At 62.8% G+C, this 52,480-nt stretch carries 55 protein-coding genes and 1 tRNA gene; 28 read left to right on the top strand and 28 right to left on the bottom strand.

The window, feature by feature from the left end; genetic code table 11:
• Both AWH62_RS17110 and AWH62_RS04605 read left to right on the top strand, forming a co-directional pair.
• On the top strand, window positions 1–196 hold a 196-nt coding region (locus tag AWH62_RS17110; RefSeq protein ID WP_233128255.1), incomplete at its 5' end, for a hypothetical protein.
• A 123-nt stretch (window positions 197–319) separates the two neighbouring features.
• The gene (locus AWH62_RS04605) at window positions 320–538 is read left to right on the top strand and encodes a hypothetical protein (RefSeq protein ID WP_075189313.1); all 219 of its coding nucleotides are present in this window, start codon (window positions 320–322) and stop codon (window positions 536–538) included.
• On the opposite strand, the gene AWH62_RS04600 is transcribed toward AWH62_RS04605, so the two are convergent.
• The gene (locus tag AWH62_RS04600; RefSeq protein ID WP_075189312.1) at window positions 523–951 is read right to left on the bottom strand and encodes a CBS domain-containing protein; all 429 of its coding nucleotides are present in this window, start codon (window positions 949–951) and stop codon (window positions 523–525) included. The genes AWH62_RS04605 and AWH62_RS04600 overlap by 16 nt on opposite strands.
• Before the next feature lie 193 nt (window positions 952–1,144).
• Between AWH62_RS04600 and AWH62_RS04595 the strand changes: the two genes are divergently transcribed.
• Complete coding sequence (locus tag AWH62_RS04595) at window positions 1,145–2,440, top strand: DUF2157 domain-containing protein (protein ID WP_075189311.1); 1,296 nt, start codon at window positions 1,145–1,147, stop codon at window positions 2,438–2,440.
• Window positions 2,437–3,045 carry a GDYXXLXY domain-containing protein gene (locus AWH62_RS04590; RefSeq protein ID WP_083635006.1) on the top strand — a complete coding sequence of 203 codons (609 nt, stop codon included), beginning with the start codon at window positions 2,437–2,439 and terminating at the stop codon, window positions 3,043–3,045. Before AWH62_RS04595 ends, AWH62_RS04590 begins: the two co-directional genes overlap by 4 nt.
• Here AWH62_RS04590 and AWH62_RS04585 read toward each other — a convergent pair whose 3' ends face one another.
• Window positions 3,046–3,723 carry a rhomboid family intramembrane serine protease gene (locus AWH62_RS04585; protein ID WP_075189309.1) on the bottom strand — a complete coding sequence of 226 codons (678 nt, stop codon included), beginning with the start codon at window positions 3,721–3,723 and terminating at the stop codon, window positions 3,046–3,048.
• A gap of 156 nt (window positions 3,724–3,879) precedes the next feature.
• On the opposite strand from AWH62_RS04585, the gene hfaA reads away from it, so the two are divergent.
• The 3 genes from hfaA to hfaD are packed head-to-tail and all read left to right on the top strand — an operon-like array spanning window position 3,880 to window position 6,455.
• The gene (hfaA, locus tag AWH62_RS04580) at window positions 3,880–4,311 is read left to right on the top strand and encodes a holdfast anchoring protein HfaA (protein WP_075189308.1); all 432 of its coding nucleotides are present in this window, start codon (window positions 3,880–3,882) and stop codon (window positions 4,309–4,311) included.
• Window positions 4,298–5,302 (top strand): holdfast anchoring protein HfaB, encoded by a 1,005-nt coding sequence (hfaB, locus tag AWH62_RS04575; protein ID WP_075189307.1) that lies wholly within the window; start codon window positions 4,298–4,300, stop codon window positions 5,300–5,302. The genes hfaA and hfaB overlap by 14 nt, the downstream gene beginning before the upstream one ends.
• The gene (gene hfaD, locus AWH62_RS04570; protein ID WP_158025561.1) at window positions 5,217–6,455 is read left to right on the top strand and encodes a holdfast anchor protein HfaD; all 1,239 of its coding nucleotides are present in this window, start codon (window positions 5,217–5,219) and stop codon (window positions 6,453–6,455) included. The genes hfaB and hfaD overlap by 86 nt, the downstream gene beginning before the upstream one ends.
• A gap of 116 nt (window positions 6,456–6,571) precedes the next feature.
• Here hfaD and AWH62_RS04565 read toward each other — a convergent pair whose 3' ends face one another.
• Together AWH62_RS04565 and AWH62_RS04560 are read right to left on the bottom strand one after the other, a co-directional pair.
• On the bottom strand, window positions 6,572–6,937 hold the full coding sequence (locus tag AWH62_RS04565) for a hypothetical protein (protein ID WP_075189305.1): 366 nt from the start codon (window positions 6,935–6,937) through the stop codon (window positions 6,572–6,574).
• 78 nt (window positions 6,938–7,015) lie between these two features.
• Window positions 7,016–7,348 (bottom strand): helix-turn-helix transcriptional regulator, encoded by a 333-nt coding sequence (locus AWH62_RS04560; protein WP_075189322.1) that lies wholly within the window; start codon window positions 7,346–7,348, stop codon window positions 7,016–7,018.
• A gap of 103 nt (window positions 7,349–7,451) precedes the next feature.
• On the opposite strand from AWH62_RS04560, the gene AWH62_RS04555 reads away from it, so the two are divergent.
• Window positions 7,452–8,870: an alginate export family protein gene (locus tag AWH62_RS04555; RefSeq protein WP_075189304.1), complete on the top strand. Its 1,419-nt coding sequence runs from the start codon at window positions 7,452–7,454 to the stop codon at window positions 8,868–8,870.
• A gap of 683 nt (window positions 8,871–9,553) precedes the next feature.
• Here AWH62_RS04555 and AWH62_RS04550 read toward each other — a convergent pair.
• Entirely contained in the window at window positions 9,554–10,456 is a 903-nt protein-coding gene (locus AWH62_RS04550; protein ID WP_075189303.1) for a hypothetical protein, read from the bottom strand.
• Between the two features lie 206 nt (window positions 10,457–10,662).
• On the opposite strand from AWH62_RS04550, the gene AWH62_RS04545 reads away from it, so the two are divergent.
• The 3 genes from AWH62_RS04545 (at window position 10,663) to AWH62_RS04535 (ending at window position 12,546) form a co-directional block, all read left to right on the top strand.
• Window positions 10,663–11,223 carry a PAS domain-containing protein gene (locus AWH62_RS04545; RefSeq protein ID WP_075189302.1) on the top strand — a complete coding sequence of 187 codons (561 nt, stop codon included), beginning with the start codon at window positions 10,663–10,665 and terminating at the stop codon, window positions 11,221–11,223.
• Between the two features lie 59 nt (window positions 11,224–11,282).
• On the top strand, window positions 11,283–11,906 hold the full coding sequence (locus tag AWH62_RS04540) for a PilZ domain-containing protein (RefSeq protein WP_083635004.1): 624 nt from the start codon (window positions 11,283–11,285) through the stop codon (window positions 11,904–11,906).
• A gap of 115 nt (window positions 11,907–12,021) precedes the next feature.
• A complete protein-coding gene (locus tag AWH62_RS04535; RefSeq protein WP_075189301.1) occupies window positions 12,022–12,546 on the top strand; it encodes a DUF4339 domain-containing protein in 525 nt (174 codons plus the stop codon).
• Between the two features lie 24 nt (window positions 12,547–12,570).
• Here AWH62_RS04535 and AWH62_RS04530 read toward each other — a convergent pair whose 3' ends face one another.
• Complete coding sequence (locus AWH62_RS04530; RefSeq protein ID WP_075189300.1) at window positions 12,571–13,101, bottom strand: gamma carbonic anhydrase family protein; 531 nt, start codon at window positions 13,099–13,101, stop codon at window positions 12,571–12,573.
• 301 nt (window positions 13,102–13,402) lie between these two features.
• On the opposite strand from AWH62_RS04530, the gene AWH62_RS04525 reads away from it, so the two are divergent.
• Together AWH62_RS04525 and AWH62_RS04520 are read left to right on the top strand one after the other, a co-directional pair.
• A complete protein-coding gene (locus tag AWH62_RS04525; RefSeq protein WP_075189299.1) occupies window positions 13,403–14,164 on the top strand; it encodes a PhoH family protein in 762 nt (253 codons plus the stop codon).
• A gap of 122 nt (window positions 14,165–14,286) precedes the next feature.
• Window positions 14,287–14,958 (top strand): exonuclease domain-containing protein, encoded by a 672-nt coding sequence (locus tag AWH62_RS04520; protein ID WP_075189298.1) that lies wholly within the window; start codon window positions 14,287–14,289, stop codon window positions 14,956–14,958.
• Window positions 14,959–14,972: 14 nt separating this feature from the next.
• Here AWH62_RS04520 and AWH62_RS04515 read toward each other — a convergent pair whose 3' ends face one another.
• The 9 genes from AWH62_RS04515 to AWH62_RS04475 all read right to left on the bottom strand — a co-directional run bounded on the left by AWH62_RS04515 (window position 14,973) and on the right by AWH62_RS04475 (window position 24,651).
• Window positions 14,973–15,485 carry a hypothetical protein gene (locus AWH62_RS04515; protein ID WP_075189297.1) on the bottom strand — a complete coding sequence of 171 codons (513 nt, stop codon included), beginning with the start codon at window positions 15,483–15,485 and terminating at the stop codon, window positions 14,973–14,975.
• Window positions 15,482–17,056, bottom strand: a complete 1,575-nt coding sequence (locus tag AWH62_RS04510; RefSeq protein ID WP_075189296.1) for an ABC transporter permease/substrate-binding protein — start codon at window positions 17,054–17,056, stop codon at window positions 15,482–15,484. Before AWH62_RS04510 ends, AWH62_RS04515 begins: the two co-directional genes overlap by 4 nt.
• Window positions 17,053–17,832 carry an ATP-binding cassette domain-containing protein gene (locus AWH62_RS04505; RefSeq protein WP_075189295.1) on the bottom strand — a complete coding sequence of 260 codons (780 nt, stop codon included), beginning with the start codon at window positions 17,830–17,832 and terminating at the stop codon, window positions 17,053–17,055. Before AWH62_RS04505 ends, AWH62_RS04510 begins: the two co-directional genes overlap by 4 nt.
• Window positions 17,829–18,053 carry a DUF3126 family protein gene (locus AWH62_RS04500; protein WP_083635002.1) on the bottom strand — a complete coding sequence of 75 codons (225 nt, stop codon included), beginning with the start codon at window positions 18,051–18,053 and terminating at the stop codon, window positions 17,829–17,831. Before AWH62_RS04500 ends, AWH62_RS04505 begins: the two co-directional genes overlap by 4 nt.
• A 114-nt stretch (window positions 18,054–18,167) precedes the next feature.
• On the bottom strand, window positions 18,168–18,992 hold the full coding sequence (cysE, locus tag AWH62_RS04495) for a serine O-acetyltransferase (protein ID WP_075189294.1): 825 nt from the start codon (window positions 18,990–18,992) through the stop codon (window positions 18,168–18,170).
• Window positions 18,992–19,597, bottom strand: a complete 606-nt coding sequence (locus AWH62_RS04490) for an NUDIX hydrolase (protein ID WP_075189293.1) — start codon at window positions 19,595–19,597, stop codon at window positions 18,992–18,994. The genes cysE and AWH62_RS04490 overlap by 1 nt, the downstream gene beginning before the upstream one ends.
• A gap of 36 nt (window positions 19,598–19,633) precedes the next feature.
• The gene (locus AWH62_RS04485) at window positions 19,634–22,777 is read right to left on the bottom strand and encodes an efflux RND transporter permease subunit (protein WP_075189292.1); all 3,144 of its coding nucleotides are present in this window, start codon (window positions 22,775–22,777) and stop codon (window positions 19,634–19,636) included.
• Window positions 22,774–23,913, bottom strand: a complete 1,140-nt coding sequence (locus tag AWH62_RS04480) for an efflux RND transporter periplasmic adaptor subunit (protein ID WP_075189291.1) — start codon at window positions 23,911–23,913, stop codon at window positions 22,774–22,776. The genes AWH62_RS04485 and AWH62_RS04480 overlap by 4 nt, the downstream gene beginning before the upstream one ends.
• A 90-nt stretch (window positions 23,914–24,003) precedes the next feature.
• Window positions 24,004–24,651 carry a TetR/AcrR family transcriptional regulator gene (locus AWH62_RS04475; RefSeq protein WP_158025560.1) on the bottom strand — a complete coding sequence of 216 codons (648 nt, stop codon included), beginning with the start codon at window positions 24,649–24,651 and terminating at the stop codon, window positions 24,004–24,006.
• Between the two features lie 114 nt (window positions 24,652–24,765).
• Here AWH62_RS04475 and AWH62_RS04470 point away from each other — a divergent pair, with 114 nt between their 5' ends.
• The gene (locus AWH62_RS04470; protein ID WP_083635008.1) at window positions 24,766–25,392 is read left to right on the top strand and encodes a nitroreductase; all 627 of its coding nucleotides are present in this window, start codon (window positions 24,766–24,768) and stop codon (window positions 25,390–25,392) included.
• Here the strand turns inward: AWH62_RS04470 and queF are convergent.
• Window positions 25,389–25,850 carry a preQ(1) synthase gene (queF, locus tag AWH62_RS04465; protein WP_075189290.1) on the bottom strand — a complete coding sequence of 154 codons (462 nt, stop codon included), beginning with the start codon at window positions 25,848–25,850 and terminating at the stop codon, window positions 25,389–25,391. The two genes, AWH62_RS04470 and queF, sit on opposite strands and share 4 nt — an antisense overlap.
• A 40-nt stretch (window positions 25,851–25,890) precedes the next feature.
• Complete coding sequence (locus AWH62_RS04460; protein ID WP_075189289.1) at window positions 25,891–26,370, bottom strand: Lrp/AsnC family transcriptional regulator; 480 nt, start codon at window positions 26,368–26,370, stop codon at window positions 25,891–25,893.
• Between the two features lie 205 nt (window positions 26,371–26,575).
• Here AWH62_RS04460 and ald point away from each other — a divergent pair, with 205 nt between their 5' ends.
• From ald to AWH62_RS04445, 3 genes are all read left to right on the top strand, one after another.
• A complete protein-coding gene (ald, locus tag AWH62_RS04455; RefSeq protein ID WP_075189317.1) occupies window positions 26,576–27,691 on the top strand; it encodes an alanine dehydrogenase in 1,116 nt (371 codons plus the stop codon).
• Window positions 27,692–28,000: 309 nt separating this feature from the next.
• Window positions 28,001–28,471, top strand: a complete 471-nt coding sequence (locus AWH62_RS04450; protein WP_143742919.1) for a hypothetical protein — start codon at window positions 28,001–28,003, stop codon at window positions 28,469–28,471.
• 175 nt (window positions 28,472–28,646) lie between these two features.
• Entirely contained in the window at window positions 28,647–29,303 is a 657-nt protein-coding gene (locus AWH62_RS04445; RefSeq protein ID WP_158025559.1) for an HAD hydrolase-like protein, read from the top strand.
• A gap of 70 nt (window positions 29,304–29,373) precedes the next feature.
• On the opposite strand, the gene AWH62_RS04440 is transcribed toward AWH62_RS04445, so the two are convergent.
• The 4 genes from AWH62_RS04440 to AWH62_RS04430 all read right to left on the bottom strand — a co-directional run bounded on the left by AWH62_RS04440 (window position 29,374) and on the right by AWH62_RS04430 (window position 32,845).
• A complete protein-coding gene (locus AWH62_RS04440) occupies window positions 29,374–30,336 on the bottom strand; it encodes a nitronate monooxygenase family protein (protein WP_075189286.1) in 963 nt (320 codons plus the stop codon).
• Window positions 30,337–30,459: 123 nt separating this feature from the next.
• Window positions 30,460–30,615, bottom strand: a complete 156-nt coding sequence (locus AWH62_RS16960; RefSeq protein WP_158025558.1) for a hypothetical protein — start codon at window positions 30,613–30,615, stop codon at window positions 30,460–30,462.
• Between the two features lie 92 nt (window positions 30,616–30,707).
• The gene (locus AWH62_RS04435; RefSeq protein ID WP_075189285.1) at window positions 30,708–31,328 is read right to left on the bottom strand and encodes a DNA-3-methyladenine glycosylase; all 621 of its coding nucleotides are present in this window, start codon (window positions 31,326–31,328) and stop codon (window positions 30,708–30,710) included.
• A 38-nt stretch (window positions 31,329–31,366) separates the two neighbouring features.
• Window positions 31,367–32,845, bottom strand: a complete 1,479-nt coding sequence (locus tag AWH62_RS04430; RefSeq protein ID WP_075189284.1) for a hypothetical protein — start codon at window positions 32,843–32,845, stop codon at window positions 31,367–31,369.
• Window positions 32,846–32,960: 115 nt separating this feature from the next.
• Between AWH62_RS04430 and AWH62_RS04425 the strand changes: the two genes are divergently transcribed.
• Entirely contained in the window at window positions 32,961–33,683 is a 723-nt protein-coding gene (locus tag AWH62_RS04425) for a hypothetical protein (RefSeq protein ID WP_158025557.1), read from the top strand.
• 200 nt (window positions 33,684–33,883) lie between these two features.
• On the opposite strand, the gene AWH62_RS04420 is transcribed toward AWH62_RS04425, so the two are convergent.
• Window positions 33,884–33,970: transfer RNA gene (locus AWH62_RS04420), tRNA-Leu, on the bottom strand.
• 56 nt (window positions 33,971–34,026) lie between these two features.
• Window positions 34,027–35,646, bottom strand: a complete 1,620-nt coding sequence (locus tag AWH62_RS04415; RefSeq protein ID WP_083635000.1) for a sulfotransferase — start codon at window positions 35,644–35,646, stop codon at window positions 34,027–34,029.
• Between the two features lie 207 nt (window positions 35,647–35,853).
• Here AWH62_RS04415 and AWH62_RS04410 point away from each other — a divergent pair, with 207 nt between their 5' ends.
• Window positions 35,854–38,349 (top strand): TonB-dependent receptor, encoded by a 2,496-nt coding sequence (locus AWH62_RS04410; protein WP_075189282.1) that lies wholly within the window; start codon window positions 35,854–35,856, stop codon window positions 38,347–38,349.
• 83 nt (window positions 38,350–38,432) lie between these two features.
• Here AWH62_RS04410 and AWH62_RS04405 read toward each other — a convergent pair whose 3' ends face one another.
• The 3 genes from AWH62_RS04405 to AWH62_RS04395 form a co-directional block, all read right to left on the bottom strand.
• Window positions 38,433–40,106, bottom strand: coding sequence for a VWA domain-containing protein (locus AWH62_RS04405; protein ID WP_075189281.1), 1,674 nt, complete (start codon window positions 40,104–40,106; stop codon window positions 38,433–38,435).
• 976 nt (window positions 40,107–41,082) lie between these two features.
• Complete coding sequence (locus tag AWH62_RS04400; protein WP_143742918.1) at window positions 41,083–41,304, bottom strand: hypothetical protein; 222 nt, start codon at window positions 41,302–41,304, stop codon at window positions 41,083–41,085.
• An 11-nt stretch (window positions 41,305–41,315) separates the two neighbouring features.
• On the bottom strand, window positions 41,316–42,098 hold the full coding sequence (locus AWH62_RS04395) for a molybdopterin-binding protein (RefSeq protein ID WP_075189279.1): 783 nt from the start codon (window positions 42,096–42,098) through the stop codon (window positions 41,316–41,318).
• A 64-nt stretch (window positions 42,099–42,162) separates the two neighbouring features.
• Here AWH62_RS04395 and sfsA point away from each other — a divergent pair, with 64 nt between their 5' ends.
• The 5 genes from sfsA (at window position 42,163) to radC (ending at window position 46,723) form a co-directional block, all read left to right on the top strand.
• Entirely contained in the window at window positions 42,163–42,870 is a 708-nt protein-coding gene (gene sfsA, locus AWH62_RS04390) for a DNA/RNA nuclease SfsA (RefSeq protein ID WP_075189278.1), read from the top strand.
• Window positions 42,867–43,343, top strand: coding sequence for a thioesterase family protein (locus AWH62_RS04385; protein ID WP_075189277.1), 477 nt, complete (start codon window positions 42,867–42,869; stop codon window positions 43,341–43,343). The genes sfsA and AWH62_RS04385 overlap by 4 nt, the downstream gene beginning before the upstream one ends.
• A gap of 78 nt (window positions 43,344–43,421) precedes the next feature.
• Window positions 43,422–45,110, top strand: a complete 1,689-nt coding sequence (locus AWH62_RS04380) for a M28 family metallopeptidase (protein ID WP_075189276.1) — start codon at window positions 43,422–43,424, stop codon at window positions 45,108–45,110.
• Window positions 45,111–45,199: 89 nt separating this feature from the next.
• Window positions 45,200–46,039 carry a type I methionyl aminopeptidase gene (gene map, locus AWH62_RS04375; RefSeq protein ID WP_083634999.1) on the top strand — a complete coding sequence of 280 codons (840 nt, stop codon included), beginning with the start codon at window positions 45,200–45,202 and terminating at the stop codon, window positions 46,037–46,039.
• Window positions 46,040–46,111: 72 nt separating this feature from the next.
• Window positions 46,112–46,723, top strand: a complete 612-nt coding sequence (gene radC, locus AWH62_RS04370; protein ID WP_233128254.1) for a DNA repair protein RadC — start codon at window positions 46,112–46,114, stop codon at window positions 46,721–46,723.
• 316 nt (window positions 46,724–47,039) lie between these two features.
• Here the strand turns inward: radC and AWH62_RS04365 are convergent, their stop codons facing one another.
• Both AWH62_RS04365 and AWH62_RS04360 read right to left on the bottom strand, forming a co-directional pair.
• Window positions 47,040–47,432, bottom strand: a complete 393-nt coding sequence (locus tag AWH62_RS04365; protein ID WP_075189314.1) for a VOC family protein — start codon at window positions 47,430–47,432, stop codon at window positions 47,040–47,042.
• Between the two features lie 51 nt (window positions 47,433–47,483).
• Entirely contained in the window at window positions 47,484–47,915 is a 432-nt protein-coding gene (locus AWH62_RS04360; RefSeq protein WP_075189274.1) for a hypothetical protein, read from the bottom strand.
• Between the two features lie 109 nt (window positions 47,916–48,024).
• On the opposite strand from AWH62_RS04360, the gene AWH62_RS04355 reads away from it, so the two are divergent.
• The 4 genes from AWH62_RS04355 to purB all read left to right on the top strand — a co-directional run bounded on the left by AWH62_RS04355 (window position 48,025) and on the right by purB (window position 52,292).
• On the top strand, window positions 48,025–49,248 hold the full coding sequence (locus tag AWH62_RS04355) for a threonine synthase (RefSeq protein WP_075189273.1): 1,224 nt from the start codon (window positions 48,025–48,027) through the stop codon (window positions 49,246–49,248).
• Window positions 49,249–49,327: 79 nt separating this feature from the next.
• Window positions 49,328–49,945, top strand: coding sequence for a hypothetical protein (locus AWH62_RS16745; protein WP_143742917.1), 618 nt, complete (start codon window positions 49,328–49,330; stop codon window positions 49,943–49,945).
• A 214-nt stretch (window positions 49,946–50,159) separates the two neighbouring features.
• The gene (locus AWH62_RS04350) at window positions 50,160–50,903 is read left to right on the top strand and encodes a hypothetical protein (RefSeq protein WP_143742916.1); all 744 of its coding nucleotides are present in this window, start codon (window positions 50,160–50,162) and stop codon (window positions 50,901–50,903) included.
• An 87-nt stretch (window positions 50,904–50,990) separates the two neighbouring features.
• Window positions 50,991–52,292: an adenylosuccinate lyase gene (purB, locus tag AWH62_RS04345; RefSeq protein WP_075189271.1), complete on the top strand. Its 1,302-nt coding sequence runs from the start codon at window positions 50,991–50,993 to the stop codon at window positions 52,290–52,292.
• The last annotated feature ends 188 nt before the right edge of the window (window positions 52,293–52,480 follow it).

Genomic DNA, 52,480 nt, shown 5'->3' with positions numbered 1-52,480 from the left:
AAACAACACAAACGCGCCGCCGAACCCGATAACCGAAGGACAATCAAATCGCCGCCCCGGCCAAGGAGGGCGGTGTTTAAGCCGCCCCAAGTTTGAAGTCAATCACGTTCTTCAGGGCCTTGCAGAAGCTTTTCAGTGGTCCGAAAACCGGCGAAAAATTCTCTGCCCGGAGCGTGTGTTTGACGCGCCGACCTGACTTAGAAAAACGACAAGACCTCGTATAATAAGCAAACGACGCTGAACCGCAAGAGGAAAACCGCTGCGGCAGCGCCGGTGTGAGCGGGGTTCTACAGGACGCCGCGCAGGACGCAACCCCCTGATGCGGATATTCCTGCAGTGCGCCGCGGAGCGTCCCGCCATCCCCCTGTCTGGCAAGGCATTCCGCCGTGTGCAGAATTTATTTTTCGCCATCGCCAAGGTCATGCCCGGGCCCGATCAAGGCCGGCTGGCTGGCCTGATGACCGCGCGAGCGGCCCTGCCCGGGCAGGCGCCTTGCCTGATTCCACAGACCGGCGGCGCGTGTCAGGAACGGATATAGGCCTGCAGGGCTGCGGTCTCGGCCTCCATGTCGGCAATCTTGGCCTTCACGACATCGCCGATCGAGATAATGCCCAGCAGCGCATCGCCATCAAAGATGGGAACATGCCGGACCCGGCGCTCGGTCATCAACACCATCAACTCGTTGAGTCCGGCATTGCGCCCGGCGGTGACAAAGGCCTGGGTCAATGCGTGGGCAACCGGCCGGTGCAGGCAGGCCGCGCCGTTGAGCGCCATCTCGCGGACAATGTCACGCTCGGACAGGACCGCGACCGGCCGGCCCTGCCCGTCTTCCACCAGCAAGGCCCCGATCGCGTGCGCGTCCAGCAATCGCGCCGCTTCCTCAAGGGTCGCCATTTCACCGATCGTGATCACGTCACGGCCCTTGCCTCTCAGTATCGCCTCAACAATCATTTTCCGCCCTCCCATCAGGATGAAGTTGCACGATACCACAAAACCGGCTGGCAAGCGCGCCCGCAAACGATCGCGCCGGACCAACGATGCGCTGATGTGAATCAAGCTTTCGTGGACAGCCGGTCCGGCCTCCGACACCTTCGTAAGGAAGAACCGGCTTGAGGAAGAGCCGGGACAGTCGGGAGCGCAAGTGATGGGTTACAGGCAACGCCTGACACGGGATCTCGACCGCTGGATCGCGGCCGGCCTGATCGAGACGGACAATCGCGACGCCATTCTCGACACGGTCGGGCCCCGGATCGCAGGAGCAACGGCGCTCGGCGCGTTGACCGTGCTCGGCGCGGTCCTGCTCGGCCTGTCAGCCTTGAGTTTTGTCGGCGCCAATTGGGAGGCCATCCCGCGCCTGGCGCGTTTCGGCGTTTTGTTGGCGGCGCTGTGGGCCAGCCTGCTGGGCAGCGGCCTGGCCTTCCAACGCCAGGCGCCCCGGCTTGGACATGCCCTTGCCGTACTCGGCCTGGCCCTGTTCGGCGCGGCGATCCTGTTGACCGCGCAGACCTTCAACATGACCGCCTTCCGCAATACCGCCGTGCTGATCTGGGCGGTGGCGGGCGGCGGGCTGGCCTGGCAGCTCGGGTCGCGTCCCGTCCTCATACTGGCGACCGGGCTTGGCGCCCTGTGGGCCGGGCTGGAAGCGGCCAATCCCTTCGTCGACGGGGCCATCTGGTTTTATTTGCCGGTGGCCACCGCCAGCGCCGTGCTCGCCACCCGGCTGCGCTCGACGGTGTCGATGCACCTGGTTGCGCTGGCGCTGGTGTTGTGGATCGCCCACGCCTTGTATCTTTGGCAGGCGGCCCATCCAACCGGACACCTGGCCCTGCAATCGGCCGCCACGCTGGTCTTCGGGACTGTCGCCCTTGCCGCCGCCAGCCTGCGCGACCGCAAGCTGGCCGGCGCTGGTGTCATCGCCGGCTGGATGACGGTGGTGACCCTGCTGGCCGCCTTCCTGGTCCAGATCCCGCTGGGCGGGCATGCGGCTGACCGCGAGCTTGTGACCGGCGCCTACGCGATGATCGCCGCCCCGGCCATGATCGCTATTGCCCTGCTGATCCTGTGGCGACGCCTGACCGGGGCCTTGCGCAATTGGGACGCGGCCAGCCTGGTTGCGGTCGGCCTCGCCATCGCCGCCCTGCCCCTGATTGCCGAGGCTGCGGACGGCTCCATCCTGCTGCGCATGGGCGTCGGCGCGCTGCTCTATGCCGCCTTCACCGCCCTGATCCTGATCGGCGAACGCCATAACAGCCTGATGGCGCGGGTTTGCGGTGTGTCAGGCTTTGTGCTGCAGACGCTCTACATCTATGCGCAGACCTTCGAGGGGCTTCTCGATACCGCGCTCTTCTTCTTTGTCGGTGGGCTGATCCTGTTTGCAGCCAGTTTCGCGCTGTGGCGGCTGCGACGGGGCAAGACCGACGCGACAGGCGGTGACGCATGAGCCGGCCCCGTCCAAATCCACCCCGCATCGGCCCCCTCACCCATGTCGTCCTGATGGCGATCGCCATGACGGTTTTTCTGGTCATCATGCTGGTGCGCCACGAACAGGCCCGCGCCAACAGTCCGGAACTGGTGATGGCGGTCGAGGGTTATGACCCGCGGGACATGCTGTTGGGCCACTACGCGCAGCTGCGCACACCGCTTCACGCGCTCGACCCCGACAGGCTCGATGGTGACAACGCGTTTGAAGCGGGCGTACCGATTTTCGTGACGCTGGAGATCGGCGAGGATGGGCTGGCCAGTCCGGTATCACTCCACCGGGACCATCCCGGCACCGGCCTGGTGGCGACGGGGTATGTTCGCCATGCCGGCGACCGCGTGCGCGCGCAGTTCAACATCGAGCGCTATTATGCCGGACGCCGCGAAGCGCTGGCGCTTGAAGACCGGTTGCGCGGTGTCAGAACTGATGGCGAGCCGGAAAACGGGCCGGAAAATGAGCCAGGGAACAGCCAAGTGCGCGTCATCCTCGCCGTGCCTGCATCCGGACATTTGCTGATCAAGGGTTTCGAGATCGACGGTGAACGGCGGATCGACCGGGTCTGGTGATCAGTCTTCGGTCTCGGCGAAGACGGCGATCACCAGGGGCGTCAGGATCATGCCGCCCAGCGTGCCGCCAATATGGCCAAGCCAGCTGATCGGGATCGGCATCAGATCGCCAACCAGCCCGATCACGATATTGATCGCGATCCACGGCAAGGCGAGCTGCGCCATGCCGCGCCAGCCGCCCCGGACCCAGCCGGCCGCCGCGATCAGGCCTGACACGGCCGTTGACGCACCGCCCATCTGCACAGGTGGGCCCTGGTGAAAAAAGGCTGCCGCTGCAGCGCCGGTCACAGCGCAGGCGAAAAACAGAAAGACGAAACCGGCAGACCCGAGCAGCCCCGAGCCAAGCCGTTCACCGACCGCCCGTCCGGCCCCGACCAGAACCGCGAGGTTTATCGCAATGTGGGCCAGGCCGAAATGGATATAGACGTGCAGCAGGAGCGGTGCGACGGGACCCAGGGGTTGCGCCGGCAAGCGGGCACCGCGCTCGGCCGCGATGAAGACACCGGCCTCGAACATCCCGCGCTGAAATTCTGGCAAAACCTGACCGGCGAGCGAGACGCCGACAATGCTGAGTGCGATCACAAGCACCGCCGGTGGCATGGCATTGAAGACCGGCGCCTTCGGCGGAGGCGCCGCATTCCACGCCCCCCCGGACTCGTCCCGCTGCGGCACACTCATCGTCCCGACTCCCGTATCCAAGTGGCCCATTCAGGCCATCATGCGTTCAAGGCGACACGATTCCCCCTGCAGGGGAACGCATTTAGGGCAACACCCCCTTTGGCATGCCCGTTGCAACCCGTGACACAGAATTCGCGTCTAAAAGGACATGACACAATGAACACGCGCAGCTTCACCACCCTCGCCGGTGCCGCTTTTGCCCTCGCAGCCCTCTCTGCTGCGGCCCAGGCTCAGCAGGTCCAGACGACGGCCGGTTGGGAGCAGCCCTATGGCGGTACATCGGCCCAGGCGAGCCAGCCCTGGTCGGGTGCCAGTGCCAGCGCCGGCGCCGCCGCGCGCTCGAGCGCCGGCAATCGCGTGATCATTGACGGAATCATCCAGACCGGTGTCGGGGTTTCCACCCGGACCGGCCTGTTTGGCAGTGGCGGCGTCGGCGCAAACGCCTCCGCTATCGGCAACCAGCTCAATGTCAATGTGAGCGGCCAATGGAACACGGTCATCGTGAATTCCACCCAAATCAATAATGGCGACATCAACGCCAGCGCAACGGCCCAAGGCGATGAGAGTACGGACAATGACCAAGACTAAGCTTTTGATGGCGACACTCGTCAGCGCGCTGGCGCTGACCGGTTGCGCCACCACGGCCCGCACTGGCGGCGCCGACGGCAATTATGCGACGCCGATTGGCGGCGCCCCTGTCACGGCCAACCCGACGCCCTATTCCGAGGCGTTGGTCTGCCTGGCCAATTACGCCCGCGAGCATAATCTGCAATCGCCGCGCATCGCCGTGGGCCGCTTGGCCGACTATACCGGCCGCGCCTCACTGGAAGGCGGCGCTGCCGTCACCCAGGGCGCGTCCCTGATGGCGATCTCGGCCTTTGCCAAGGCCGGTGTGCGCCTGGTGGAGCGTTTTGATACATCGGTGTCTGAGCTGGAACTGCGCTATGCCAACAATTCGCTGATCGGCGATAATGGCAGCCAGCGCCAGATCCTCGCGGCCTCGCTACCGGGCTCCGACTATCACCTGGTCGGCGGCATTACCGAGCTCAACTACAATATCCGCTCCTCCGGCATCGACGTGCTGGGCGGTGATCGCATCGACAGTGATCCGACCGGCGTCTTCAATCGTCGCATGTGGGTGATGAATATCGGCCTCGACCTGCGCCTCAACGAGACGCGCACGATGGAGACCGTCGATGTCATCTCCTACCAGAAGCAGATCATCGGCCGCGAAATCTCCGCCGGCGTCTTCGCCTTCTGGGATGATGCGGTGATCGACATTTCCGGTGGCGGACGTTCGCTCGAGCCGGTCCAGCTGGCCGTGCGCTCGGTGATCGAGCGCGCCGTCCTGGAAATCTCGGCACAAATGTACGGCGTCGATCCGGCCGCCGCCTGCCATTATGCCGATCCGATCGGCGGCAGCACGGGCGGCCACACCAATGTCACCGGCGGCGTCAACGCCGCCAACACTTACGGTCAACGGGAGACCTCCAATGTCCAAGCGCGCAGCAATGTTGATCGCGGGCATGAGCGCCGCGACGATCACGTGCGCACCTATCTTCGCGGACGATACGACTGAGATCCTCAACGGCCAGGTCAATCTGGACGCCGCGATCTCGGTCGTGACGGAAGGTGAGACCGACCAAGCCGATGCCGCCTCCATGTCTGCCATTGGCGCCGCCAATGCGCTGACCGTGGACGTTGTCGAGCGGCATGACATCCAGTCCGACCAGACCTTCTCCGGCGCGGTCGATGCCCGCGCGGAAACGCGTGCCACGATTATTGACGGCGCTGCCATCACCACCGCTTCGGCGATAGGCAATTCGGCCAGCGTGATCAATGACAATGGCATGGACGCGGCGATCAACCAGACGGCGCTGGACGGCTCGAGCGTCAATGCGACCGCGCGCCTGGAAGTCGGCAGCTATGCGATCTCCTCGGTCACCTCGGCGACAGCCTCGGCCAATGCCTTCCAAGGCACGACCTATGGCAGCGACACGTCGCTTGCCCTGCGCCAGGATAGCGGTGCCGATGTGACCGCCGACGGCTATGTCCTCGCCCCCGATGGCGGGCTGGGCTATGCGGCCACCGTGCTCGGTGCGGCGAATGGCAATTCGGCCCAGCTGGAAGGCTATCACAATGGCCCGTCGCAAGTCGTCGATGTCGACCAGGACAATCGCGGCTCTGTCACGGCCCGCGCCCGCACCGATGCCGGTGGAACGGCGCGCACGCAAACCGTGGTCTCCTCGGCGAACGGCAATTCGGTGTGGATACAGAATGAAAACGGCTATGCCCATATCCAGGGCGAGCAGGACAATGAGGGCGCGGTCACGGCCGAGTCGGAAATCCTGGTCGGCAATTTCGACGCCGACGTGCTGAGCGTGTCGGCCGAGGGTGTCGGCAATTCGGCGATCATTTCCAATATCGGCGCTGACGCTTTCATGGGCCTCGACCAGACCAATAATGGCGCCGTTATCGCGCGCGCCAATCTGGACGGTGATGCCGGCGGTTCGGCCCTGGTCTCGGCGACCGCCTTCGGCAATGCCGCGACGACCTATGTCTGTTCGGAATGCCCGGTCACGGCCTGGGGCAATACCAATCAGACCAATAATGCCGCGGTCAGTTCGGTCGTAACAGGCCGCATGAATGCCGGCGGCGTCCTCTCCGGCGCGGCCACCGCGATCGGCAATTCCGCCACCTATCAGACAGTGAACCCGTACACGGGCAACTGACGAGATCCCATAGCCTTGGGAAAACCTGGCCCCGGTCGCGTGTTGTGCGACCGGGGCTTTTTTCTGGCTTGAACGGCGGCCCGCCGATGATCCAGTCCGGTGATCCGATCCCGCGCTCAGTTGGCGATGAGTTCGAACGCCCCTTCGGCGGAGCCGTCGATGGTCGTGCTGCAACTCTCCTCATCGATGCCAGCATCGAACGGACAGGCAAACCCGTCTGTTTCGATGAAACGGATAATCAGCTCGCCACCATCCGGCACGTCATAGGTACACGCAGCACTCTGCGCGTCGTCCATACGGATGGAGTCATACGCCGAGGCTCGCGCCCGGGCGCGGCGGTTGGCGTTGCCATCAGTCGTCGTGATTGCGCATTCCATGGTGCCACGTCCGATGATCCGGATATTGATATCGGCCCCGGCAGGCTCGACGCTCGCACCAGCCTGCAGGGCCGCCAGAGCTGCGATAATTCCCGAAATTACCATTCATTCCTCCCATTGGTGATGGCGGGAATGAGTATGCCGATATCAGGAATTAGATTCAATGATTCATGTATAATTGAATCAACAGGGAGTCCGCAAATGCTTGCCCAGCGCATCACAGACCTCGGGATGCCCCTGGCAACAATCAGCGACCAGATAGCCGATCGTGTCCGACACGGCGGTCAGATTGATCCGGTAGATGCGTTGCCGTCCCGAGGGTTCGACATCCATCAGCCCGGCCTGGAGGAAGATGTTGAGGTGGGCGGACAGGTTGTTGCGCGATATTTCGACGGCATCAGCGATCTTGCTGGCCGGCATGCCCGCGGGTCCCGCCGACATCACCGTCCGGAACACGCGCAAACGGACATCATGCGCGAGGGTGGACAGCCGCGTCGCCGCGTCGTGGTCATTCATCATATTGTCACTTCAATTATTCTTGAATCATTGAACCGGGCACGCTAAGCGGCGAGCGCCTGTGGTGCAATCATCCAATCTTGCGTGAAAATCGGGAAGAGTCATGAAGCGTTTCTGCGTATCCAAGCGGCAAACCGGTCTGTTCACCGGCCCTGCCCGGCTGCTGGCGATCATTGCGGTCTTCACGGCGGGTGCTACCGGCGCACGGGCCCAGAACGACGCCTCAGCCGATTTCCAATTCGACGTCTCTGGCGAAACCCGCGCCCGTTATGAGAGCCTCGACGGGCAATTTCGCGCCGGTCGCGCCGGTTCCGACCAAGCCCTCTTCCTGCGCACCCTCCTGCATGCCCGCCTGACGACCCCGGTCGCGCGCTTCGGCATCGAGCTACAGGACAGCCGTGCCTATTTCGACGATAGCGGCACTCCGCTCAGCACCGGGACCGTCAATCCGCTCGACATCTTGCAGGCCTATGTCCGTGTCGATGCCCCATCCGTTTTTGCTGACGGGTCCGACGCCAACCTCACCCTGGGTCGGCAGACCGTCAGCATCGGTTCGAAACGCCAGATCGAACGCATCAGCTATGCCAATGTCATCAAGAGCCATACCGGCGCCTATTATACGGCGACCAGCGCGCGCGGCGACCGTTTCCACGCGCTGATGCTCGCCCCGGTGGCGCGGCACCCGGGCGACCGCGTCGCGATCGGCGACAATCAGATGTCCGGCGATGAAGAAGAGTGGAACCGCACCATCTGGGCCGTTCACTACCAGCGCCCCGACCTGATTCCGGATTTCTGGCCCGGCCTGTCCGGCGACCTGTTCGTCTACGGTTTGGAGGAGCGTGACACCGACGCCAGGCCGACACCGAACCGCCATTACGTCACGCCGGGCTTTCGCCTGCATCGCGCTCCGGCGACCGGCCGGCTCGATCTCGATCTTGAAGCCGCCTGGCGGTTCGGGCGTCGTCGCGCCAGCAGCGCTGCCACCGACACCACCAATCTGGATGTCAGTGCCGGCATGCTTTTCGCGGCGCTTGGCTACACATTCGAGCATGCTTGGAAGCCGCGCATGGCGCTGGAATATTATTGGGCCAGCGGCGATGAGGACCCGAATGACGGGCGCTTCGATCAGTATGAACGCCTGTTCGGTTCCCGCCGCACCGATCTCAACAATACCAGCCTGCATGGCCCCCTCACCCCGGCCAATCTGAGCGCGCCGGGTATCCGCCTCGAAGTCGCACCGGCCCCGGACTGGGACGGACGTCTCGCCTGGTCGGCCGCCTCGCTCGACAGCAATACCGACCGCTGGGTCATTGCCAATCTGCGCGACGAAACAGGCCAATCCGGCAGCTTTGTCGGCCACACGCTGGACGGTCGCGTCCGCTATCACGGCCTCGCCGAAGGTCTGGAACTGGAAGTCGGCGCCTCCCTCCTCCTGCCCGGCGAGTTCGCCGACAACGCACCGGGAAGCCCCGCCCCCGACCGGACATTATTCGGCTACGCCCAAGCGACCTTCGCGTTCTGAGACAGGCCAAGGCCGAACGAGGCGGCATTCCCTCGCTCCGCTCGCGCCCCCTTCGACCTCTGCTTCGCTGCGCGAAGCTGAGCCCACTTCCCCCGCAAGCGGGGGCAGAAAGACGCAGTTTATCCGCGCCCTGCACCACTTTCCTTCTCCTTGGGGAGAAGGTGCGCGTAGCGCGGATGAGGGGGAATCCTCCTGCGATCACCGGGACTTACCCTCACCCTACCCCTCTCCCAAGGGAGAGGGAAAGCGCCCCCCGCAAAAAATACAGCATACTTATCCTCCCCCTCCACAGCAGGCGATAATGCCCTTGGTTTTCGGGACGGGAGGCGCGAGCTCAGTCACTTGTGCCCGGAAACGTGCGGAGCCTGTCCGCGCATTGGATGTGACAGTCCGAAGCTCCGGCAGGGCGTGCGACCAGGTCGCGGGGCACTAAACGACCGACCCCATCTACCTGACGCATTGGAATCGGGGTGGAGACACCCGGGAAAACTCCGCGAACGGGATGTCGGCGATGTCACGTTATAAAATCAACCGGTTATCGGCATTGGCCGACATCCCGTTCCCTCCCATCCAAAACACCAGGCGATCCCGCTGTGGCGATCCTGGCGCTTGTGGGATGAAAAAATGCCCCGACCTGAAACAGGCCGGGGCAGTCAGTGGATGATGATTTCAACGCGTCGGGCTCAGCGATAACCGCCGACGCCACCGTCCAGCATGAGGGTCATCGAGACGGTTTGGCGACGTTCGCGCTCGACTTCGCGGCGGACGCGCTCGGTATAGTGCTCCTCACGGCGCATGAAGATCATTTTCACGCCGGGGCCATGCATGCGAAGAAGCGAACGCTCATTGCAATTGCGGCGCGGGATCTGGGTCTCGCAACGCAGATTGCCGCCGGCCGAATGGCGCAGGGCCTCGCCCTTGCGGCACATGATGGTCGGCGCATCGTCCCAGTCATAGACACCGTCAATGACCCAGCCGATCGTGGTCTGCATCGCCGTGCCGGCCATGCAGCGAAAGATTTCACCGTCGAAAGTTGTGCCGACACGATCCTCGGCATCGACGCGGGAGGCCGGATGCGGCGTGCCGTTATCGTCGACGCAGACGGCGCGCACGACGCGCCATTCCTCGACCCAGCGGGTCCGCTCTTCCTCGTAATACTCGTACTCGGACTCTTCCTCGACGCCGACCACATTGAGGCCGGTGATCGCGGTCGCCGCTGGCGCGGTCGTCATCGGCGTGTAGGAGCCACCACCGATGAAGGTCACCGCACCGGCGCCGGCCCCGGCGCTCGCGCCGGCATTGGCGTTGGCCGAGGCGTTGACATTGACATTGGTGTTCACATTGACCCGGGTCGAGACATTCACGCCGACATTGATATTGCCGCCATGGATATTGATGTTCGGGACATTGACCGTGTGGCCACCGCCATGCGTGCAGCACGATGGCGGTGGGGGCGGCGGCGTACAGCATGAGCCGCCACCACCTCCTTCGCCGCCGCCACCTCCACCGGCCGAAGCCGGGGCGGCAAACAGGGCGAACGCAGCGGTCGCTGGGATCAGAAAAGCGTGCCGGGCTGAAACGCGCATGGTCGTGCTCCTTACGTATTGCCCCTGTCCTTGCAAGGGCAGGGCCATGTTGACGTCCCGCCCGGCAACACCGGTTTCGCCCGGTTGATGAGTGCCGCGCACGACCATTCCCGCGTGAGGCGTATGGCCCCGTTCTTGAAGCGGGACAGGCGTGAACAACGGCCAGTGTGCCGCGGTCAGCCGAAATGAAACGAGTGGAGACGTCCATGCGCCATGCGCAATCGAAAGCCCTGCATGCCTATTGGCAGACCCGACGCCAGGGCGGCGCCGCGCCGCATCGTGCCGATATCGAACCGCAGGACATCGCGCGGCTGCTCGGTCATGTCTTCATTCTGTGGCGTGCCGATCCGCAACACCATATTTTCCGCCTTGCCGGCACCCATTTGTGCGACCTCTATCAGCGTGAATTCCGCGACCAGAACTTTCTGTCACTGTGGCGCGGTCATGACCGCACCCATGTCCAGGCGGTGCTGGAAGCATCGATCACCGGCTGCGCGCCGGCCTCACTGATCGCCCGTGCCTCCAGTCTCGACATGCACCAGCTGCCGGTGGAGATATCCTTCCTGCCGCTACGTGGCCCGTCTGGCACGATCGACCGCACACTCGGCCTGTTCCAGCCACTCGATACGACCGACGCCTTCAAGGGGCGCCCGGTGGTCCGGACCAGCCTGCGGGAAATCCACCCGCCGGCCATTCCGGGGCATATTTTTCCCGGACTGGCTGTCGACAACGGGGCACGGATGCAAAAGGTCGCAAACGATCAGTGATCGCAAAACCTTTTTAACGCCTTTGCGCCTAGGGTGACGGCTCGCAGGAGGTCATTGCGATGCATGACGAACCCGGCCGGCTCGACCGACGCAAAATCAAGATCGCCGCTCGCGGTGCCCAGGAGCGTCGTCGTCACGCCCGGGTCCCGCTGCAGCTGCATGGCCGTTTCTGGTCAGAAGCCAATGGCGAACACGCCTGCCGCCTGATCGACATCTCGCCCGGCGGCGCGCGCATCGTTGCCCGCCTGCGCATGCCCCCAGAAACACGGATCGTCCTGATGATCGCCTCGATCGGTCGCATCGAAGGCGAGATCGTTCGCCAGGACGGCGAAGAAATCTCAATCCGGTTCAACGCCCCGCTGCGCAAGCGCGACAAGCTCGCCGACGCCATCACCTGGCGTTTCAACAAGGACCGCCTGGGCCTGGACGAAGACCGTACCGCACCGCGCAAGCCCGGACGTGGTCGCGCCAAGATCTTGTTGGCGGACGGGGTGATCATCCAGGCCAATGTGGTCGACGTCTCGGTCACCGGCGCAGCGTTCGAGTGCCTTGAGCGTCCGCGCGTTGGCGAAACCCTGCGTGTCGGTGAGATGTCAGGACGTGTGGCCCGCATTCTGGACAATGGGTTCGCGGTCGTGTTCGATCCGCCTGAGGCCGCAGCATCGGGCCACGAAGCAGCTTAAACGAGTCGCAGATCGATATTTTCTTCGCCTTTCCGGGGATTTCCTCAAATGCGGCCCGATTCTTGCCGTATCCGGGTGATAGGCGGTACGTAACAAAGTGCAAAAGAGATCCGAAATGCCTCGCGATGACGGAATCGCAATGTCCTGGTTTGTGAAAGTCGAGGGTCGTGTTTACGGCCCCTATACCCCCCAGCAAATGCGCGCCTTCGTCGGTGAAGGGCGGATTGCGGCGCATTCCCAGGTCTGCCCCGAACGTGACGGCCTGTGGCAACAGGCGTCAGATATCGATGATTTCCGCGAATGGCTCGGCGAATCAAAGACGTCTCCGGAACCGGAGAAACGCGTGACACCGGGCGCCCGGCCCGCCAATTTCGTCGTCATTGCCGAAATCCAGTCCGAGAATGGGGCTGAGTTCCGCAACGCGCTGAAAGCCTATGGCGATATCGAATCGATCACCGGCAATGTCTGGCTGCTGCGCGGCCCGACGACGTCAGCGGTGCTGCGCAATGAGCTGAGTCACATTTTGGGACGCGAAGACAAGCTTCTGGTGATCGACGCTTCGCATGATCGCGCCGCCTGGTTCAATCTGGGACGCGATGCCGACCAGAATATCCGCGAACTGTGGAGCCGCGCCCACTAGGGCGCCACTCCACCTCGCGAGAGATCAATCAATCCGGCGCAGTTGCGTTTTGTGCTTTTTCCAGTTGGCGACGTAGTGGTCGGCCGAGGCGGCAAGCAGTTCGGCCATTTCCGGCCCCAGCGTCTTCTTGACGCGGCCGGGCGAACCGACCACCAGTGAATTGTCCGGAATTTCCTTGCCTTCCGTGATCAGCGCATGGGCGCCGATAACGCAGTTGCGGCCGATTTTGGCGCCGTTGAGGATCGTCGAGCCAATCCCGATCAGACAGCCATCACCAATGGTGCAACCATGCAGCATGGCCTGGTGACCGATCGTGACTCCCTTGCCGATGGTCAGCGGTATGCCCTCATCGGTATGCAAGACTGCGCCGTCCTGGACATTGGAATTCTCACCGAGCGTGATCGGATCATTGTCGCCGCGGATAACGGCGCCATACCAGACACTCGCGCCCGGCTTGAGGACCACCCGTCCCATCACCTGTGCGCTTTCGGCGACCCAGTAACTGTCCGCATCCGGCAAGGTCGGGCTCGAATCGCCCAATGCATAGATCGCCATTTCCGTCTCCCAATTTCTTTTGCGTGAAATATTCGCGACACGCTCGTTCAGAACTTCTTCACCGGGTTACACTGATACTGTAACCGCGATTCGAGACCAGCCCATTCGGTCCTGCATCGTTGTCGGCAACTCCAAGGGAGGCACCGGGTAGACGGTATGACCAGTCTGCGACCCAGCCCGCCAGGATCGTCCGGATCATCCGGATCCCTGCCCTTCGAGTCCTTCGAATCATTTCCGTTGCAAAGTGTCTTCGCCCCTCGCCTTCCGGCCGAGGGGTTTTTCATGTGTGGAGGTTCCAGCCATGGGTAAGCGTATCGTCAAGCGTCGCCAACGCGCCGAGTTCAATACATCGCATTACGAAACCGAGGAGACGAAGGTCCGCGCCCTCTTCCCCGGCACCAATTGGTCTCCGGACGCCAAGGACCCGATGCGGGACCAGCGCTTCATCAAGAATGTCAAACCCCGCTCCGACGGGCAGGCGACGCTGATGAAATCAATCGATGATCACAATCTCGTCCTCGCCCTCGGACCCGCCGGCACCGGCAAGACCTTTCTCGCCGTCGCCAAGGGTGTCGAAGCCCTAGAAGCCGGGTCGGTCAGCCGTATCGTCTTGTCGCGTCCCGCGGTCGAAGCCGGCGAATCCATCGGCTTCCTGCCCGGCGCCATGGAAGAAAAACTCGCGCCTTATCTGCGACCGCTCTACGACGCCCTCGCGGACCGTCTCAGCCCGAAAAAACTCAAGGCGATGATGGCGGAAGGCCTGATCGAGATCGCCCCGATCGGCTATATGCGCGGCCGGACGCTGAACAATGCTTTCGTGGTCGTCGACGAAGCCCAGAACTGCACCTACGGCCAGCTCAAAATGCTGCTGACCCGCTTGGGCTGGAACTCGACCATGGTGGTCACCGGAGACCCGGCCCAGACTGACCTTCTGCCGGAAATGTCGGGCCTCGCCCAGATCGCCGACAAGATGGAAGAACTCGAAGACATCGCCGTCTGCCGACTGGCTGCCGAGGATATTGTCCGCCATCCACTGGTGGCGACGATGTTGACCGTGCTCTAGCCCGGCACGGCCCGGAAACGAAAGCGGCGCGGCCCATGGGTCGCGCCGTTTCTCGTGCGCCCGACATGTCGGCGTCGCACAGCACGTCTACACAGGGCCCAGATCAATCGAGGTGTTTTCTCATGTTTCGCATCACGCTCGCCGCGCTCCTTGTGCTCTTCACGATTGTCCCAGCCACCACAGCCCAAGGCCTCTACCCGCCGCACGCCCATCCTGACGAATGGGGTTTGGCCATTGTTGATGTCGAGACGACCGGGCTGGAACCCGGCACGCATGAGATGATCGATATCGGCGCGATCTACACCGATCTTGATGGCCGGGAACTCGGCCGCTTCTTTGTCCGCATTCATCCTGACCACCCCGAACGGGCCTCGGCCCTTGTCCGTGGCATGAACGGTTTCGACGAAACCCGCTGGACCGAGTTGGGCGCCCTGAGCGAAGCCGACGCGGTTGCGGCCTTCCTCGATTTCCATGACAGCACGCGCGGAGATCGGACCATGCTCTTTACCGCCTACAACGCCTATTTCGACCGCAATTTTCTCGACGCACTCCTGCGCCAGCATGGCTCGAGCTTTCGCGAGCATTTCACCTACTTCCTGCTCGACATACCGTCACTGGCTTGGGGAGCGGGCATCCCGGACATGATGAATGGCGACGTTGCTGCTGAACTGGGCTTGGAAGCGGAAACCAGTAATCCGCTGGACCATACCGGCCTGTCCGGCGCGGAATGGAATCTCGCCGTGCTGCACGCCATTCAGGGTCGCTCGCATGAGACCGGCTCAACCGGGCAATAGCCTCACGCAACGCTTCAGTGCAGCGTCACGGCGCGGGCATGACCGGGTTGCTTGCGGTAGCGCACCAATATCCGCAAGGTCAGCGGGTGCCGTGCTTCCGGGTCAAGCCCGAGCTTGATCATTTCCGCCCGGGCCCGTTCGCGAAGCCGCCTGGCACGCAGATACTGGATCGCGACAAAACCACCAATCAACAGGTAGGCGAGGTATTCTGCGACGCCGTACCAATCCGGCAGGAAAAGCCATACACACAAGGCTGCGATCGCGGCCAGGATGATGTCGAGCGGCCAGTTCTCCGACGGGTCGAAGAAGGCCAGGACCGGGAAGATCGAGCGATCAATATCGCCTTCCGGATCGATAATCTCCAGAAGCCGCTCGACCTCCGCCGACTGCGTTGCCCAGACCCGATTGAGATGGGTCATTTCGGTATAGGGTTCGGCGCCAGCCGGCAGCTCGCGATTGAGGTATAGGCAGGCGCGCATCAACCACTCGCCGTCCTGCAGGCGTCCGGCGCCGGCAAATCCCGTCATTGTGTTGTTTCTCCCGCCGCGATCCGATCCGCCAGCCAACTGGCCGCCTGGGCCGGGGTCTGACGATCAAGATCAACAAGCCGATTGGCCTCACGCATCGCGTCATCGTCAATCGATCCGATCAGCGAGGCCAGTATCCCGACCAGCGCCGGATTCGCGGCCGCCTCCGGCGACAACAGGATCACGGCGTCATAGGGCGGCAATACCGAGCGGGGATCATCAAGGACGATCAGGTCAAACGCGGCGATCCGCCCGTCGGTCGTATAGGCCGAAATCATGTCGACCTGCCCGTCCCGCACCGCGCCATACATGAAGGCGGCATCCATCGCCCGGGTCTGCATGCCGCCGAGACCGTAGGTGTCACGCGTCATCACCCATTCCGGGCGCGAAAAGACTTCTGCGTCACCTCCGACCGTCAGCCCATTTGATACCGGTCCAAGATCGGCGAGACTGCCCACACCCAGCGCCTCAGCCCGGTCACGCGCCATTGCGAAACCATAGGCATTCTCGAACCCCAGACTGCCAAGCGCCAGGACGCCGTGTTCGGCCCACAGCCAGCCTGTCATCTCTGCCAGCATGGCGTGTCGGTTGACCGGTTCGGGACGGTTCATCACGGTCGCCCAGATCGTGCCGCTATAGTCGATATAAACATCAATCTCGCCGGTCCGCAGGGCATCAAAGGCAATGGTCGATCCCAGATTGTCACGCCGGTCTACACGCGCACCGGCGGTCGACAGCCGCGCATCAAGCAAGGCAGCAAGAATGTATTGCTCGGTGAACGCTTTCGCCCCGACGATGATGGTTTCATCATCAAGCCGGTCAGTGCCGACCCGGACCGGTTCGCCGGTGCCGCCCGCCACAATCCGGTCGAAACTGACAAAGCGCGGCGCCACCGACGCTGTCAGCAATACCGCCAGCGCGATCCCAACCGCGCCAGCCAAGCCGCGGCGCCGCTCCCGGGCGGCGACTTCGAGCAGGCGGATCATCTGGTCGAGTACAATGGCCAGGCCGGCGGCGAACAGGCAGCCGAAGAGCACTGACAGCCAGTTTCGGGTCTGCAGCCCGGCGAAAATATAATTGCCCAGGCTTGACGCTCCGACCGGGGTCGCCAGGGTCGCCGCACCGACCACCCAGACCACGGCGGTTCGCAGGCCGGCGACGATCACCGGCAGCGCCAGCGGAAGCTCGACGCGCCAAAGCTGTTCGCGCGGCGTCATGCCGATCCCGCGTGCGGCATCACGCACCACCGGGTCGATGCCCTGCAGGCCGACAATCGTGTTTCGAAGAATGGGCAGGATGGAATAGAGCATCAGCGCCAAAAAGGCTGGCGCATAGCCAATCGTCCCGCCCAGGAGCGGTACCATCAGGGCCAGGAGCGCCAGGCCGGGGATGGTCTGGATGACACTGGCAAGATTGAGCACGGTACCGGCGAGGCGCGGCCGCGAGGCCGCACCTATGCCGACCGGCAGGCTGATGATCAGCCCGACCAGGATGGCGGCCAGCGACAGCAAGACATGACCGGCGAGCAGGTCTGGCAATTCCGCCCAGCGTTCGGCCAGATTGGCGTTCATTGCGCCAGCTCCGCGATCGCCCGGACCTGGCGTCGGGGCGTTTCCAGCAGACCGGAGACATAGGCATCCGCCGGCCGCGCCATCAGTTCGCGCGGCGTGCCCTGCTGGACGATCCGGCCAGCCCGCATCACGGCCACTTCGTGCGCCATGACCAAAGCTTCAGCCATGTCGTGGGTGACCATCACCGCCGCAAAGCCGAGATCGGCCTGAAGTTGACGGAAATCCTGCTGCAGACCGTCGCGCGTGATCGGGTCGAGCGCGCTGAAGGGTTCGTCCATCAGGACCAATTCCGGCTCGCCCGCCAGGGCGCGGGCGAAACCGACCCGTTGGCGCTGCCCACCGGAAAGTTCGTCCGGCATCCGCTCACCGAATTCGCCAGGATCAAGGCGGACCAGATCAAGCATTTCGCGAACCCGCAATTCGACCCGCGCTGCGTCCTGACCGGCCAGCTGCGGGATGAGACCGACATTGCGACGAACGCTCATATGCGGGAAAAGCCCGTCGCCCTGCATCACCCAGCCGATCCGCCGCCGCAGCGCAACCGGATCCAGACCGGCAATGTCCTCCCCCCCAAACAGAATCGAACCGCCTGAAGAATTCTCCAGGCGGTTGATCATTTTCAGCAGGCTGGTCTTGCCACATCCGGACGCGCCAGCGAGGACCAGAAGCCGCCCACGGGCGACCGAAAACGACACGCCGCTGACCGCCTCGACACCGCCGGCATACGTCTTTCGGACGTCGCGGACATCAAGAAGGGTTGGCGTGTCTTCGCTCAAAGATCTTCCAGGTCGATATCCAGGATGGTGATCTCGAACGAGTAGGACATTTCGCCCTCATCGATGATCTTGGACACCACGCCCAGGCACTCATCGCCAATATGGATCTCGGCGCACTCGTCCGGGCGGTTGCGGCACTGCACGACCAGCTCCGGGTTGAGTTTGGACTGCAGGAACATCTGGAGCTTGGCAGCCTCCAGCTGGGTCATGTTCTTGTTCACGGGATATCTCTCCGGTCGGGGGATTCGAAGTCGGCGCCAACTAAGCCCATGACAGGGGGCCGCGTCCAGTGCGCTGCTGTCCGTATTCCTGCACTCAGGCGTGATCCGGGCAGATCAACCGGAGCCTTGGGGCAGGCTTTGATCCATGCTCTTGGCCGGTTCGTCACAGCAATTGCCGACAATTTTGGCCGGCACACCGGCGACCGTACAGCCCGCCGGGACCGGATGCAGGACCACCGAACCGGCAGCGATCCGGGCGCCGTCGCCAACGGTGATATTGCCAAGCACCCGTGCGCCAGCACCAATCAGGACGCCCTTGCCGATCTTGGGATGGCGGTCTTCATGGGCCGCCCCGGTGCCACCCAGCGTCACTTCATGCAGAATGGAACAATTATCGCCGACAACGGCGGTCTCACCGATCACCACCGAGGTCGCGTGATCAAGCATCACGCCGCGCCCGATGCGCGCCGCCGGGTGGATGTCGAGACCGAAGCGCTCCCCGACACGGCTTTGCAGGTGGAAGGCCAGGGTCTGACGCCCCTCATTCCACAGCCAGTGCGCCACGCGATGCGCCTGCAGGGCATGATAGCCCTTGAAGTAGAGAAAAGGCTGCAACAGGCTGAGGCAGGCCGGATCCCGCTCATCAATAGCGATCATGTCGGCAGCGGCTTGCTGTACAATATCGGGATCGCCGGCCAGCGCTTCCTCGGCCACATCACGCGCCAGCATGGCATCGAGCTGGGCGTCAGCGAGCTTGGCAGCGATGCGGTAGGCCAGCGCGTCGGCAAACCGGTTGTGCCGCAAAATGGCAGCATTGAGGAAGCTGGCGAGGATTGGTTCCTCGGCAGCCGCCGAGGCGGCCTCGACGCGAAGACGCGCCCAGATACTGTCAACGCCCGTGCGTGCCTCGACGGTGGTTTCCACTTGGCTGAGTGACATCACGCTCTCCTCGCGCCTTGATCCAGCATGGCGGCGGCCAGATCTGCATCCAACTCACCTTCCTGCGCCATGTAGTATGCCCGCAGCAGCATCGCTACCGTCAAGGCATCGGTTATCCTGCCCGAACTCACCTCATCGAGCGCATCACGAAAATGCACGAAGCGGATGGCGAGGTCTTCTGTCCCCTCCGGCTCGGCCTCGCCGGCGGTCAGCCCGGTCGCCAGATAGCCGATTGCCGCTTCATCGGTCACCGAGTTCGACAGGTCCATGCGCAGGATTTCGTGCCAGGTTTCCGCAGTATAGCCCGTTTCCTCACGCAGCTCGCGCGCCGCGCCGACCCGGGGTTCCTCGCCCAGTGGCCCTCCGCCTTCAGGAATTTCCCAGCTATAGCGATCCTGGGGGAAACGATGCTGGCCGACAAGGATGATACGACCATCCGCCAGGACCGGAAGAACCGCCAGGGCGGTATTGGCAAAGTTGACGACGCCATACACACCCGGCTTGCCGTCAGGCCGCGTGACCGCATGCTCGGTCAGGCTGACCCAGGCATTGCGGTAGACCTCACGACTGGACCCGACCTGCCACGGGCCGCGTTTCTTGTTCATGACGGCGCCTCATCACTGCCTTGGCCGCGATCATGGCTAGGCGTGTTCGGGCCTTGCCGGCAAGCCTTCAGCCCGTTCACGATGGCGGCGCATGGCGTCACTCAAGCGCCGTTTTTTCTCGGTCAGGCGTGCCAGGAGCGTGAAGGCCGCCGGCGCAAAGACCAGCGCCAAAAGCGCCGACCCCGCGACTCCCCCGACCATGGCTGCCGCGAAGGGCAGCCAGAAACTGTCGCCGGACAGGATCAGCGGTATAAAACCGCCAATCGTGGTCAGCGTCGTCGACACGATGTGCCGGGTCGCATCCATCACCGTTGACTGCACGGCACCCGCTTCCAGCGCCACAGCCGCCGGATTGGCGCGCAGCGCCGAGAGCACCACGATGGCCCCATTGATCGACAGGCCCATCAGGCCCATCGACCCAACAATAGCGTTGAAGCCGAGCGGCGTGCCAAATGCCCAGACCCCGAACATGGCCAGTCCGACCGACAGGAAGGCAACGACAAAGATCACCCCGGCATAGCGGAAGGAGTTGAAGGCCAGCACCACCGATCCGATCATCAGGACCAGCAAGGGCAAAGCCGTGCCGAACAAGCCGGCCATGGCGCTGCCGCGCTCCGCCGCCTCGCCGGCCACCTGCAGCTCATAGCCCGGCGGCAGGATGATGCCGGCCTCGTCGAGCGCCGCAAAGAAATGCTCAAGCGCCGGCGCTGGCAGAGTGTAGGGATCGAGATAGCCATAGATCGTATTGACCCGGCGTCCGTCCTCATGCGGGATCAGCGCGACTTGCGGTGCCAGAACCACGTCTCCCAGTGCAGCCATGGGCGAAGACAGGATGTCCTGCCCCGGCGCCGCAAGAGGAGAGGCGGAAACGGCTGACAGGCTGGAACGCCGCGAGTCACGGGCAATGACCCGAACCGGCAATTCCTCGACACCTTCCAGCACGCTTCCGCCTACAACGCCGTCCAATTCGCCCCGCAACCGGTTGGCGAGGTCATCGAGACGAATTCCGGCAAGTTCCGCAGAGGCCTCATCGGCCATGATCCGGGCGACGGGTTCGCCCATTTCCAACAGGCCCAGCGTATGGGTGATGGTCGGCGTCTGCGCGAGCACAGCGCGGATCTCATTACCCAGGCGATTGAGTTCCGACAGTTCCGGCCCGACAAGCACCAATTCGATCGGTGCCGGGATGGGCGGGCCTTGCTCGAAGGGCAGGGTCAACAGGCGCGCATCCGGGAATTCCGACATCACGCGGCGTTGCAGGTCCGGCAGTATCCGGGCGGTCGCTTCCGGAGAAGCCGTATGCACGAAACCGGCGGCATAGCTCGACACGCCGGACTGGTTGCCGACCACATTGTAATAGGTCCGCGGCGCACTCTCACCGATCACCCAGGAAACCCGCTCGACACCTTCATAGGACTCGATCAACGCCGTGGCGCGCTCGGTCTGGCGACGGGTTTCGGTGATCGAGGTCGAGGACGGCAGTTCCAGCGACAGCTGGAACATGTCGCGATCGGTCGGCGGAAAGAATTGCATCGGCAAGGTCGAGGCCGCCACGAAGCCGGCAATCGGCAACAGGAGTCCGCCGGCCAGACCGGTCCAGGGGCGTTGTGTCACCGCGTCAAGCACGCCCCTGTACAGGCCGGCCAGCGGTCCCGCACCGATCCCCTGCCGCCAGAAGCGACGGGGACCACCGGCAATCGCCGGATCGTCAAACCAGGCCGCGAACGCGCCGACCACGGTCATTGCCAAAAGGAAGGAAGATACCACCGCGAAGATGACCGAAATCCCGATCATCGAAATGAATTCCCCGGCTGCGCCCGGCATCAAGGCAATCGGCGCAAAGGCGAAAACAGTGGTCAGCGTCGAGGCCAACAGAGGTGCGAACAGGTGGCGCAAGGCCTTGTCGAGCGCATCGACCGGCGCCGCTCCGCGGGCCCGCATCAAACGGTATTCGTCGACGACCACGATGGCATTATCGATCAGCAGGCCGAGCGCGACGACCAGACCGGTCACCGACATCTGATGCAGCGGCTCGTCGTAAATCCGGGTCAAAAGCAGGACAGCGAGAACGGTCAGCGGCAGGGCCGAACCGACGATCAGCGCCGCGCGCCAACCCATCATCACGAACAGGACGGCAAACACGATCAGCGCCGAATATCCCAGATCCCGCGCCAGCCCACTCAGCCGGCTGTCGACATAATCAGCCTGTCGGAAGATTGTCTCGACCCGGACGCCGGGGACCGAGGCGGCGAAATCGGCGACCACCGCATCCGCCGCAGCGGACCAGGTGTCGACGCGCAATTCCGGCTGCAGATAGGCCGCGACAAAAATCGCCCGACGGCCCTGCGTGGTCGCGATGGCGTCGGCGGGCGTCCGTGCACCTTTCTCGACTTCGGCGACATCACCGACGCGAATGAAACCGCCATCAGGCCCCTCACCCAGCGCAATTGCGCGGATACGATCCAGCCCGTCGAACTCGCCGGCAATCTCGACATTGAGGTCAACCCCGCCGGCCCGCAGTTCCCCGGCCGGCGACTTGGCGTCGGCGCTGGCGGTCAAACGGGCGAGGTCCGCCATCGTCAAACCCAGCGCTGCGAGTGTGTCGGGATCGGCGACAATGCGGATTTCTTCCTCGACCTCACCAAAAACAGCGGTCTCCTCGGTGCCGCTCATATTGCGCAACCGGGATTCCAGGTCCGCAGAAAGTCGCGACAGGATGGCGAGGTTTTCGCCCCCGCTCTCGCCCCAGCTGAGCGAGACAATCATGGTCGCCGCGCCGAGATATTGCCGGCGCACATCCGGGGCGATCACGCCCTGGGGCAAAGATGGCCGGACGCTCTCGACCTGCTCGCGGATCTGCGTCCAGGCCTGGTCAACCTCGGTGGCATTGAGATCCTCGCGGATCTGCAAATGGATGATCGACACACCCGAGCGCGAACTGGATGATGTCGTGTTGATCTCGGCAAGTTCGTGAATGGCGTTTTCGAGCGGCTCGGTGACCAGCGCTTCCACGCGCTCGGCAGAGGCGCCCGGAAAGGCCGTGACGACGATCCCGAAGCGCTCGGTCAGGGACGGATCTTCCTGACGACCCAATGACAGCAAGGCGCCGAAACCGGCTGCGGCGAGCAGGATGACCGCCAGCGCGGTCAGGCGGGAATAGCGATAGAAGAGCGTGCTCATCGCGCCCGCGCCTCAAGCGTGGCCGGGACGACGTGCTGGCCGGGCGTGATGCGTTGAAGGCCGGACGCCAGCAGCAACTCACCATCAGCAACCGCGCCCCGCACATAGACCCGTTCGGCCTCGATACGAACGGTTTCCACTACCCGCGGCTCAAGCCGGTAATCGCCAGTCTCGTCCGGAGCCAGCACATAGACCGACCACAAACCGCGGCGGCCCTCGGCGAGCGCCGCCGTCGGCACCCAGAAACCTTCTGTGCCGATTGGGGTTTCAACGGCAAGACGGACAATCTGACCGGCTGCAACCGATTGTGCCGGATCCAGATCAAACACCGCCGTCACGGTACGCGTCTGCCGATCGACCACGCTCGACGAGGCCCGAAAATGCCCCCGCACGGGCTGTGCCTGGCTGTCGACTTCGAAACTGGCAATGTCACCAGGCTGGTATCGCGCGGCGACGATCTGCGGCAGACCGACCCGGACTTCCAGCGAATCCAGTTCGACCAATTCCAGCAAGGGTTGGCCGGGTGAGGCAATCGCGCCCTCATCCGAACGGCGCGCCGTCACGACACCGTCGAAGGGCGCCGTCATCACAGAAAGATCCAGTTGGATGCGCAAAGCGTCCGCAGCCGCAGCCGCCGCATTTTGGCGCGCCAGTGCTGCACGGGTCGAGGTGCGCACTTCGTCAAAACGTTGTTGCGAGATATGGCCGCGTTCCAGCAATTGCGCCTGGCGGGTCTCGGTCCCGCTGGCCAGCGCAGTCTGGGCGGCCGCTTCAGCGGTCTGGGCATCGGCGGCGGCTATCTGTGCCTGAAGGGCGCGAACATCGAGACGGGCCAACATCTCGCCTTCCACGACCCGGTCACCAACATCAACGAGGATGCTTTCAATACGTCCCGACCGCTCGAAACCCAGGGCGCTCTGGCGACGGGCGGCAATCAGGCCGGGAAAGAATTCGGCGATGCTGGCGTCATCATCATAGTGAGCCGTGATAGTCGATACGCTCAATGGCGGCGGCGTACTGGCAATGAAATTGGCTTCCGCGCGCAAGGCGGTCACACCAAATACCAGCACCGCAACGATTACGGCGGCCAGGGCGACTGCAGATCCGGCACCCAAGCGCCGCTTGTAAAGAGACATGTGAACACCCTCGTCCTGTCACGGTCGAGGATATAGGGTATTGAATGACGTTTGAAAAGTGAACGTCGTTCACATTTTTTCGAATATCAACTATTCGGTTTTGAGAAGCCCCCGCATGATCATCTCGGTATGGAGGTCGATCACCGCATCAAGCGTGACATGTTCGGACCGTGGCATGCCATTGGGAAAATCGTCCAGGCAGACAATCAACATGGTCAGGCCATGCAGGCTGGCCCATACGCTTTTTGACGCAACGCGCGGATCAACCTTGCAGAATGAGCCTTCGGCCTGACCGGCCTCGATCATGTGGACCAATTTCTCTTCGGCCTCGAAGGCGACTTCCTTTTCGTCATGGACGTGCGGTTTGACCGTCACCGAGGGTGAGAACGCCATCATATAGTGATTGGGTTCTTCCATACCGGTCTCGATATAGGCCCGCATGCAGCGCGAACACAGGGCAGCGGTCTCGCCCCCCTCCTCCATCGCGGCATGAATTCGCGCCAGGAGGCGTTCAAAGAACATCTCGCGGATAGCCGTGAACAACTCGTCCTTGGAGGCAAAATACTTGTAGATCGCCGCGGGCGAGTAATCGATCGCCTCGGCAAGCCGACGCATGGAAATCCCCTCCTCACCTTCGGAGGTGAAGATGGTCTCGGCGGCGTCGATAATGGCTTCGCGCACCTTGCGGCGACGACGATCGGCCGGCGTGTCATCTTCGATGGCGATTTCAGCGTTCATTCTTGATACGTATCCCCACAAACTCGATATGCGTGCAGTCCCCGACGACAGGTATACCGACCACGGACCGTTCAGGTCAAAGATAGTCTCGCAGCTCACAAGGTGGCCATCATAATGAATGATCGTGATTTCACGCAGTTTCCGGCGCCCGGTGACCGTCTCGCGCCGTGCCATCCGAGCCCGGACACGCTGGCCCTGCTGACCCGCCGACGGTCAGCCACTGCCATCACGATGGCTGACCCGGGACCGTCGCAGGATCAGCTTGACCACCTGCTGGGCATCGCGGCCCGCGTGCCGGACCACGGCAAGCTGGCGCCCTGGCGCTTCATCGTGTTCCAAGGCGACGCACGCGACTCATTCGGGCGGACCCTCGGTGAGGTATTTGCCGCTGCCACGCCGGATGCGACCGAGGCACAGATCGCCTTCGAAACGGGTCGGTTCACGCGGGCGCCGCTGGTGATTGCCGTCATTTCCACAGTGCTGGAACGCCACAAAGTCCCGGAATGGGAACAAATCCTGTCGGCCGGCGCGGTTTGCCAGAATCTGCTGATCGCCGCGTCCGCGATGGGCTATGGCGCGCAATGGTTGACTGAATGGTATGCCTTCGACCCGCAGATCAAAGCGACACTCGGCCTGGGTTCCGGGGAACGTATTGCAGGTTTCGTCTATGTCGGAACCGTCACCGAAGAACCGGTGGAACGCCCGCGCCCACAGGCCCGGGTCGATCACTGGACCACCTAGCCGCGCCCGCGATAACCCGGCACATCCTGGTCGGGAATCCATACTCCCGCGGGCGGCTCACCGGTAGCATAGAAGACGTCAATCGGGATCCCGCCACGCGGATACCAATAGCCACCAATGCGCAGCCAGACCGGGTCCAGCTCCTTGACGAGGCGCTGGCCGATCCCGGTGGTGCAGGCCTCGTGAAAAGCGCCATGATTGCGGAAACTGCCCAGGTAGAGTTTCAGCGACTTACTCTCGACGATCCACTCGCGGGGCACGTAGTCGATCACCAGATGGGCGAAATCCGGGGCGCCGGTCACCGGGCAGAGCGAAGTAAATTCCGGGCACACGAAACGCGTCATGTAGGGCGCGTCACACGGATTGGCGACACGCTCGAGCTGAGCGGTATCCGGATTGTCAGGCAGCACGGTCGTGGTGCCGAGCTGGCCAAGATTGTCGTAGCGATCATCAGTCATGGCGGGGACTTAGTCCCGGCCTCGGCAACAGGCAAGCCTCTCAATGGACCTGCACCTCATCCGGTACCGGCATGGCGGTGCGCGAGAAGACGCGGCGGATGGTGAAGCTGGACACCAGACGGGTCACGCCGGGCAGGCCCGACAGGACTTCCCGGTGCACGCGCTCATAATCATTGGCGTCGCGCACCAGCACCCGAACCAGATAGTCAGCATCGCCACTCATCAGGTAGCATTCCATCACTTCAGGCACGTGCTCGACGGCTTTTTCGAAAGCCACCAACGTGTCACGCTTCTGATTGTCCAGCGTCACTTGAACATAAACCGTGATGCCGCGTCCCAGCGCCCGTTCCGACAGGATGGCGACATAACGATCAATAATGCCCGCGCCTTCCAAGGCCTTGACCCGGCGATGGCAGGCCGATGCCGACAGACCGACACGCTCCGCCAATTCGGCATTGGTCAGGCGACCATGATCCTGCAATTGGTTGAGGATGGAGATATCAACGCTATCAAGACGCAAGGCACACTCTCCCGGACATGGCGGTCAATTCCGCAGATCATTCTGGATTATCGCGAAGGCTTGGTATATACGTCGCCATCAACACTGAATGTTGCACGATAATTCACAACAAACGGTTCGAGTTGTCAAATTCAATCACGCAGACCGCTTTCGGCGAAAGAATATCGAAGGAAGCGCCGCACTGCCCAGCCCTTGAGGGATGATCATGCGTATCGGGGTACCCAAGGAAATCAAAGTTCGCGAATATCGGGTCGGCCTGACACCCAATAGCGTTGCTGAATTCGTGCGCCATGGCCACGAGGTTTTCGTAGAGACCGCTGCCGGTGAAGGCATTGGATTTACCAATGACGACTACATCTCCGCCGGCGCTTCCATCCTGCCGGATGCGGCCGCCGTGTTCGACGCGGCCGAGATGATCGTCAAGGTGAAGGAGCCGCAGCCGTCCGAAACGGCAATGCTGAAGCCTCACCACACGCTCTACACCTATCTCCACCTGGCTGCCGATCCGGTCCAGGCCGACGGCCTGCGCAAGGCCGGCTGCCTGTCGATCGCCTATGAGACGGTCACCGACCGCGATGGCCGCCTGCCGCTTTTGACCCCGATGAGCCAGGTTGCCGGACGCATGTCCGTATCGGTCGCGGCCCATTGCCTGATGAAGGCCCAGGGCGGTCGCGGCACCATGCTGGGCGGCGTGCCGGGCGTGTTGCCGGCCAAGGTGGTCATCATTGGCGGCGGTGTCGCCGGTACCCATGCTGCTGAAATGGCGATCGGTGCCCGTGCCGACGTCACCGTGTTTGATCGCTCCAACCGCCGCCTCGCGGAGTTGGACGAGCAGTTCTCCGGCGCCGTGAAGACGGCCTATTCGACCCAGGCCGCCCTGGAAGACGCGGTGCGCGAAGCGGATGTCGTTATCGGCGCCGTTCTGATCCCGGGCGCCGCCGCTCCGAAACTGGTCACTCGCGCCATGCTGAAAGAGATGAAGGACGGCGCTGTCCTCGTCGACATCGCCATCGACCAAGGTGGTTGCTTTGAGACCTCAAAGGCCACCACGCATGACGATCCGACCTATATCATCGACGGTGTGGTCCACTACTGCGTCGCCAACATGCCGGGCGCCTATGCCCGCACTTCAACGCTGGCCCTCAACAACGCCACCCTGCCGCTCGGCCTGGAGATTGCCAACAAGGGTACCAAGCGGGCGATCAACGAGAACCCGCACCTGCGCGAAGGCCTGACGACGGCGGATGGCGAAGTCTGCCACCAGCTGGTCGCCGACGATCTCGGCCTGACCTGCGTGAAGCCGGCCTGGCTCAACGCCTGACCCACGCCTCACCTGCACAATGAGAAAAGCCGCCCGGACCCGGGCGGCTTTTTTCTTGGCCGGATCCCCGGAACCAATCCGACCCGCCGACGTTGTGGTGTCATGATGAAACATCACACGTCACTCTTGGCAGTCCTTACGGCCCTTTCGCTGGCAGCGTGCGGCGGAAGCGGTCAATCACCGGATCCGGCGGACAATGATGAAGCAGCCACGGCGCCCGCCGGCCAAACAGAAACCACCGAAAATGAAACGGCGCGGGCGGAGGGTCGCGATCCGCAAGGATTATTCGCCCTGCTTGAGCGCGTCAGCATGGCATCGGACGACAGCTATGAGCCGGAGATCAGGGCCGAGCCTGGCGAAACACTTCGCTTGGACGGTGCCCTCACAGACGGTGAATGGTCCGAACGCGGCGCCCTTGGCATCAGCTATGGCCGCAGCGGCTTCGCCCCAACCGCCAGTTTTCGCTGTGATGCAACGGGCGACGACCTCGTGATCACGGTCCACGCCCCGCGCATTGCGTCCAGTGACGACGCGCCAACCTCCGACGCCATAACCGGCAGCCTGATCACTGCCAGCGGTGTCGCAACTGGCGCTTTCACTCCCTCCGAGCGCAGTGAGAGCATCCACGAGATGCGGGTCCCGTCCCTGGCCCCTGCCTTGGCCGACCTTGCGGGTTCGGAGCGCCTCGGTGTCGCCGTCGGCACCGAAGACCTGCGATTGATGCCGATGTCTCCGCTCCTGCTGACCGAGTTGGCATCCTGCGCCTCCCTCGCCGGCTAAAGCCGGCACGACATGTCCATTCGCGGTGGGCGGAGCTTGTTGGCTCCGCCCGTTTGCGTGACCCCGATTCTGCGCTACCACATCGGATTGTCACAAGAATCGGGATGAATGCCCGGGGGACGCTGGCAAACCGCCTGCAGGGGCGCAGCTGGCAATCGGGAGCGGGACGTACGGTTTGGCACGCTATGATCTGGTTATTTTCGATTTCGACGGCACGCTTGCTGACAGCCTGACCTGGTTTCGCGGCGAACTCGGCGATCTGGCCGACAAGCATGGCCTGTCACCGATCTGTCCCGAACGTGCGGAGGCCCTGCGTGGCCTGACGCCGAAGGCAATCATGGACGAGCTCGACATTCCCGCCTGGAAAATACCTTTCCTCGCCGCCGATGTCCGCGCCCGCGCCGCCGAGAATGTCGACAAGATCCATCTCTTCGACGGCATACGCGACCTTGTTGAAGACCTGTCGGCTCGCAAAGTTGATCTGGCGGTTGTGTCTTCGAATGGGGAAACCGCCGTCCGGGCCGTACTCGGCGATCAGCTTGCCAGTAGGTTCAGCCAGTTTGCGTGCGGCGCCGCCCTGTTCGGCAAGGCCTCGGTGTTTCGCAAGGTGATCCGCAAAGCCGGTACGACGCCGCAACGCACACTTTGTGTCGGCGATGAAATCCGCGATATCGAGGCGGCCCGCGAAATCGGCTGCATCGCCGGCGCCGTCGATTGGGGCTTTGCGACGCCGGACATACTCGACGCCCATGCACCCGACTTCATCTTCAACCGGCCGGCCGACATTTCCCGCAGCCTGGTTGATGAACACCGGCACCGCCCGACGGGCTGACCCGCCCCGCGCCAGAACGAAACGCGCCGACCCGATTGGCCGGCGCTAATCCCGTTCAACCCGACCGGACCTACCCCAGAAGGCGCGCTTTCGCCGCGTCATACTCGGCCTTCAGCTGGTCGATATACTCAGCCGCCGGTCGCACGGATTTGACCGAACCAATGCCCTGGCCAGAGCCCCATATGTCCTTCCAGGCCTTGGCTTTGGAACCACCGCCGGAGCCGAAATTCATCGCCGAAGGATCGCTCTCCGGCAAGGCGTCAGGATCGAGGCCGGCATCGATGATCGACTTCTTGAGATAATTGCCGTGCACGCCGGTAAACAGGTTGGTGTAGACGATGTCCTCGGCCGAGCCGTCGACGATGCCCTGCTTGTAGGCCTCGTCGGCACGCGCTTCAGCCGTCGCAATGAAGGCCGAGCCGATATAGGCATAGTCGGCGCCCATGGCCTGGGCCGCGAGCACGCCGCCGCCGGTCGAGATCGCGCCGGAACACAGGATGGGACCGTCGAACCAGGCGCGGGTTTCGGCGACGAAGCTGAACGGCGACAGCGCCCCGGCATGACCGCCGGCACCAGCCGACACACAGATCAGACCGGTCGCGCCCTTCTCGATCGCCTTGTGGGCAAAGCGCTGATTGATGACGTCGTGCAGCGTGATGCCACCCCAGCCCTGGACAGCCTGGTTCACCTCGGCTTGCGCACCGAGCGAAGTGATCACCACCGGCACCTTGTATTTCTCGCACAGGGCCAGGTCTTCCTGGAGGCGATTGTTCGACCGGTGGACGATCTGGTTGACCGCGAACGGAGCCGCCGGATTGTCCGGATTGGCGCGATTATAGCTTTCAAGCTCCGAGGTGACCTGGTCCAGCCACTCGTCGAGCTGGCTGACCGGGCGCGCATTCAGCGACGGAAAGGAGCCGACAATGCCAGCCTTGCACTGGGCCAGGACGAGATCCGGGTTGGAAATGATGAAAAGTGGCGCGCCAATCACAGGCAGGCGCAGCTTTCCCTTGAGGCTATCGGGTTCGGCCATGAAAATTCCCTCTTGATATCGACCATGATCGCGACCGCTTCTGTGGCGATCCGCAAAATGAACAGCGTTCAGGTCAAAGGTTAGAGAGAGCGGTATGGGATGTCGAGCGCGCGGTGAAGCGGCTCAGTCATCATGACTGGCAGCCGCCTGCACACCCTCACCGGCCCCGGAGAAGATCAAAGCGAAGAGAAGACCGATCAACAGATTGTCGGTCAGCATCCAGCCCAGGGACCAGCCGCCGACAAAAAGTCCGGCATCGATGAGAATACGTCGTGTCATGGGGTCATGACATCATCCGATCCCGGCCAAGATAAGGCGGTTTGTGGGCAGGATCGGCCGCGCGTCGCCACATCCCGTTCGGCCGCCAGGTATCAGCCCGGCGCGCCATCCGGCGGCGCATCGACATGCGCCCACATATAATAGGCCAGCCAGGACCGGTAGGGCTTGAACATCGCGGCTGTGCGCACCGTTTTGCGGCGTTTGGATGTCAGCCGCTCGAGTGTTTTGCGGGCGGCAACATCGCCGTCGGGCCAGACATCCTGCTCGCCGAAATAAAATATGTTCATCATGTCGGCGGTCCATTGCCCGACACCCCATATCTCGGTCAGACGCGCCGTCCGCTCCGCGACCGGCAGGCTTTTGAGAAGATCGGTATCCAGCCCGACCGTGCGGTGGGTCTCGGCGATGGTGATGATCGTCCGTGTCTTGGCTCCGGACAGACCGCAGGCCCGCAAGGTCTCGGCATTGTCGGCGTGGAAATGGTCAAGCAAGGGCGCTGCCTCGGCACTCGCCTCGACCCGCGCCCAGATACTCTGCGCGGCCTTCACCGATATCTGTTGCCCCGAGATGGCCCGACAGAGATAGGTCGGAAACGGCAAATCATTGCGCAGCGGCAGCTCCAGCGGACCTTGGTGACGGATTGCTGCAACGAGATCCGGGAACAGCGGTTCTGCGACGGCAATCAGATGAGTATGGACGGCGTGATGTGACATGACACGCAGGCTAGCGTTCCGCCGCACCGCCGTCGATGTCAGCGACTCAGGAAATCGGGCATGCAGGCCGCATCACGCGAGCCGGCACATCCCTGGGCGGCAAACCGGACCAGGATCTCATCCGGCCCGAAGGCGGCCGTCGCAAGCCCGGTCGTGTCGACTTCCGCCAGCAAGCCGAACGGATCGAACGGACCATTGAGCATGGCCAGGATTTCGCTGGCTGCACCGTCGGACCGGGCATCCAGGGCGGCCAGCATGCGCGCCTGCGAATAGCGCCGGTCGTCCGCCTCATAGAGCGAACGCAGCGCCGCCTCATAAGATCCGCCTCCGTGCAGTTCGGTCATGCGGGCATCGAGCAGAAGGTGGAACAGCGCGCCGCCGCCATAGACCAGGGTTCGGTTTTCCTGCTTGTTTTCACCGGCCTCGGCCAGGCTGACAGGCCCGCTCTGGATGCGCCCGAGCAGGAAGCGGCGGATCTGCCCTTCGATCATGAAAATGACATCATTGGCATCGACCAGCTCGGTCCTGTAGAGCGTTTTCATGGTGAGATAGTCGGTTCCGCCTTCGGTGAACCATTGCAGCTCGGCATCCGGGTTTCGCGAGATGGCAATTCCGATCCAGGCGTGCAGCGACTCATGCGCGAGCGAGCGAGCCCACATCAGCCGTTCATGCTCGCGAAAAGGCGCCGGCAGGCGTTGCCCGAAACTCTCCGCAAAGGCACCGCCATCATTCATGTCGTCCTCGCCGAAGGCGACGAGGTAGCGCTCCATCGGGACACCACCAAATATCTCGGTATAGGCGGCCAGGCTGCGACGCAGCACCTCGGCAAAGGCCGGCCGCGCTTCGTCGAAAACACCTTCGCTGATGATCACCACGTCGAGCCCGTCTAGGGCGAGGGTTTGCGGCTCGAGATTCGGGCCGAGCACAATGAGATTGCGGATCAGGCTGTTCAGCCCGGACACCGCGAAGGCGTGCTCGCCAGCCTCAGCCCAGGGCGTCACGGCCTGCCATCCATCGGGCAAGTCCATGCGGACATCGAATTGACAATCCCCCCACCCATAGCTGACCGCCAGAACCGACTGGAGGACAAAATAGAAGCCGTCGTCAAAGCGATAGGCGATCTCTTCCTTGCCGATATTCCATACCGCTCGATCATGATCAGCCGTCAGCGTGTAGCGGTATCCATCCCAGAGCGCATCACCATCACTGTCCCCGGCACCCGGCAATTGCCAGGTGCCATATCCCGCATACTCCGCCGCAACGAGCGCGCCGTCGGATCGCTCAAAGACCACATCGGACAGGAAGTCGGCCTGCCCGTCCCGCGTTCCCTCCGCCTCGCGCCAGGATATGTCGATCGGGCCCTGTGAACCGGGCGCCGAAACTGCAACAGCAAACCGGTTGTCTTCCACGTGCGCCATCCGCACCAAGACCGGGTCTGCGGGGCAGTCAGCCGAAGCTGCGCCCATGCCGATTGAAAACGTCGCGGCCAACAGGGCCACAGGTTTGGCGTACACCATCTGGAAACTCCGAGTTCTGCGCTCCGTTAAGGATGCAGGTGCACCATGTTTTGGATGCAGCGCCCGGTTACGGTGTAGACAGTACACTGCAACATCCTTGTCCCGGGGGGCCGCCGTGAAGCTTTTTCGATTGATGAGCCAGATCCATCTCTGGCTTGGCGCCGCCTTCGGCGTCCAGGTCATGCTGTGGCTGATCTCCGGCCTGGTCATGGTGATCATCCCGATCGAGACCATTCGCGGCGAGCATTTACGCAGTGCCGAACCCCGGATCGTGATCGACTGGAGCGAGACGGCCCGGCCGCTCGGCGATATCATTGCCGACCAGAACGGCGATGTGACATCGGCCCGCACCGGCCTGCTGGCTGGACGCCCGGTATGGCGACTGGACACCACCGACGGGCCGATAATGGTTGACGCCAACACCGGTGACACGCTGTCGCCGATCGATGAGGCGCTCGCGATCGAGATCGCGCAGGGCCGCCAACTGGGCTTGGGCGAGATCAGCACAGTCAGCTTGTTGACCGAGCCCCCGCGCGAGGCCGGCCTTGCCATACCCGCCTGGCGGATCGACTTTGCCGCGGGCGATACCACCCCGCCGACCACTTTCTACATCAACAGCCAGACCGGCGAACTCAGAGCGGTCAGGACGACGGCGTGGCGGGTCTATGACTTCTTCTGGGGCCTCCACATCATGGATTGGTCCAGTCGCGAGAACTTCAATTCCTGGTGGATCAAGGCGACCTCCGTCATCGCCCTCCTGTTCGGTCTGGCAGGTGTCTACCTCACCATATTCCGGCTGTGGTTGATGGGCCGGAACCGACGCCCAAGCGGTCGCTGATCAGGTCAGGAACATCCATTCCGACACACAAGGCGAAGCCAGGCACGGGTTCGAGCGCAACAGAAGCAATGAAAAACTGGTGCGGGCTGATCGACTAGTCTCGAACACCCCAGCCTTGAGCGCGCTTCATGTGAGCACGAACCCCGGTAACAAGGGTGGGGCTGGGCACGGGTTCGAGCGCAACGGAAGCGAAGAAAGAATGGTGCGGGCGGCCGGACTTGAACCGGCACGGCCTTGCGGCCGGCAGATTTTAAGTCTGCTGCGTCTACCGATTCCGCCACGCCCGCGGGGTTGGACAGCGGCGTGATCCTACACGCGTTCGATGCGCTGGCCAGAGGCCCGGTCAGACCTCGCGCAGCCAATTGCCGTCGCCGTCGATGACCCCGCCCGCCTCCAGGATGGCGCGCATCGGGGCGAGCGCCTCGGCATGGCGTTTCCAGCGGCCGATCGAGCTGGAATAAAGCGGCTGGCGGACCTGGACGGAACTGGCTGTGGCGACGCTGCCAGCCTGGTTGTGAAAATCGAGGCAGGCCGGTTCCCAATCGAGGCCGCAATGAGCGATCAGGCGGCGTGCCTCGCCGTCCAGATCAGCGACAACATCCTCATAGGCGACCTCGGCGTAGCGGTCGGCAGGCAGGGTTGCCGACCAGTGCGCGCGCAGCCGGTTGAAACCGAGATAATAGCGAGCGCAATCCTCCAGCGTATAGGCGTAGTTGTAATAGGAAAAACTGGTGGCAAAGAGCTGTCGGTAATTGCTGAGACAGGCATCGATCGGGTGGCGGCGCAGGCAGATAATGCGCGCGTTCGGCAGGGCATGGTTGATATGCCCGGCCCAGACGATGTTAAGCGGCATCTTGTCGGTAAATCGCGGTGCATCACCGGCAAGGCCGGCAACACTGGCCTCATACGCCTCGCCCCAGCGCGCCGCGTCGATATCGCCCGCCGCCGCCAAGGTGGATGCGTCCATCACATAAGGCCCCGGCGTTGCGGCCAATCGTTTGCCGAGCAGGGCAAAATTCGACAATTCACCGACCGGCCGAACGGCGCTGTGGGCGCTGAGAATACGGTCGACCAGAGTCGTTCCGGTACGCGGCAAGCCGGTGATGAAGATCGGCCGCTCGCTGGGCCAGCCCGGGCGCTCGGGCGCGTGGCCGCCAGCGCCCGCCGTCGCTCTCGCCGCCTCAAATAAACCCGCGTCGTCGGCCGGTTCATAGCCGCGCCGCGCACTGGCGCCTGCCTTGGCGCGGCCAAGCCAGTCCAAGGCTTCGCCATGCCGGCCGAGATCTTCCAGCGTCTTTGCGATCGCATGACCGAGATGCAGCTGTGTTTCCTCGTCACCGTCCGCACGCGCCTCAAAGGCTGCGACCAGGTCGGCGAGCCGGTTGTCGGCTTCATCTTGGCGCTTGAGTCCGACAATCGCCGACAGGGCGCGGGCATGATCCGGGGCTAGGTCCAGCGTGCGGGCATAGGCCGCCTCGGCGCCCGGAAAATCGCCGGCAAACTGGCGCGAGGCCGCGAGATTGTAGTGATAGTCGGCGCGTTGCGGATCCTTTGCAACGGCGGCTTCGAAGAGACCGATGGCGGCCGCATGGTCGCCAAGTCGCGTAAAAACGACGCCGACCGTGTCGAAGGTGAGCGCATCGGGCGGCCCGATCTTTGCCGCCTCGCGGGCCGCTCCCGCCGCCGCGTCGCGCTGGTTGAGGGCCAGCAAGGACTTGGCGCGATGGGCATGGAAACGGGCATCGCGGGCCTTCACAGCAATCGCACGGTCGAAAATTTCGACCGCCTTGGCGTGGTTGTCATGGGCCGCCGTCAGCAGGCCGAGCAGGAAAAACGCTTCGGCATTCGGTCCCTCGGTCCGCAGCACAGACATGCAATGAGCATGCGCATCCTGGTAGCGATTGGCGCCCAGCGCCTTGGCCGCCTCGGCGAGATGTGATTCGACGGAAAGCGTTACGATCATACCGAAAACCCCGGACGACCGGACGCAAGACGCTCCGGCACAACCGAATGCTGCACTAGCAAAGGGCCTTCGCACATGCAGCGTGTCCCTCGCGCAACAGGTATCAGAAGAAAACGATAATGTGACATAAGTTTAACGCCCGGCAATTGCTTTCGTTTGACGCACCAGACCATGATTAGCGCACAATTTCATTCGGAGATTCCAGTCATGCCCGCGAAAACCAAAGCATCACTACGCTCACGCTTGGCCTGTTCAATCAGTGCACTTGCCCTGCCACTCGCCGGCATGTCGGCAATCGGAACGGCACAAGCGCAGGACAATAACTCGTCTTCGCAAGACGTTATTGTCGTGACCGCGACCCGCCGCGCCGAAGGCGTCCAGGACATCCCGCTCAATATTGCCGCCATTGGCGGCGCCCAGATCGAGGAACAGGGCTTCGAGGACCTCGCCGACGCCCTCGCCTATGTGCCGGGCATCAACATCGTTGATCGCGGCGGCCGCCAGGGCAATCCGATCATCGTGCGCGGCCTCAATGCCGACCCGATCAATTCCGGTGACGGTAATAATGATGGCGGCGGCACCGTGGCCACCTATCTCGGCGAAATCCCGCTCTTCATCGATCTCAAGCTGAATGACCTCGAGCGCGTCGAAGTCCTGCTCGGGCCGCAGGGCACGCTTTACGGCGCTGGCACGCTGGGCGGCGCGATCCGCTATCTGCCGAACCGCCCGGATTTCGACAGCAACATGCTGCAAGTCCGCTCCTCCTTCTACCAGTATTCCGAGGCGGAATCGCTGTCGTCCGACATCGGCTTCACTTTCAACCACGCCGTCTCCGACACGTTCGCAATTCGCGGCTCGGTCGATGTGCTGCAGGACAGTGGCTTCATCGACTACAATTATCGCGTGCGCGAACCGGGCGTCTCCAATCCGAACCCGGACTTCAACGACCCGGCCGACGTCGCTGCCAATCTTGTCCCGACCCAGGATGCCGACGGCGAAGAAGCCGTGTCCGGCCGCATCGCCGCACGCTGGGCGCCGACCGACTGGCTCGACGCCACCGCCACCTATTATTTCCAGCACCAGGACATTGAGGGGCGTCAGATTTCCTCGCGTCGCTCACCCATCACGGCTGGCGGCTATGAGTCGGCCCTGCGCGTGCTTGAACCGATCGAGCGCAATAACGAGCTGTTTGCGCTCGAAGTAACGGCGGATCTGGGCTTTGCCGAACTGACCTCGGCGACCGGTTTTGGCCGCTACGACGAAGACGGTCAGCGTGACCAGACAGATCTCTTGATCTCGCTGGAATATTCCTACGAGGCCTTCCCGAACTTCACGTCCTTCACGCACGAGCTGGAAGAAGGCGAATTCTTCAATCAGGAAATCCGCCTGGTCTCGACCTATGAGAGCCAGTTCAACTGGATCGTCGGCTATTACTACAACAAGGCCGAATTCGTCGGTTCCTCCGAGGAGTACACGCCGAATTACGCCGAGTATGTGAACGACAATTTCGGCTTCGGCCTGACCGAGAACCCGACCGATCTGGAGTATTTCTCGACGGCCAATACCCAACTCACCGAAAGCGCCTTCTTCGGCGAACTGGGCTGGGACATCACCGACCGGCTCTCGGTCACGGTGGGCGGGCGCTATTACGAGTACGAGTTGGAATCGGTCTCCACCGTCGACTTCCCCCTGTTCGAAGCACCGACCTATACGCCGATGACACTCGACGAGATCCGCGATCTCGCCTTTGACCCGGCGCTGGCACAATCCGATGACGGCTTCCTCTACAAGTTCAACATCGCCTATGATCTGACCGACGACATCCTGGCCTATTTCACGGTGTCGGAAGGCTACCGGATCGGCGCCTCGAACGGTCTGGGCCCCTGCCCGGCCTATGATCCGAACGCGACCCAGGGCGCCTGCGCCCTCGCACCGGGCCAGCAATACGGCCCCAATGCCGGCGACATCGCCCAGTTTGACGAACGCCAGTTCGGCCCCGACCAGACGACCAATTACGAGCTCGGCGCCAAGACGACCTGGGCCGATGGCGCGGTGACGCTGAACGGCGCCATCTTCCTGGTGGAGTGGACCGATCCGCAGGTCTCCTCGGCGACGGTCAACGCCAATATCCCGATCACGGTCAATGCGGCCGGCGCCGAGTCGAAGGGCTTCGAGCTGCAAGGCTCCTGGCAGGTCGCGCATAATTTCGAACTGCGCGGCACCTATTCCTTCACGCAATCGGAATTGACCGCCGATGTACCTTTCCTGGTGCGGACCATCACCACGCCGGGCTTTGGCTCGGCCTTCGAAGATGGACAGGCGGGCGACCGTCTGCCTGGCTCGCCGGAAACCCAGGCGTCGGCTTTTGGCCGCTACACCACCGATTTCGCGAGCGGTGCCCAACTCAACTACAATCTCGGCATCTCCTACACGGGTGATATCCTGACCCGAACCGGTGGGCGTGGTAGCAGTGTGACGCTGGACAGCTATTTCGTGGCCAATGGCTCGATCAATTACGATGCCGGAGACTGGGGGGCGACGCTCTTCATCAACAATATCGGCAATGAATACATCGAGACCGGCATCCGTAGCACGCCGCTGTCAAACCAGGCCGTCGAAGGACATCCGGTTCGCAGCCACTACGCCAATGTGGCCCCGCCGCGGACCATTGGTGTGCGTTTCTACTACCAGTTCGGCGATTGATCCCGAACCCGGCTGACGCCTGAAACAAGAAGAGCCGCACCTGTCTCCGGGTGCGGCTCTTTTCATGTCACGACGCGTTCCGATCAGGGCTTGTCGCGGGCCTCGTCCGCCGCTTGCGCTAGATCGACCAGGTCGAGAAATTCAGCGCGATAGCCGAATTGATCCTCGCCGATGGCAGCGGCCGCCGTCTCGCGGATCGCGGCCCAGTCATAACCGTCCGCCAACCAGGCATCGCCTCGTAAACGCTGGGCAAAACCGGCCACCGCAATCGAGAAACGGGCCTCCTGCGACGCCATCTCGAACCGGTCCGCGACGTCAGCTTGCGTCACCGGGCGTTCGATCAGCCGGCTGTCATCCTCGCCCGGCCGCTTGTAGCGCAGACGCAGAAAGCCGAACTCGCCGTCGAGATCCGGTTCCACCGACGCCTCACCGCCATAGCGTAGCGGCTCCATTAACACGCCCTCGGAACCGGGCGCCGCGATCTCGTAAATGGCCGTGACCGAATGTCCGGACCCGATTTCCCCGGCATCGACCTCATCATTGTTGAAATCAGCCCGCTCCAACAGGCGTGTTTCATAACCGATCAGGCGGTACTCGGCGACGCGGGCCGGGTTGAACTCGATCTGGATCTTGACGTCATTGGCAATCGGAAACAGCGAGGAAAAGCTCTCCTCCACCAGCATGCGCCGGGCTTCCTGGCGGCTGTCGATATAGGCGGCCGTCCCGTTCCCCGCCTGGGCGATGGTCTGCATCATCTGGTCATTGTAATTGCCGCGACCAAAGCCCATCACCGACAGGTAGATGCCGCTGTCGCGCTTGCGGGCGACAAAGTCTTCCAGACGCTCGTCCTGGGTGACGCCGACATTGAAATCGCCATCTGTGAGCAGCATGACGCGATTGACCGCGTCCTCGTCAAAATTCTGCTCCGCGAGGTCATAAGCCAGGGCCAGACCAGCTCCGCCGGCCGTCGAGCCGCCAGCGCTCAGACTATCGAGCGCGCGGTGAATGGCGCGGGCATTGCGGGCTTCGGTCGGTTCCAGCACCGCACCTGCCGCGCCGGCATAGACGACCAGGGCGACAGTATCGTCAGGCTCCAGCTCATCGACCAGCATGTGCATCGCGTCCACTGCGAGCGGCAGCTTGTCCCGCGCATTCATGGACCCTGACACATCAATCAGGAAGACAAGATTGGCACGCGGTCGTTCCTCGGGAATGATCTCATACCCCTGGATGCCGATATGCATCAGCTGGGTGTCGGCATTCCACGGTGTCGGCGTGACCGTGACATGGGTCGCAAACGGCTCGTCGGGTCCCGGCGGCAGGGCATAATCATAGTCGAAATAATTGACCATCTCCTCGATCCGCACGGCATCGGTCGGGGGCAGCTGGCCATATTCAAGCGAATTGCGGACGAGGGAATAGCTCGCCGTGTCGACATCGATGGAGAAAGTGGACACCGGCTCTTCGGCTGTTGCGACGACGGGGTTCGGGTCGACGTCTTCATAGCGTTCCCGGTCAAGCGGCTGCGGTGATGGACGGCTTCCGGCCTCCTCGGCGATCACAGATGACCGGCTGGCAAGGCGCGAGCCCGTCACCGTGATCATGTCAGCCGGGTACGCCACCGGTGCCGGTGGCGGCGGAGGGGGCGGCGGCGCAGGTGGCGGGGGCGGCGGCGGTGCGGTCGGCGGTGCGACAGTCGCCGTACACGCAGCGAGCATGGCCAGCCCGGCCGCACTGATCAAAAGAACGCGTTTCATGGAATCCCCTTCCGGTCCCAAAATCCCTCACCCGTCAGACTGGGCGCCATCGGGGACAACGACAAGTCGAAATCGGGGCGATTGAAAGGCAAGCGGCGCATTCAGCGCCAGGTGGGGACAGGTATGTCCCCCGCTCAGCCGCCTTCCCGCCCGTCCCGGCGGCGCCGGAGCGCCAGGCTGGTATTGCCGGATGACGGGCGGGAAGGCGCACCGAAGCAGCTCCTTTCCTGATGTTTGAGGTGATCGACAGGTCTGCCCGCGCCACGGTGTTTCCACCTGGCGGGATGAGGGGTGCGGGGGCCCGGCCGATGCCGGTTTGGCTATTGTCTTGTGTGGATGGGCACCTCGGGCACCCCGCACACGGAGATTTGGTCAGGTCCCTTGCGGGTCCCGTCTCGAAACCGACAGGAACAAACGGTCGAGCTTTGTGCCGCCGTCCTGCCGATGGCCACGCCGGGTTGGTCTGGCGGTGTTTCCAGGCAACCGGACGAGCTCCGTACTCCCAACGCCCCCGGATCACCAATCCGGGCCTCGAGTAGCGCGGGACAACGGGGATTATCCGCCAGGTTTGACGGGCGGGGATAAGTTTTATGATTTTTGTTCGCGGGGAACGCTTTCCCTCTCCCTGGGGAGAGGGTCAGGGTGAGGGGTAAATCCCGGAGAGAGCAGGAGGAATCCCCCTCATCCGCCCCTCCGGGGCACCTTCTCCCAAGGGAGAAGGAAGGGGCGCACGGCGGGGATAAGCCGAGTTCATGCGTATTTGTCATCCGGGCCGGAAGCCTGCGAAAGCAGGTTGGAGAGCCGGGACCTATACGCGCCGATATCGGCCGCACCGGGCATATGGGTCCGGGATATCCGCCCAGATCAAGTCAGGGTTTCGCCCGGGATGACGATTGAAAGCACAGTTGAATGAATGGGGTGGCGAGAGTCTTGATCAGGGGAAATGCGAGAACGCGAACAAGGCGCCCTATTGGCCTCACGTCACCTCGACATACACGACCAGCGCAATCAAAAAGCCACTCAGAACGGCAAAGGACACACAAACACAACACGCGACAATCCAGAAGTTTCTGATCATCAGATCATGGTCGGTCGACGTGTGGGTGATCGCCGGTGTCTTTCGTTTCGTCCAGATGCTGCCAATAACCGATATGACCAATATAGACACCAGTGTGCCACACCCGAGAAATGCAGCCATATTTCATCCCCTCAATCCACCGGATCAATCCGCGGGGTGATCCCCACCGCTTCCACCATCGCCGCGATCCGCGCGATGACCTGGTCGAGCTGCCCCTCATCCGTCGCGCGGGCGACCAAATGCGTGCCGCGCTTGATCTCACCGGCTTTGACTTCAAGGAAATAGGGATAGGAGCCGATCGAGACATCGGGGAATTCGGTCGCCAGAGCGCCCAGCGCCTCGGCGACATCGCCTTCGCGGAGATTGTCGCCCTTGACCGAGCGCGACTTTGTCACCGCCCCGCCCTCAAGCCTGTGATCGATATCATTGAGCATGCCGGCCACGATCGAGGGGACACCGGCCAGGGTGAAGACATTGCCGGTCTGGAAGCCTGGCGCGCCGGTGACCGGGTTGAGGATCAGACTGGCGCCATCGGGGATGCGGGCCATGCGCTTGCGACTCTCGGTGACCGGGGTTTTCGTCTTGGCATACCAGTCCTCGATGATCGCCAGGGCATCGTCACGGACATCAATACCAACGCCGAAGGCCGCTGCGACAGCGTCAGCCGTAATATCGTCATGGGTCGGGCCGATGCCGCCGGTGGTGAAGACGTAGTCGCACGTAGCGCGCAGCGCGTTGAGCGCATCGACGATAATATCGGTCTCGTCCGGCACCACGCGGCATTCCACGACATTGATGCCAAGCGGAGCAAGGAAGCGGGCGATCTGGTTGAGATTTTTATCCTGGGTGCGACCGGACAGGACCTCATCCCCGATCAGGAGCACCGCCGCCGTCACCCGTTTGCTCGCCGTCATGAGAATCGTCCTTAAGTATCGCCCGTGTGAGGGTATATGAGCCCGCTGCAGGGAAGTCCAAGCCATGAAATTCGCAACCGCGCTCATCCCCGGCACGCTGGTCAAACGCTACAAGCGCTTCTTTGCCGATGTCGAACTGGACGGCGGCGAGATCGTGACGGCGCATTGCGCCAATACCGGCGCGATGACCGGCATCAAGGATCCGGGCCTTCCGGTCTGGCTGTCACGCTCGGACAATCCCAAGCGCAAGCTGAAATACACTTGGGAGCTGGTCGAGGCGGAAGGCACGCTGATCGGCGCCCTGCCCAATCTCGCCAATGCGCTGGCCGAAGAGGCTGTGAATGCCGGAGTGATCCGCGAACTGACCGGCTATGAAAGCCTGCGCCGCGAAGTGAAATATGGCGAGAATTCCCGCATCGACCTGCTGCTGGAAGGCGGCGGCAAACCGGCCTGCTGGGTCGAGGTCAAGAATGTCCACTGGCAGCGCGGTCCCGGCATTGCCGAATTCCCCGACGGCGTGACCTCGCGCGGCGCCAAGCATCTGGTCGAACTGGCCAATCAGGTCGCCGCCGGCGAGCGCGCCGTGCAGCTTTTCATCGTCCAGCGCTCGGACTGCGAGGTGCTTCGACCGGCCGAGGACATTGATCCGGTCTATGCCGAGACTTTGCGCACCAGCGCCGCCGCCGGGGTTGAAGTCCTGGCCTATGCTTGCGACGTCTCGCCGACGGCGGTGACGATCACCCGTCCGATGCGCGTGGAGTTGGGACAATGAGCGATAACTGGAATGGCTGGGACCTGCCGGATGCCTATGTCCACCGTATCACGGTGGGGGACAGGGATATCGACAGCTTCGGCCACGCCAATAATGCCCGCTATCTGGAATGGGCCGATGAGGCCGCCTGGACCCACTGGTTTTCCAGGGGCGAGAACTATTCGATGGAGGCTTGTGCCAAGGATGATCGCGGCATCGCCATCATCCGCACCGAGGCCGATTATCTGGGCCATGTCCGCAAGGGCGACGAGATCGACTGCGCGGTCTGGATCAGCCAGTCTGATCGTCGGCTTCGCGCCGAGCGCCGCTACCAGTTCCGCCGCGTCAGTGACGGGGCAACTGTGTTTCGTGCCCTCACCAAAGTCGTGTGCTTCCAGCTTTCGACCGGTCGCCCAGCCCGCATGACGCCAATCTTTTCAAACCACTATACCGTGTCACCCTCGGTCGCAGCGGCGCTTGTGACTGAAAATTAACAAAGCGCCGACATTGTACGCGCCCCCTACCCCCCTATAGTCCCGCGGGACACCAACACCTCTTTGGGGGAGGCTTATATGAAGTATCTCATTCCGGCCCTTGCCGGTCTGGCGCTGGCCGCCTGTACGGCCGCAAACGACACTGACACGACGACGGATGTGGCGGACGCCGCCTTCGCGCCGGATGTCAGTGCCGTCAATATCGAAGCCCATATCCGCTTCCTCGCCTCTGACTATCTGGCAGGCCGCGATCCAGGCACGGACGGCTATGAAATCGCCGCCAACTATGTCGCCGCCCAGATGCGGCTGCTCGGCCTCGAAGCCGCTGGCGACAATGGCGGCTATTTTGCCGAAGTCCCCATGCACGAAGTCCGCCCGGATCCGGAATTCAACCGGATGACGCTGGGCGATGAGACCTTTACCCACGGCACCGACGTCTTCATCTCGTCAAACCCCAGCGTGCTGGAAGCGACCGTCACTGGCGAACTGGTCTTTGTCGGCCATGGCGTTTCGGCGGCCAATCGTGGTCATGACGATTATGAGGGCCTGGATGTTGACGGCAAGATCGTCGTCGTCATGGGCGGCGTGCCGGAAGGCGTGTTCGAAGGCCTGTCCGAAGAGCGTGCCCACCACAATTCCGGGACCACCAAGCGCAATGTCGCCGCCGCGCACGGTGCGATCGGCATGATCTCGCTGACCAGCTGGACACCGGAACAACTGGCCGGTTACGCCGAGCGTTTCGGCAATGGTCCGGCGGTCCGCCTGACCACAGCGACCGGCCCGTCCGGCTATGACAGTGTGGCCGCCACAGCCAATGTCACGGCCGAACTCGGCGCCCGCCTGTTTGAGGGCGCGGAAATGAGCCTGGAAGATGTTCGCACCGCCATGTCGGCGGAAGAGCCGAGCTATCCGCGTTTCGCCCTGCCGCATTCGGTCACCATCCAGCAACGCACCCTGTCCGAGCCTTTCGATGCCCCGAATGTCGTCGGCATGATCCGTGGCTCCGACCCGGAGCTGGCAGATGAATTCCTGGTACTCACTGCCCACCTGGACCATATCGGTTCGGTCACCGATCACATGCGCTCGGGCGGTGCCTGCAACACCACCGATGATAGCGACCGGATCTGCAATGGTGCGGTCGACAATGCTTCGGGCGTGTCGATCATGCTGGAGACGGCCCGGACCTTCCTCGAAGAGGGGGCGCCGCGCCGCTCAGTGCTGTTTGTTGCCCTGACGGCGGAAGAAAAAGGCCTTCTGGGTTCCGAGCATTTTGCCCGCAACCCGACGGTTCCGGCCGAACAGATCGTCGCCAATGTCAATCTCGACATGCCGGTCATCGTCTACGACTTCGCCGACGTGATCGCCTTCGGCTCGAACCACTCCAATCTCGGACCGATCGCCACCCGTGCCGCTGCCCGCATGGGTATTGAAGTGAGCGAAGACCCGCTGCCGGAACAATCGCTCTTCGTGCGCTCGGACCACTATAATTTCGTGCGTGAAGGCGTGCCGGCGCTGTTCCTGATGACCGGCTTCTCCTCGCCGGATCCGCGTTGGGATGAGGGTGAAGGCTTCATGGGCTTTCTCAACACCCACTACCACCGCCAGACCGACCAGTTGGATGGTGAGCTGGAAGTCCTGTTCGAACAGGGCGCCAAATTTGCCAATATCAACTACATGATCGCCCGCGAAATCGCTGACAGCGACGAGCGTCCGGCCTGGAATGATGACAGCTTCTTCGGCAATCTGTTCGGTGGTGACGCCGAATAGACTCCAAGCCAAACGCTGAGAAATGCAGGCGCGCGCCGTTCCAAACGGCGCGCGCTCTGTTTATAAGCGGGTGTTGAAGGAGTACCGACTTGACGACTGCCTACGAGACCGTGACCGATATCGACACTGCCAGCCCGCGTGATGGCCGCATCAAGCTGCATGGGCCGGAGGCGTTCGAAGGCATGCGCAAGGCGGGTCGCCTGGCGGCGGAAATCCTCGACATGCTGGTCGAGCACGCCCGTCCCGGCAATACCACCGGCTGGCTCGACAAGCTGGCGCGTGAATACGCCTTTGATCATGGCTCCGTGCCGGCGACGCTCTTCTATCGCGGCTATCGGCACTCGTTGTGTACCTCGGTGAACCATGTCGTCTGCCATGGTATTCCCGGACCCAAGCCGCTCAAGGCGGGCGATATCGTCAATATCGATGTGACGGTCGTGGTCGATGGCTGGCATGGCGATACCAGTCGCATGTACACGATCGGCGAACCGCGCCGGAAGGCCGAGCTGCTGGTCGACACAACCTATGAAGCGATGATGGCCGGTATCAATGCGATCAAGCCGGGCGTCACCCTGGGCACGATCGGCGCCATCATCCAGGATTATGCCGAGGAGCGCCGCTGCTCCATCGTCCGTGATTTCTGCGGTCACGGCCTCGGCCAGAATTTCCATGACAGCCCGAATGTCCTGCATTTCGGCGAGCATGGCGAAGGCCCCGAGCTGAAACAGGGCATGTTCTTCACCGTCGAACCCATGCTCAATCTCGGCCGACCGGATGTGAAAGTCCTCGCCGATGGCTGGACCGCCGTCACCCGTGACAAGTCACTCTCGGCCCAGTTCGAGCACTCCGTCGGTGTCACAGCGGACGGTGTGGAGATCTTCACAAAATCGCCCAAGGGCCTCGACAAGCCCCCCTATTCCAACCGCTAGACCATGACCGACCTGGCATCACATACAGGTCATCGGGACCGGCTGCGTGAAAAACTAACCTCAGCGGGTGGATTGGCACTTCACGATTATGAATTGCTTGAGCTCTACCTGTTCCGCTGCATCCCGCGCCGCGACGTCAAACCCATCGCCAAGGACCTGATCGCCCGCTTCGGTGATCTGGGCGGCGTCGCCTCGGCCACGGTCGGCCAGCTCGCCGCCGTGCGCGGCGTGTCGGAAAAGACCGCCGCCGAACTGAAACTGATCAAGGCCCTATCGGAACGCCTGGCCCGCGAACAGGTGATCGGCCGCCCGGTCATCACCTCCTGGTCAGCCCTCGTCGCCTATTGCCGCACCGCCATGCAGCACGCGACGACGGAACAGTTCCGCGTTCTCTTCCTCGACCGCAACAACAAGCTGATCGCCGACGAGGTGCTGGGCGAAGGCACGATCGATCATGCGCCGGTCTATCCCCGCGAAGTGGTCAAGGCCGCCCTCGCCCACGAGGCCTCGGCCATCATCCTGGTGCACAACCACCCGTCCGGCGACGCCACACCCAGCCAGGCCGATATCGAGATGACCCGGACGCTGATGGAGATTTGCAAACCCTTCGAGATCGCGGTGCATGATCATCTGGTGATCGGCCGCGAGAATACGGCGAGCTTCAAGACGTTGGGGTTGATGTAGGACCTCAGCCATAACCCGGGTGGCGTCATATGTGGCCCGGAAAGAGCGAGCCACGGCTCGCAATAACCCTTAAGATTGCTTATCAGCAAACAATGGAGAGGCGGGGCACCGGAATTGCCCCTCCTTACACGACAGGTGCATTTCCCCCGGACGCAGCCCGGCGAAAGCCGGGCGAAGATCCGGGGCTAACCGAACCCGACACCAGCCTTTGCGCCCGTCCTGCAGCGATAAGCCCAACGTCGATCCCGGATCGCGCTCTGCGCGTCCGGGAAAAATTGTGCGGCGCGCGTTGGGGAAAACTCCCGAGACGCCGACCCTACCCCGCCGGTTCAATCGGCTGCCAGAGCTCGATCTTGGTCCCGTCGGGATCCATCACCCAGGCAAAGCGGCCATAGTCGAAATCCTGGGGCTCGCCTTCCAGCGGCACACCCTTGTCGGCCAAGCGCGCCAGCATGCCGTCCATGTCATCGATCATGAGATTGATCATGAAAGGCTTGTCGGACGGTTTGAAATAATCCGTCCCGGTTTTGAAGCCGGAGAAGATCGTCCGCGCGCCCTGCGGAAAGGCCTTGCCGCTGTCGGCATGCAGGAAGTCGGCGCCGCCATAATCATTGATCTCAAGGCCGAGCTTATCCTGATACCAGGCCATCAGCGCCGCCGGATCGGGGCTGTGAAAGAAGATGCCGCCGACACCAATGATTTTCGCCATCTTGTTCTCCTTCGCTTGTTGCCGAAGCATAGGGCGCAAGGGCTGGTCGGGCTAGCACAGCCGGTCAATCTTGCGGAGCAGGGCCTCGCGATCACTCGCTTTGACGAAGATCGCCGGGATGCGGACGAGATAGCGGGCATGACTGCTGGTCTTCTTGATCGCCTGACGCTCCGCCCCGGCAGCGATGAAACGGCGGATTTCCGCCAGCATGGCGGCGTCCTTGGCCCACAAGGTTTCACCACGATGGTCCAGCTTGAACCAGGCGTCCGACGGCCAGTCGAGCGCATGCTTGGCCGCATGCCCGCACGCACTGCACCGCACCTGCCCGTCCCAATTATCGGGCAGAATTTCGCCCGTTGCGGTGCGCAAACTCACCGGCAAGGGTTTGCCATGCGAGGTCGAGAACACGGCGCGCCCGCCACAATGCGGGCAAACAATATCCAGCGGGCCGTCCAGCAGGGGCTGTTCGTAGATCGAGCTCATGGGCCAACCTATCGCTGCTTTGCCCGCCCGCACAGATGGAAAACAGGCTGGACGCGGCGCGCCTGTCGCCTAGCCTCTGGCCGATCGGACGCAAGAGGACCGGAGCAAGATGCAAGCCCCCGCCAACTATTTCACCCATCTGGAATGCTCCGAGACCGGTGAACGCTATGAGGCCGACCAGCCGCACAATCTCTCCAGTGCCGGCAAGCCGCTCCTGGCGCGCTATGACCTCACAAAGATGAAGGCCGAGAATGATCGCGGGGCGATCTGGGCGCGCGGTGGCGGATTCTGGAAATGGCGCGAGCTTCTGCCCGTGGCCGACGACGCCCATGTCTGTGCCCTCGGCGAGATCGACACGCCGCTCATCGACATTCCCGCCACGGGCAAGGCGTCCGGCGCGACGGGCAAGGTCTGGGTCAAGGATGAGGGCCGCCTGCCGACCGGCAGTTTCAAGGCACGCGGCCTCGCCCTCGCCGTCGCCATGGCCCATCAATACGGCCTCACCCGGCTCGCCATGCCGACCAATGGCAATGCCGGGGCCGCGCTCTCAGCCTATGCCAGCCGCATGGGCATGGAGAGCTGGTGCTTTGCCCCGGAAGACACGCCGGACGCCAATCTGCGCGAGATGGCGCTGCAGGGGGCCCGCGTCTTCAAGGTCAACGGTTTCATCCATCATTGCGGCGCCCTCGTCGGGGCCGGCAAGGACAAGATGGGCTGGTTCGACGTCTCCACCCTCAAGGAACCCTACCGGATCGAGGGCAAGAAAACGATGGGCCTGGAACTCGCCGCCCAGCTCGGCTGGCGCGTCCCCGACGCGATCTTCTATCCCACCGGCGGCGGCACCGGCCTGATCGGCATGTGGAAGGCTTTCGACGAGATGGAAAAACTCGGCTGGATCGGCCCGGAACGCCCGAAAATGTTCGCCGTCCAGGCCGAAGGCTGCGCGCCGATTGTCAAGGCCTTTGAGGACGGCGCGAGACACGCCGAAGAATGGCTCGACGCCCAGACCGCCGCCATGGGCATCCGCGTCCCCAAGGCGATCGGTGACTTTCTGATCCTGGACGCCGTGCGCGAGAGCGGTGGGGCTGCGCTCGCTGTGTCGGAAGACGCGATCGAAACGGCGCGGACACGCTGCGCCCGCGAGGACGGGCTGTTGCTCTGTCCCGAGGGCGCGGCGACGCTGGCCGCCATGGAAAAGGCGATGGGCGACGGGCTGCTGGCGCGCGACGCCGAATGCGTGTTGTTCAATTGCGGCTCGGGCCTGAAATACGCGATGCCGGACGGGGCCGTGATGCTGGATCGGCACGGGGATGTGGATTGGGCGGCGATGTGATTTAAATGCTTGCGTGACAACAAACAGACGCGTCTGAAATGCGAAATTTTGACGGATTCAAAAATGGAAACTTAGTTGCATGACTGAGCCATCATCGTTCGAGCGTGAGATTGCGGACTACGCGATCACCCAGTCGCACAAGCACGAGTCAGAGTCGGCTAACGCCAAGAAAGAACAAGGGCGATACTTGGTTGCAGGTGCAGCAGGTGGGATAGCTCTGCTTGTCGGGCAGTTCGACACCGCTGCCGATACACAACGACTGTTAATCGCATCAGCGCTCATATTTTACGCTGCATCGCTCTACTGTTCATTCAACACCTTGAGAGCAGTTTGGGTAGAAGAATCTGAGAACGCTGTAGCGTGGAAAAAATGGGATGTGGCTGCCCGAACCGTCGTCTTTGAACAAATTCAACAGAAGGGCGCTGTCTCTCGAATGTTGGAACTTCCGCCAACGCCACGAAACAAAACGAGACAATTTGATCGGTGGAACTGGTGGGCGGTAACTTTTCTTGTTCAAGGAGCGATTTGGTCGCTTTTCTTCCTTGGTAGCCACTTTGAGTGGTGGCCATGGCTCGGCCAGCATGCAATTGAGTCAGCCCCTGTTGGAGGCGAAATTTTACCTCCGGAAGCATCGTGCACATCGGGAAAGAGCCCACCCGCAAACTGCGGCAGCGAAAGCTCCGCCCAGACGTTGTGAGCGCTTCATTTCCGTGTGTGGCCGAACGACCGAGGGAGATCATCGGTCTGTCGAATGTAGATTGGGACAAATTTTAGTTGCGCAGCTGCCGCAGCGCGCCCCTCACCTTTGATTCCTCTCCCCGGTCGCGGAGAGGCGGTGCTCGGGCGCGCCCGGACAGACGCACGGTCAAACCCTCTCGCCAAGGCGGGGTTTTGCAGGCCAAGATAGGCGCATGCGAAGATTGCACGTCAACCGTTACGTCCTGGGCTGGGCCCTGATCGCGCTCTGGCTTGTGCCGGTCGGTCTCGAAATCATCCTGCACGCAACTTGGATCGAGGGCGGCGGCAAGTATGGCGACTTCATTCTGGCGCTGCGCCGGGACCTGGCCGTCCCGGATGGCTTGAGCGAGAGCCTGAACGCGATCGCGCTGCTACTCGGCCCGGCGATCGTGCTACTCTGCGAACCGGCGCTGCCGACCTCGGCACGCCACAAGGCTATCCTGCCCGAACAGCGGTTCCGGGCCGGCCTGGTCGATTACGCCGCTGCGCAACTGGCCATCGCCCTGCCCGCGCAGTTGCTCTTGCTGACGCTCAACGAGATGCAGCTTGGCCACCCGTTTGACCCGGACTGGCTCGGCCTGCCGCGCCACTTCGTGGAGCCGCTCGGCCCCGTCGCCTGGCTGATTTATACCGGCTGGCACATCGCACGTCGCAAGCAGACGCTTGGCCAATACGTCAATCGCTATCGCTTGGTCCATCCAGGCCCGGCGTTCAGCCCGCGCGAAGTGGCCTATCAGGTCTTCCGGGTCTTGTTTTACGCGGGCGGGCAACTGGCGCGCTCAATCCTGCACCGTCCGCGCTCAATCCTGACTTATACCAAGGCCGAATACGCCGCGCTCGACGAGACCGAGACGCCCTACTGGTACGCAAACGCCGGCGTGACGACAGAAGTTCTCGACTATGAGGTGGGCCGGTAGCGCGCGTTCAGCCCACCCTCCCCTTGACCTCTCCGCCATTCCATCGCATCCCCCGCGCTTCAGTCTCACACCGCGCGGAGCCCGCTCATGATCCCCCGCTATACCCGTCCTGAAATGGCTGCCATCTGGTCGGACCAGAACAAGTACAAGATCTGGTATCTGATCGAGGCGCATGCGACGGAGAAGCTGGCCGAGCTGGGTGTGGTGCCGCAATCGGCGGTCGAGGCTGTTTGGAAGGCAAAAGACGTCGAGTTTGATGTTGACCGGATCAATGAGATCGAGGCCGAGGTGAAGCATGATGTCATCGCCTTCCTCACCCATCTGGCCGAGCATGTCGGCGAGGAGAGCCGTTTCGTCCATCAGGGGCTGACCTCTTCGGACGTGCTGGACACCTGCCTGGCCGTGCAGATGAAACAGTCGGCCGATCTCCTGCTGGAGGGCATGGACCGGGTGTTGGCGGCGCTGAAGACGCGCGCGATGGAGCACAAATTCACCGCCTGTATCGGTCGCTCGCACGGCATTCATGCCGAGCCGACCACGATGGGCCTCAAGTTCGCGCGCTTTTATGCCGAGTTCGACCGCAATCGCGCGCGCCTGGTCACGGCGCGAGACGAGATCGCTACCTGCGCCATTTCCGGCGCCATCGGCACGTTTGCCAATATCGATCCGGCGGTGGAAGAACATGTCGCGGCGCAAATGGGCCTCACCGTCGAGCCGGTCTCGACCCAGGTCATACCGCGCGACCGTCATGCCAATTATTTTGCCGTGCTGGGCCTCATTGCCTCGGCGATCGAGAATATCGCTATCGAGGTGCGCCATTTGCAGCGTTCGGAAGTGCGCGAGGCGCAGGAATATTTCTCGCCGGGCCAGAAGGGCTCGTCGGCCATGCCGCACAAGCGCAATCCCATCCTCACGGAAAACCTCACCGGCCAGGCCCGCCTGGTGCGCTCGGCCGTGGTGCCGGCGATGGAGAATATTGCCCTCTGGCATGAGCGCGATATCTCGCACTCCTCCGTCGAGCGCGGCATCGGCCCCGACGCCAATGTCCATCTCGACTTCGCCCTGCACCGCACCGCCGGCATGATCGAAAAGCTGATCGTGCATGAGGATCGCTGCCTGGAAAACCTGCAGGCCTATGGCGGCATCCACAATTCCCAGCGCGTCCTTTTGGCCCTGACCCAGGCCGGTGCCTCCCGCGAGGACAGTTATCGCCTGGTCCAGCGCAATGGCATGAAAACCTGGGATGAGGGCGGCATGCTGGTCGATCACCTGAAAGCCGATGAGGGCGTCACTGCCCTGATGACGGATGCCCAGATCGAGGCCTGTTTCGACGAGGCCTATCACATGAAGCATGTCGACACGATTTTTAGCCGGGTGTTCGGGGACTGAGGGCTGCTTGGACCAGACCTGCCCAAGCCTTGTCATCCCTGACGCACGCCCGGCCTCGAGCCGGGCGAAGATCAGGGACCTAGCTGGTCACCGGCACATAGGTCCCTGTGTTTTGCGATGATGTAGGATGGTTGCGCGAAGGAGGCCGTTAGGTCCCTGGCTGCCTTGGCAAGCCGTGAGCGGGTTTG

Origin of the sequence: Maricaulis sp. W15 (assembly GCF_001924955.1) — a bacterium.
In the GTDB taxonomy this organism is placed as follows: Bacteria; Pseudomonadota; Alphaproteobacteria; order Caulobacterales; family Maricaulaceae; genus Maricaulis; species Maricaulis maris.
This window is presented reverse-complemented; position numbering and strand designations above follow the sequence as displayed.

Excerpts from the sequence above, each read along its gene's own strand:
- AWH62_RS04605 (WP_075189313.1), top strand. The coding sequence starts at position 320 with ATGCGGATATTCCTGCAGTGCGCCGCGGAGCGTCCCGCCATCCCCCTG.
- AWH62_RS04600 (WP_075189312.1), bottom strand. The coding sequence starts at position 951 with ATGATTGTTGAGGCGATACTGAGAGGCAAGGGCCGTGACGTGATCACG.
- AWH62_RS04595 (WP_075189311.1), top strand. The coding sequence starts at position 1,145 with ATGGGTTACAGGCAACGCCTGACACGGGATCTCGACCGCTGGATCGCG.
- AWH62_RS04590 (WP_083635006.1), top strand. The coding sequence starts at position 2,437 with ATGAGCCGGCCCCGTCCAAATCCACCCCGCATCGGCCCCCTCACCCAT.
- AWH62_RS04585 (WP_075189309.1), bottom strand. The coding sequence starts at position 3,723 with ATGAGTGTGCCGCAGCGGGACGAGTCCGGGGGGGCGTGGAATGCGGCG.
- hfaA (WP_075189308.1), top strand. The coding sequence starts at position 3,880 with ATGAACACGCGCAGCTTCACCACCCTCGCCGGTGCCGCTTTTGCCCTC.
- hfaB (WP_075189307.1), top strand. The coding sequence starts at position 4,298 with ATGACCAAGACTAAGCTTTTGATGGCGACACTCGTCAGCGCGCTGGCG.
- hfaD (WP_158025561.1), top strand. The coding sequence starts at position 5,217 with ATGTCCAAGCGCGCAGCAATGTTGATCGCGGGCATGAGCGCCGCGACG.
- AWH62_RS04565 (WP_075189305.1), bottom strand. The coding sequence starts at position 6,937 with ATGGTAATTTCGGGAATTATCGCAGCTCTGGCGGCCCTGCAGGCTGGT.
- AWH62_RS04560 (WP_075189322.1), bottom strand. The coding sequence starts at position 7,348 with ATGAATGACCACGACGCGGCGACGCGGCTGTCCACCCTCGCGCATGAT.
- AWH62_RS04555 (WP_075189304.1), top strand. The coding sequence starts at position 7,452 with ATGAAGCGTTTCTGCGTATCCAAGCGGCAAACCGGTCTGTTCACCGGC.
- AWH62_RS04550 (WP_075189303.1), bottom strand. The coding sequence starts at position 10,456 with ATGCGCGTTTCAGCCCGGCACGCTTTTCTGATCCCAGCGACCGCTGCG.
- AWH62_RS04545 (WP_075189302.1), top strand. The coding sequence starts at position 10,663 with ATGCGCCATGCGCAATCGAAAGCCCTGCATGCCTATTGGCAGACCCGA.
- AWH62_RS04540 (WP_083635004.1), top strand. The coding sequence starts at position 11,283 with ATGCATGACGAACCCGGCCGGCTCGACCGACGCAAAATCAAGATCGCC.
- AWH62_RS04535 (WP_075189301.1), top strand. The coding sequence starts at position 12,022 with ATGCCTCGCGATGACGGAATCGCAATGTCCTGGTTTGTGAAAGTCGAG.
- AWH62_RS04530 (WP_075189300.1), bottom strand. The coding sequence starts at position 13,101 with ATGGCGATCTATGCATTGGGCGATTCGAGCCCGACCTTGCCGGATGCG.
- AWH62_RS04525 (WP_075189299.1), top strand. The coding sequence starts at position 13,403 with ATGGGTAAGCGTATCGTCAAGCGTCGCCAACGCGCCGAGTTCAATACA.
- AWH62_RS04520 (WP_075189298.1), top strand. The coding sequence starts at position 14,287 with ATGTTTCGCATCACGCTCGCCGCGCTCCTTGTGCTCTTCACGATTGTC.
- AWH62_RS04515 (WP_075189297.1), bottom strand. The coding sequence starts at position 15,485 with ATGACGGGATTTGCCGGCGCCGGACGCCTGCAGGACGGCGAGTGGTTG.
- AWH62_RS04510 (WP_075189296.1), bottom strand. The coding sequence starts at position 17,056 with ATGAACGCCAATCTGGCCGAACGCTGGGCGGAATTGCCAGACCTGCTC.
- cysE (WP_075189294.1), bottom strand. The coding sequence starts at position 18,992 with ATGTCACTCAGCCAAGTGGAAACCACCGTCGAGGCACGCACGGGCGTT.
- AWH62_RS04490 (WP_075189293.1), bottom strand. The coding sequence starts at position 19,597 with ATGAACAAGAAACGCGGCCCGTGGCAGGTCGGGTCCAGTCGTGAGGTC.
- AWH62_RS04485 (WP_075189292.1), bottom strand. The coding sequence starts at position 22,777 with ATGAGCACGCTCTTCTATCGCTATTCCCGCCTGACCGCGCTGGCGGTC.
- AWH62_RS04480 (WP_075189291.1), bottom strand. The coding sequence starts at position 23,913 with ATGTCTCTTTACAAGCGGCGCTTGGGTGCCGGATCTGCAGTCGCCCTG.
- AWH62_RS04475 (WP_158025560.1), bottom strand. The coding sequence starts at position 24,651 with ATGAACGCTGAAATCGCCATCGAAGATGACACGCCGGCCGATCGTCGT.
- AWH62_RS04470 (WP_083635008.1), top strand. The coding sequence starts at position 24,766 with ATGAATGATCGTGATTTCACGCAGTTTCCGGCGCCCGGTGACCGTCTC.
- queF (WP_075189290.1), bottom strand. The coding sequence starts at position 25,850 with ATGACTGATGATCGCTACGACAATCTTGGCCAGCTCGGCACCACGACC.
- ald (WP_075189317.1), top strand. The coding sequence starts at position 26,576 with ATGCGTATCGGGGTACCCAAGGAAATCAAAGTTCGCGAATATCGGGTC.
- AWH62_RS04450 (WP_143742919.1), top strand. The coding sequence starts at position 28,001 with ATGGCATCGGACGACAGCTATGAGCCGGAGATCAGGGCCGAGCCTGGC.
- AWH62_RS04440 (WP_075189286.1), bottom strand. The coding sequence starts at position 30,336 with ATGGCCGAACCCGATAGCCTCAAGGGAAAGCTGCGCCTGCCTGTGATT.
- AWH62_RS16960 (WP_158025558.1), bottom strand. The coding sequence starts at position 30,615 with ATGACACGACGTATTCTCATCGATGCCGGACTTTTTGTCGGCGGCTGG.
- AWH62_RS04435 (WP_075189285.1), bottom strand. The coding sequence starts at position 31,328 with ATGTCACATCACGCCGTCCATACTCATCTGATTGCCGTCGCAGAACCG.
- AWH62_RS04430 (WP_075189284.1), bottom strand. The coding sequence starts at position 32,845 with ATGGTGTACGCCAAACCTGTGGCCCTGTTGGCCGCGACGTTTTCAATC.
- AWH62_RS04415 (WP_083635000.1), bottom strand. The coding sequence starts at position 35,646 with ATGATCGTAACGCTTTCCGTCGAATCACATCTCGCCGAGGCGGCCAAG.
- AWH62_RS04410 (WP_075189282.1), top strand. The coding sequence starts at position 35,854 with ATGCCCGCGAAAACCAAAGCATCACTACGCTCACGCTTGGCCTGTTCA.
- AWH62_RS04405 (WP_075189281.1), bottom strand. The coding sequence starts at position 40,106 with ATGAAACGCGTTCTTTTGATCAGTGCGGCCGGGCTGGCCATGCTCGCT.
- AWH62_RS04400 (WP_143742918.1), bottom strand. The coding sequence starts at position 41,304 with ATGGCTGCATTTCTCGGGTGTGGCACACTGGTGTCTATATTGGTCATA.
- AWH62_RS04395 (WP_075189279.1), bottom strand. The coding sequence starts at position 42,098 with ATGACGGCGAGCAAACGGGTGACGGCGGCGGTGCTCCTGATCGGGGAT.
- sfsA (WP_075189278.1), top strand. The coding sequence starts at position 42,163 with ATGAAATTCGCAACCGCGCTCATCCCCGGCACGCTGGTCAAACGCTAC.
- AWH62_RS04385 (WP_075189277.1), top strand. The coding sequence starts at position 42,867 with ATGAGCGATAACTGGAATGGCTGGGACCTGCCGGATGCCTATGTCCAC.
- AWH62_RS04380 (WP_075189276.1), top strand. The coding sequence starts at position 43,422 with ATGAAGTATCTCATTCCGGCCCTTGCCGGTCTGGCGCTGGCCGCCTGT.
- AWH62_RS04365 (WP_075189314.1), bottom strand. The coding sequence starts at position 47,432 with ATGGCGAAAATCATTGGTGTCGGCGGCATCTTCTTTCACAGCCCCGAT.
- AWH62_RS04360 (WP_075189274.1), bottom strand. The coding sequence starts at position 47,915 with ATGAGCTCGATCTACGAACAGCCCCTGCTGGACGGCCCGCTGGATATT.
- AWH62_RS04355 (WP_075189273.1), top strand. The coding sequence starts at position 48,025 with ATGCAAGCCCCCGCCAACTATTTCACCCATCTGGAATGCTCCGAGACC.
- AWH62_RS16745 (WP_143742917.1), top strand. The coding sequence starts at position 49,328 with ATGACTGAGCCATCATCGTTCGAGCGTGAGATTGCGGACTACGCGATC.
- AWH62_RS04350 (WP_143742916.1), top strand. The coding sequence starts at position 50,160 with ATGCGAAGATTGCACGTCAACCGTTACGTCCTGGGCTGGGCCCTGATC.
- purB (WP_075189271.1), top strand. The coding sequence starts at position 50,991 with ATGATCCCCCGCTATACCCGTCCTGAAATGGCTGCCATCTGGTCGGAC.